The sequence below is a fragment of the Eubacterium sp. BIOML-A2 genome (assembly GCF_009680135.1).
In the GTDB taxonomy this organism is placed as follows: domain Bacteria; phylum Bacillota; class Clostridia; order Lachnospirales; family Lachnospiraceae; genus Faecalicatena; species Faecalicatena contortus_B.
Genome location: NZ_WKZK01000002.1, coordinates 1 through 57,671 on the forward strand (window position 1 = coordinate 1; position 57,671 = coordinate 57,671).

The following is a 57,671-nucleotide window of genomic DNA, read 5'->3' on the forward strand; positions in this document are numbered from 1 at the left end:
AGGGGGGATGCGTCGGCATGGATTCCCTCTGCCGACGCATCCGCCATCTCAGGCAGGTACCCCTCCTCTACCCCCGCCCAACCCAGCAAAGAACCGCCTTCTTGAGGAATTCTGCGCAGCCAGCTATGTCTTTATCATAATATTCTGTAAACCGCGGGTCCGCCACATACATTTCGGTTATCCCGATATGCGCCTGCGGGGTATACTGCTTCCAGTTCATCCCCAGCCATTCCTTATGAAGGCGCACGATGTGCCGGGCTTTTTCGCCTTCCGGGCTTTCTCCGGCTTTCACAGCTGCATTTAACTCCTCGCGGATTTCCTTCTCCAGACTTGTCATACGGCTATACTCTTCTTCTGTCATATTCAGCATCCTCTTGTTAGATTCTTCCACCGCATTCTCCCCGTATTTACTGCGGATCTCTTCTCCGTATTTTTCCTCATTGCTCTTTATCATTTCCGTTTTGAATGATTCGAATTTTTCTGCGTTGCTCATTATAATTTCTCCTTTCATTGACGCAATTGTCTTTTTAACGGCAGTTATCATATTATCCAACCTGGCCTGCTGCAGTTCCAGCTCCTCTAGATGTTCATGGAGTGCGGCCATAACATCAAAGTCGTCACTTTGAATGATCGCCGCAATCTGCTCCAGCTTCAGCCCCCGCTCTTTGTAAAACAGAATCTGCTGCAACAGCTCCAGCTCCGTCTCACCATAATAGCGGTAGCCCGATTCCCTTACACAAGAAGGTTTGAGTAAGCCGATCTTGTCATAGTAGCGCAGAGTACGTGCACTGATACCCGCGATTTCCGATAATTCTCTAATACTATATTCCATATTCGTTTCCTCCTGCCGTAACTTGAATATAGCAGTTGACGCTGCGTCAAAGTCAATAGAAATTTAATTTTTTATTTTATTAATACTTCTGCCATATCCATTATAACAGCCCCTTAAACTTCTTCATACCCCGTTCTAACATCCCCTAAAACATCCACACTTTACATCCCCGTCCGCCATCTCCTCCAAAGATTCGTCCACAGGCTTCAGCCCTGTAGACGAATAAAACGCCGAAAAGCCGCAAAGTCCCCGAAACCACAGCCCATATGCATCTACCGGGACTACCGTACCACCAAACGATTCAATAAGCTCTCCCTTCATTTCGCGCCCTCACCCGCCCGCAAAACGATAGTCCGCCAACAAATCTCCAATTTTTTTTGGATATCCCCCTCATCTTATTAATAAATTGCTTTACTTCTTCCCCCCTTCTCTACTATAATGTACTTTGACAGGTTAAGCCTATTAAATAAAATTATTTTAAAATACACAGGAGGGCAAGGTATGTCACAGAGAACAGACATTCACAAAGTACTGATTATTGGGTCCGGTCCAATCATCATCGGCCAGGCTTGCGAGTTTGATTATTCCGGTACTCAGGCTTGTAAGGCGTTGAGAAAGTTAGGATATGAAATTGTATTGGTCAACTCCAACCCGGCAACTATTATGACCGATCCTGAAACAGCGGACGTCACTTACATTGAACCACTGAACGTGGATAGACTTGAACAGATTATCGCAAAGGAACGTCCCGACGCGCTGCTTCCCAATCTTGGCGGCCAGTCTGGACTGAATTTATGTTCGGAGCTTGCTGCAAAAGGGATTCTGGATAAATACCATGTTGAGGTGATCGGTGTTCAGGTCGATGCAATCGAACGCGGTGAGGACCGGATCGAATTCAAGAAAGCAATGAATGAACTTGGCATTGAGATGGCGCGCAGCGAAGTTGCTTATTCTGTTGAACAGGCCCTCAGTATTGCAGATGAACTTGGTTACCCGGTTGTACTTCGCCCTGCTTACACGATGGGCGGAGCCGGCGGCGGTCTTGTATACAACAAAGATGAATTAAAGACCGTATGTGCCCGCGGCCTTCAGGCAAGCCTTGTGGGACAGGTTCTTGTAGAAGAATCCATCCTGGGCTGGGAGGAACTGGAGCTGGAAGTTGTCCGTGACAAAGAAAATAACATGATTACCGTCTGCTTTATCGAAAATATCGATCCTCTTGGCGTGCATACCGGAGATTCCTTCTGTTCCGCACCTATGCTCACGATCTCTGAGGAGTGCCAGAAGCGTCTCCAGGAACAGGCCTACAAGATTGTAGAGTCCGTACAGGTTATCGGCGGTACGAATGTACAGTTTGCGCACGATCCCGTCAGTGACAGAATCATTGTCATCGAGATCAACCCGAGGACATCCCGTTCCTCAGCGCTTGCATCAAAGGCAACCGGTTTCCCGATTGCGCTTGTATCCGCGATGCTGGCAACAGGGCTGACTTTGAAAGACATTCCCTGCGGCAAATATGGTACCCTGGACAAATACGTTCCGGACGGAGATTATGTTGTCATCAAATTCGCCCGCTGGGCATTTGAAAAGTTCAAAGGCGTGGAGGACAAGCTCGGAACGCAGATGCGCGCCGTTGGCGAAGTCATGAGCATCGGCAAAACTTATAAAGAAGCGTTCCAGAAAGCCATCCGAAGCCTTGAAACCGGCCGTTACGGACTGGGCCATGCGAAGGATCTTGACCAGAAGACAAAAGAAGAATTGCTGCAGCTTCTGATTACTCCGTCCAGCGAACGGCATTTTATCATGTATGAAGCTCTGCGCAAGGGTGCATCCATAGAAGAAATTCACGAAATAACCAAGGTAAAGACATATTTCATCGAACAGATGAAAGAACTGGTGGAGGAGGAAGAAGCGCTTCATCAGGAAAAAGGAAAACTTCCCTCCGATGAAAAGCTTACCGCAGCCAAGAAGGACGGTTTCTCTGATAAGTATCTGAGCCAGATCCTGGAGATCCCGGAGGCTGATATCCGGAACCGCCGGATTGAGATCGGCATAGAAGAGGCCTGGGAAGGCGTGCACGTAAGCGGCACCGAAGACAGCGCCTACTACTATTCCACCTACAACGCAGAGGATAAAAATCCCGTCAGCACCGAAAAGCCAAAGATTATGATCCTCGGCGGCGGCCCGAACAGAATCGGACAGGGAATTGAGTTCGACTACTGCTGCGTACACGCCTCACTGGCGCTGAAAAAACTGGGATTCGAGACCATTATCGTAAACTGTAATCCAGAGACTGTTTCCACTGATTATGACACTTCCGATAAGCTGTATTTTGAGCCGCTGACGCTGGAAGATGTCTTAAGCATTTACAAAAAGGAAAAACCGCTGGGCGTAATTGCTCAGTTTGGGGGGCAGACCCCTCTGAACCTGGCAGCAGACCTGGAAAAGAACGGCGTAAAAATCCTCGGAACCGCTCCGTCCGTGATCGATCTTGCAGAGGACCGCGACCTGTTCCGTGCAATGATGGAAAAACTGGAAATCCCGATGCCGGAATCCGGAATGGCCGTCAATGTAGAAGAAGCAATTTCCATTGCACAGAGTATCGGATATCCGGTTATGGTGCGTCCTTCTTACGTATTGGGCGGACGGGGCATGGAAGTCGTGTATGACGATGAAAGCACGGCAAATTATATGGCTGCGGCCGTTGGAGTTACTCCGGACCGACCGATCCTGATCGACCGTTTCCTGAACCATGCGCTGGAATGCGAAGCGGACGCAATCAGTGACGGCACTCACGCATTTGTACCTGCGGTTATGGAGCATATCGAACTTGCCGGCGTGCATTCCGGTGACTCAGCATGCATCATCCCGTCCGTACATATTTCAGATGAAAATGTAAAAACAATTAAAGAATATACAAGAAAGATTGCCGAAGAAATGCATGTCAAGGGTCTTATGAACATGCAGTATGCAATCGAAAACGGTAAAGTTTACGTCCTGGAAGCAAATCCGCGCGCATCCAGAACCGTACCGCTCGTATCTAAGGTATGCAATATCCGCATGGTACCTCTGGCTACTGACATCATTACTTCCGAGATTACAGGCAGGCCGTCGCCGGTAGCCGGACTCAGGGAGCAGAACATTCCGAATTACGGCGTCAAAGAAGCTGTATTCCCGTTCAACATGTTCCCGGAAGTGGACCCGGTACTCGGGCCGGAAATGCGTTCCACGGGCGAAGTTCTCGGACTTTCCTCATCCTACGGAGAGGCATTCTATAAAGCCCAGGAGGCAACCCAGACCAGGCTGCCGCTGGAGGGAACCGTGTTGATCTCCGTCAGCAGAAAAGACAAGCCTGAAGTCGTAGAAATCGCAAAAAGCTTCGCAGAGGACGGCTTCAAAATCATTGCTACGGGAACCACCTATGACCTCATCCGTGAAAACGGGATCGAGGCGGAGAAGGTAAAGAAAATGTACGAAGGCAGGCCAAACGTCCTGGATTTGATAACCAATGGAAAAATCGACTTGATTGTCAATACCCCGGTGGGAAAAGACAGCGTCCATGACGACAGCTACCTCAGAAAGGCCGCAATCAAAGCTAAGATTCCTTATATGACTACCATGGCGGCGGCACGCACAACAGCAAAGGGAATCAAATACATAAAAGAGCACGGCCGCGGAGATGTAAAATCACTGCAGGAACTCCATGGAGAGATCTCTTAAAGGTATCAGGCGGACGGAATTTTGTGCCGATGAATAATATCAAGCAAAAAGACAGAAAATGCGGCTGCATTTTCTGTCTTTTTCTTATATACCTTGTTTCATCTGACGATTCCAAGTACCTCCCATCAAGGCAGTATATGCCCCGCATTCAGATAAAGCTCATACCACTCTTCACGCGTCAGGATAATTTCGCTTCCCAGCGCAATCTCCACGAGGCGTGTCAGGTTCGTTGTACCCGCAATCATTTGGATATGGGCCGGATGCCTTAAGATCCAGGATGTTGCTATGGTTGTCGGAGTGACATCATAGCGCTCTGCCAGCTCTTCCAGCAGCTGGTTCAATTCGGGATACTTATCGTCACCTATGAACACACCCTCAAAGAATCCGTACTGAAACGGAGACCATGCCTGAATTGTCATGTCTTTTAGACGGCAGTAATCCAGGATACTTCCGTCACGGTCTATCGCTCCATCCGTCAGCATATTGACTTCCATTCCATTAGCGATCATATTTGAGAAGGGAACACTGAACTGTAACTGGTCTGTTACAATGTCCTGCTTCACATACTTTTTCAATAGTTCGATCTGCATCGGTTTATGGTTCGATACTCCAAAATTTCTTACTTTACCGGATGCATTGAGCAGGTCAAAGGCCTCTGCAACCTCTTCCGGCTCCATAAGGGCATCCGGGCGGTGAAGCAACAGAATATCCAGATAATCCGTATTCAGCCTTTTCAAACTGTTTTCTACGGATTTTATAATATGCTCCTTGGAAAAATCATACATAACTCCGGGAATAATCCCGCATTTGGACTGCAGTATGATATCCTCACGCCTGAATTCCGTTCTCTCAAATGCCTCGGCAAAAAGAACCTCGCATTTACCGTTTCCGTAGATATCTGCGTGATCAAAAAAATTCATCCCCAGTTCCATGCATTTATTAATATACTCCTCAAGGCCTTCCTGATCCAGGCTGTTAATTCTCATGCACCCCGCAGCGATTACCGGAACTTCAAGGCTGCTGGTTCCCAATGTCATTCTTTTCATCTCTTGTATCCTCCCGCACATTTTGATAACCCCAGTGTGTTTTTTCCAGACACGCTCCAATAAACCGCACCTGGAGATAAACAAAAGACCCAACGAATTCCGCCTTTGGACGCGGCATGTCGGGTTCAGTTTCTATCATTATATGCTCTTAAAAAGAACTTCGTCAAGGACTTTGGGACAAATCCGATGAGCTTTTGTGTTGGCGCGGATGGGGACGCTTAACGACAAGTATGCCGTGGCAGCACTGGAGCTGTATATGCCGCTGCCTCTCCGGCTGATTCTTCCTGGAGCGCCTCCATCTGCGCCGAAAATTAAAGTTCACCGCCAAGTCCCTATTTTATAAGAATGGCTTGAGCTCCTTCATGAAGTCTTCCAGCTCTTTCACCAGTTTTTTGGCCGCGGATTTACTCTCCCCTGATGCCTCCGGGTTTTCGTTGACTGCTTCACTGATGGACTGGATTCCCATATTACAGCCATCCATCATTAGTTTTGCAATCTGCCGGCTGTCATCCTTTATCATCAATTTCATTTCCGTGGTAATCCAGGAAAATACAGACGCCATTTTCCCCGGTTCCTGATCCGGCCTGCCCTCTTCCTTAAGAAGTCCGGCAATCTCTTTATCCAGCTCCTTGTATTTACCGTCGTATTTCTCGATTACATTCCACAAGTCTTCATCTGTGATGTAATCCTTGACCTGTTCAATACTGTCCGTTCCCATCTTGCAGCCCTTGCTGCATTCCTCTAATAGTTTGATTGTCTGCTCTTCCACACTTTCCGCCTTCTTTCTCTTTTATGGTTTAGTGTGGTGGTTTTTTTTAAATATATACCTCTATTCCGGTTAATTGGCCAGCTTTATCGCTTAATTCTTCATCGCTGCTTCTTGCAAACTATGCATTTTCAGCATAACTAACCTCGCTATAGGCTGTGCAATACAAAGCTCAACCGCGAATGATATTGTAAAATTACGCGGCCATTTATAAAAAAACATTCTAATCGGCTCCAATGTCAATGAACGGCTCCCGATCCAAGTTCCGATTACGGTCAGAAAAATGGACATTAAAAATACTGTGCACAATATATTGACAACAATATGTGAACTAAAGCTGTCGTCTTTGTCTACAATTTTTGCCGTCAGATACTCTGCCGGTTTATAAGTAAGCAGTACAAGGGCAATTACACTCAGCCATATGAAAGGCATTATTTGAAGTGCATCCGCCCATACATGCAGATGAAATCCGGCTTCAAAGCAGGTTATAATCGGTGCAATTATATTAACTGATATTATAGAAATAACAGCCATGAATAACGCAAATTCTTTTTTATTTCTTGGTAGTTTCATATAAAATTCCATTTTTACACTCCTATTCGTTTTTGATATTAGCTGTTTCATTTTTACCACACCGGTTTTCGGTAAAATAAATAAGCGTGAGATCTGGCCTGATCTCACGCTGAACCATTATACGCGTATTTCTAATCATTTAAGATTATATATGATTATTTTTAAATTTTCAAGTTTAAATTTTTATAAATTTATTTTTTCATCAAGGCATACATACAGTAATCAAGCACCTTTCCGTTTTTAAAGACGCCATTTTTCATAGTCCCTTCCAAAGTAAATCCGTTCCTCTCCAGAACCCGTCGTGAACCTGTATTATGGGCGAACGGTTCTGCATAAATTCTAACAATATCAAACCGCTCAAATGCTGCTTGGCAAAGCTGGCCCACGGCGGCACTCATGATCCCTTTTCCCCAGAACTCCTCCGCCAGCCAGTATCCAAGCTCCGCACTCTTTTCATAGACATCTGTCCCCAGGAAAATCCCTATACTGCCTACCGCATGCCCATCTACAACAATTGCCCTGCACAACTGCCGTTCTTCACTGTCCGCGGCACAGGAAAGCACATATCCCCGGGCATCCTCCCGCGTATATGGATTGGGAAATGCATTGCGCAGATTACAGGCAATCTTCTCATTGTTTGCATAAAATGCCACGTCATCAATATACTTCTTATCCCATTTGTCCAGTAAAAATTCCATCGTTATTCCCCCTTTATTATATCCTGTCTGATTTTATCCACAATAAGATCTACCGTATCCATTTTCATTGGGATAATACTGCTCCACAGGCGCACGCCCTGATACACATAAAGAATCGTCGCCGTCATCTGCCCAATATGCACCTGCCTGAACTCCCCAGTCTCCATTCCATATGATAGCAGTCTCTCCCAGCGTTTCACCGCCTTCCGGTTCAGTTCCTCCATATAAGAACTGCCGCAAACCAGGGAATACTCATATATCGCATAGCTCATTGAGCCACTGCTATCTTGCATCTCTCCCCTTATCTTATCCAGCTCATGATCCAGGATCCACTTCGCACTCTTCCTCGAATCCAACGCTGTCCCAACAAAGTCCTCCGCCCCCTCAGACATTTCACTTAAGATCTCCGCAAAAATCTCCCGCGTACTCCCGTAATGCCGATACACCCCGCCCCGGCTCATCCCGCAAGCCTCACAAATCATTCCCATCGTAACCGCACGAAATCCTTCCTCTGCAAAAATCCGATAAGCAGTCTCCCGTATCCTTTTCCGGGTCAATATTCCTTTCTCTGACATAATACCTCCTAGTACTGCGTTGCGTAATTAACAGTAAGATAATTATGCTTGGATGTACAAGTACATCGAAATACCCTACTGTTTCGCCGGTTTAAATTTCCAGAAGCCAAGATACAAAAAAAGACACATGTGTCGTTTTTAATATTATGCGACACAGATGTCTTTTTGTCAAGCACTAAAGCTCAAATACATCTAACTTTTCTTTCGTCTATCGGTGCGACACCGGTTCTTCCCTGCTTTTGTTCATTTAATGTAACAGTTCAGGCCTGCCTGATCTGCTGCCATTCAAGGAATCAACGTATGTACTTTTCACTCCCCCACATCATGCATTCGGACATCACACAGATCCCTGCCGCACCGCAGGCAAGCATCTCCGCCACGCATTCGATGCTCCCTCTCATCCCGCCTATCGCATAGACCGGTATTTCCACCGCAGCACATACTTGGCGCAGAAAATCTTTCCCTCTGGGATCCAGACCAGGCTTACAGTCTGTAGAAAAGATGTGTCCCGCAATCAGATAAGCCGCCCCGGCTTTTTCTGCCTCCACCGCCTCCTGTACCGAATGGACAGAAGCCCCGGCGGTTTCAAACCAGGTAACCGCCTCCGGCCTGGATGTTAAGATGTGCAGCGGCAGATGAATACTGGCACTCCCCTGTCCGCGCGCTGCTTCTATAAAAGTATGCGGTATACACGGCACCTCATACCTGCGGCAGATTTCCTGTACGCTGCTAAAAAGCGACGCGTACTCTTCCTCCGTCAAATCCTTCTCCCTAAGCAGAACCGCACGGGGATGCCTCCGGCAGATGGATTCGATCTGCTCCTCAAAGGGGCGGCGGCACAGATACCTGTTGGTAACTGCTATGATATGTTTGTATATATCCGGCACATGTTGTTCCATGATTTTCCTCCTTTTCTTTTGTTGAGCACTTTTGTTAAACATAGAGATAATCACTCATAACAGGCTGCAGGCCCAGGTTCAGCAGATCCTTGTATACCTGCTCCACGGAGCGGCCGTCGGATATCTCAAACTGTTCGTCCCCCTTTTCCTCGATCTCCTCTACGTGTTCTCCGATCCCGGTGCTCACGCCTGCCGAGATCTTTGTAGCTGCAATTTTGACCAGATTATCTCTCACACGGGCACATTCCCTGGTGGATATGGTGATGCTGGCAAAGGGCATAAACAGCCTGTATGCAGTCACCACCTGCAGAAGCTGCGGCTCATGTACGTCCATTGGATTGATCCGGTCATTATTTACTATGGGCCGGAGCCGAGGACAGGAAAATGCAATCTCGGCATGAGGGTATTTTCTCTGGAGCAGCCAGGCATGCATGCCGGTGGCAAACGCATCTTTTCGGAAATCATCCAGGCCCAGAAGGGCGGCAAACCCGACGCCTCGCATCCCCCCTTTCAGCGCCCTTTCCTGGGAATTCAGGCGGTACGGGAATATCCGCTTATGACCGGCAAGATGCAGTGTCTCATATTTGTCCGCATGATAGGTCTCCTGAAAAACGGTCACGTAATCGGCGCCGCATTTATGCAGATATGCGTACTCATCGGAATTCATGGGGTATACCTCAAGCCCGATTACCTTAAAATATCTGCGCGCGATCCTGCAGGCTTTTCCTATATATTCCACATCTGATTTTGCCCGGCTCTCCCCCGTCAGAATCAGTACTTCCTGCAGACCGCTCTTTGCAACGGCCCTCATTTCCCGATCGATTTCCTCTTCGCTCAGCCTTGCCCGGTTGATCTTGTTATGGCAGTTGAATCCACAGTAGATACAGAAGTTCTCACAGTAATTTGCAATGTAAACCGGCGTAAACATGTAGATGCCGTTCCCAAAATGTTTCCTGGTCTCCCTCTGCGCACACTGCGCCATCTCTTCCAAAAACGGCAGCGCGGCGGGTGACAGCAGGGCCGCAAAGTCTTCCGGAGTACGCATATCCCGCACAAGGGCCCTGCGCACATCGTCTGCGGTATACCGTGTATAATCATAGGCATTCATGGAATCGATCACCTGTTTTTGAATCCCGGACTCCAGAACCTCCATCCCCGGCAGATAAGTCATATGGTCGATCCGGTTTTTCTTCTGCAGTTCCTTTATCTCTTCATTTAAAATACTTTCATTTACATGATTTGCTGTACTCATTCCCGCCTCCTAATCCTGCAAAAATCCGGTGAGCGGAGAAGAAGCGCTTGCACCTTTGTCGATAACCCGGCCCATACCGGACAGATACGCGGTACGCCCAGCTTCAATTGCCTTTTTAAATGCCTCCGCCATGGCAGGTATATCACCGGCCGTGGCGATTGCTGTATTAGCCATTACGGCCGCTGCACCCATTTCCATCGCCTCGCATGCCTGGGACGGTTTCCCGATCCCTGCATCAACAATAACCGGAAGGTCGATCTCATCAATCAGGATCTGGATAAACTCCCTGGTGCAGATCCCTTTGTTGGAACCGATCGGGGAACCCAGAGGCATTATACAGGCAGCGCCCGCATTTGCCATGTCTCTGGCCGCATTTAAATCGGGATACATATAAGGCATAACAACAAAGCCCTCTTTCGCCAGAATTTCCGTAGCCTTAATCGTCTCATAATTGTCAGGCAGCAGATATTTTGAGTCGTGGATGACCTCGATCTTCACGAAATCTCCGCACCCAAGTTCTCTGGACAGACGCGCTATACGAACAGCTTCCTCCGCATTTCTGGCACCGGATGTGTTCGGAAGCAGCGTCACATTTTCCGGAATATAATCCAGAATATTTGCCATGCCGCCTTCATTGGCACGGCGGAGTGCCAATGTGATAATCTGGGCGCCGGCCTTCTCTACCGCTGCCCGGATCAGATCCAGCGAATATTTTCCCGAGCCCAGGATAAAACGGGACTCAAATGTATGCCCTCCCAGGACAAATGCATCGTTTTTACAATATTCCATTTCTAAACTCCTCCTGTATTCTTGTTTTATTTCAGCAGCTTTTCCATGTTATCTCAGAATCAGCTCCGTAATGAGGTTTGCCTCGTGTGCGGCACAGACTGCCACTCTGGGGGCCATCAGCCCCCTGCCGTATGAGGGTTCTGTCTTTTCATCCCCGCACAGATAAAAATGCTCTGTTATCTTCCGTGTATGGATCGCATTGCTTTCCCCATATCCTGCCATACCGGAAGCAGCAATCAGAAATTTTTCCGGATACAGCTCCAGTATCCCGTTTGCCAGCATCGCCTTTGCCTCCGGGTCATCGAAGGCTTCACATATCATATCATCCGCTGCAAACAAAGCTGCTATATTATCTTCTGTCACTTTTATGCAGTCTGCGGTAATGTCCAGGTACGGATTGATTTCCGCCAGCTCCTCCTTCAGCGCCTCGGTCTTGTACATTCCGATATGGCGCATAAAGTATTGCTGCCTGTTCAAGTTCGTAATGTCTACCCGGTCAAAATCAAGCAGATGCAGGTGCCCTACTCCAATTCTGGCAAGGGAGAAAGCCACATTGGAGCCGAGTCCTCCCAGGCCTGCCACCGCCACTTTTGCCTTTGTAAGCCGATCCTGTATCTCTTTTGTATGGCGCGCTTCCAGCGCACTCCTTATCTCTTCCCTGGTCAGCATCTTCCTATCAACCTCCTCCTACAAAACTGACAACTTCCAGAACATCGTGGTCTTCAACCAGTGTCAGGGACAGCATTTTTCTGGGCACTATCTCACCATTGCGCTCTACCGCCACCCGATTAACAGGAAACCCCTGCTGTTCCAGCAGATCTGATATTGTGGTATCAGCCTTAAAATCGATTTCTTTGCCATTCACTTTCAGCATATCTCCGCCTCCTTTTTATGTAGTTACTATTCAACAAAGTGTGCATCCCGCCGGAAAGCAAAAAAGAGTTCATGAAAGAAATACACCCGCGGTGGTGCACCCCTTCATGAACTCCTGTTCACTCTCATCGGTATTGCTTATGTAATTATGCAGCTGCTATTCACGGGGCCGTGCATAGTAACGTTATGTAAACTCCGGAAAGTCGGTATAAGAAAACCCAAAAACGGGAAGCGCCATCGGCACTTCCCGTAAATATCTTACATCAGTCCCTACGTTGGCATTATCCAAATCAGGTATATGGGTCGAAGTTCTCAACTTCCTCTCAGCCTATCTATAAGCTCCCCTGTTCAGTTTACGTGTATAAATATACGCTGTTTCTTTTTATTTGTCAATACTTAAAAATATACGATATTGCGGTCTGAGCAGTAACTGTAACAGTTACCAGTAATTAGCCTGCCGCGCCGGATCAGCCCAGGTATGGCGCCCCATCCTCTGCCATTTGCTTTAAACGGTTGTATTCTTTCAGCAGCATTTGTTTTCCGGCTTCGGAAATGATGTAGGATTTTCTTCTGCCCTCCTCTGCAGTGAGTCGGATAATCGCATTTTCTTCGAATCTGGACAGCATGGCATATAGCGTCCCCGGGCCTACTTTTACACGGCCTCCTGAAAGCTCACTCACACGCTCCATAATATCTACCCCGCAGCATTCTTCCAAAAGTGCAAGGAGGATATAGTACATCGGCTCTGTCAATGTCTGAAATTGTTCTCTTGCCATTCTCTCTTCCTCCCCGGCCCCTGGTTAAGGCAGGGCCAGTTTTTCGCGTACCGTCCGAATCTGCGTCTGATCCAGCGCATCCGGCGTTACCCACATAACCAGGATCTGACCGTGATAACGCACCGTATAGGTGGTTACCGGTGAAGTGCTCCTGAGCGCAATTTCTGCATCCCAACTGGCGGACACATCTTCTGCCCCCTCCGCTTTCCCGGTCTGCCTTCCCCATATTCTATCCAATACCCAGTCATAATTGCTTGTATACACCGTATAAGAAATAGTGTCTGTATCCCCAGCATTTGTCTCATATACCACCATGCTGTTATTTACCGATCCCATAACAGACTGCCCCTGCTCACGGCGGATATCAAATATTTTTCCCGTAATTTCTTTATAATCCGTCTGCACAAGCGGAACCTCGGGCCATCCGCCGCTTCCCGCCCCCCGGGCTTCATCCGGCGCAATCACGGCCAAACATAAAATAATTACCGAGATGGGAAAAAGAAAAGCGCTCCCCAGCTGAATCGCCCAGTGCTCCTCCCTTGACGGCCGCAGAACCGACACCAGGATGCTCGCCCCCCCTATAATCAACAGTGCTGCAGCCAGAACCAGAATCACAACGAATCTCCCGTTCCTTACAGCCTGATACACCGCCGCCAAAGTAAGAACAATCAAAAATATAAATTGTCCTTCTGCAAAAACATCCCATCTATACTTTGCCTTCCTGCATTTTCCCTTACACCCATAAAAAGGATTCCCGCCGTTTTCCAGCTCACCCTTCATGCGCCTGAGCCAACCCAACAGCGCCAGGCCTTCTGCAAGAGTGCCAATAAAAGCAACCAGGTAAACAAACATCATAAACACCATAAAGTCGTCAAAAATCCAATTCAAAAAACTCGATGTCAAAAACTGCCCCCACAAAAGTGCTGTCAGAAAAAACTGCGAAAAAAATCGTGTCAGATACTCACGCACCTCCGCACTCTTCACATTCTGAAACCGCTCCGCCGGCGTCACAATCGGAACAGCATCCTCCTTAATGCGCCGAAAAACACAGAACTTCTTCCGGCTGTCAATCAACTCCCAGCCCGCTTCCCGGCAGTACTCCGCAAATTCCTGAGCCGCTTCAGAAGGACGCAGATCCATCTCACTCCCCTTCGGAAACACTTCCACATCATAACAAGCAGCAGCCGGAGCCTCCCGTTCAAAAACCATCCCCCACCGCCAACCAGAAAAGCCCCACCCTTTCCCGGCCATCTCCTCCAGAAAACAAGCCATAGCATCACAACTCCGATAACGAAACCGCCTAAAAACCCGTTTCTTCATAAAATCTCCCACTCCTTTCGCGCAGACACCCTCCGCCCAATATCGAGTATCGATATTTACACTCTCATTATATTATCGAGTCTCGATATTGTCAAGAAAATCTATCCTCAAATATGAACTTTAATCAGCCCAGCCAATTCAGATCCACCTCCCCCGTACTTTCCCCCAGGAAGATGGTCTTTTCCTGCCGCCTTGATGCGTCCAGCCCCGTGAACCGGGCATAGGGGTGTCTGGAAGCGTAGTTAGGGCTGTTAGCCGGAGTTGGGTAAAAAAGAAGGAAAACCAGGGCAAAAAGTGTAATCACAAATTACACTTTTTCCTGGCCCCAGCGTGTGAAGCCATCAAGGCTTCACGCGATGTGGCCAGGTTGCCCTGGTTTTCCTTCTTTTTTGCCCTCCTCCGGCTTACGGCCCTAACCCCGCTACCAGACACCCCTATGCCCGGTTCACGGGGCGCCCCTTCGCAATCCATCCCGCAGCACATTAACTGCTTCCTGAAATCTCTCGTCCTCCCGAATTTCTGCAACTGCCTCATCGGTTAGCAGCCCTTCCAGAATCATCTGTCTCATTTCCTTTGACGCAGCCTCCCGCCCTTCCTTTACTTTGACAGCCGCCGAAAACAAAAGCGGATTCGGCAGCATCGCCTGCCCCGTAACAGCATCTACAAAACGCACAATACTGTCCAGCGCCTTTTCTTTCTCTCCCGCCCTCAGGAAGACCTCAGCAAATATCCCGTCGCTCATTCCTCCTGTACAGCCAAATATTTCTTCCATCTTCCGATAAACTTCACAGATTTCCAGCCCTTTTTCTGCATCCGGCTGTACCTTCTCGTCCGCCAGAAGCAGCAAGCAGTTCTGCATCTGCCCTACAAGGGTAAACAAACGTTTCTGTATCACTTCCAGCGCTTTATCCTTCTCATCCCGCTTCAGATATAACTGCGCCCACAGCATCGTCGTATCCGCAGTATATTCCGGTAATTCCTTCAGAAGCCGTTCTCCCGTTTCCAATTCCTCATCTGCCAGCGCCATAGATGCAAGCTGGAGGACCGCCTGGCCGCGGTATGCGGGATTCCCGTTTACCCGGATATATTCCATAAGCTCTTTTCTCTGCTGTTTCCATTGCATTTTCATTTCTTCTGACGCCGACGGAAACATCATCTCAAATATGGTCAGCACCGCCGAAGCATTGTATTTCAGCGGTACACTTGCCGGATACTGATGAAGCAGCTTCTGCAGCATCTCCTCCGCCGCCTCCTGCCCCTGTTCTCTGCCGGTTTCAATTATTTTATTCATATGTTCTGCAACCTGCTCATCAGGAAGTGACTCCTCAAACTGCAGTAATGTATCTAAATTGGTGCCCAGCGCTCTTGCCAGAGGGCACAGTAATGTGATATCCGGGCAGGAACTTTCTGTCTCCCACTTACTGACCGCAGGCGCCGAAATCCCCAGTGCCGAGGCCAGCTGCTCCTGCGTCATACCTTTTGCTTTGCGGAGGGCGGCTATATGCGCTCCCAGATTTTCTTTCATATACAAGATCTCCTTTTCTGATATTCGTCCGGCCTGACAACTTTAGTATAGCCTCTCCTGTACCGTCATACAAGAGAGGCTTCGTTAACGAAAGCTCTATAATTATTAACTATGATTCAAGTTGTTTTTTTCTTAATCGGCAGTCACCGTTTTCTCCGGGGGACGCTGTAATGCGAACAGCTCCTCGATGAGCTGTTGTTCCGATAGCAAATACGGCAGTCAGTCAAATCGACTGCCTGCCGTGCTCCTTTTATCTCTTGAATAGCAATGCATAAAATTTGTAATATCATCATGATCCCCAACTTTAATTTTCAAATACATGCCGTAAAAATTCAACCGCGCCCTTGGCGTCATTGTCTAACATTTCTTCTTTGGCGTCCGGCACCAAATCCCTCCATACTTTAATTTCCGATCCCACAGTTCCGCCGCTCATTACAAAGGGCTCCATTACCACCGCGCCCTGGTAATCAATCTCTCTCAGCGCCTGCCCGATCTCCGCCCAGGGAAGGCTTCCTTTTCCCGGAACCCGCCTGTTCTGCTCTCCCACATGGAGATGCCCAAGCTGACGTCCTGCTTTACGGATGGCCGCCCCTATATTGTCTTCCTCTATATTCATGTGGAAGGTATCCAGCATGATCTTTACATGGGAACTGTCTACCGCATTCACAAACTCAAGCGCCTGCTCACAGGTGTTCAGCATGTATCCCTCATACCGGTTCAGAACCTCCATTCCCAGAGTCACATCGCAGTCTTCCGCTATTTTTGAAAGTTCTTTCATATTTTTTATTGCGCGCTCTAAGTCGGCTTCTTTGTCCATCGGAGCCGCCGGATCCAATGGCCAGTAGGAGTATAGGCCTCCGCCCAGCACCTTTATGTCCATGAGCTGCAGACGGGGAAGCAGTCCCTTAAAGAAGTCCATCCCCCGCTTTACAACAGCCGGATCGCCGGAACAAAGGTTCTGCTCCTTTGTCGGCCCGTAGCCTGCTGTCATAATAATCCCTTGATCCTCTGCACATTTTTTTAAGTCCAGAAGCTGTTCGTCCCTCAAATATACGCTCCGCAGCGCCATACAGGAAATCTCTAATACATCAAATCCCAGCTTTTTTACTTTCTGTATGTAATATTTGTAATCTGCCTGCCATTCCTTTGTCCAATATGCAAAATAAATTCCATATTTCATGATTGCGCCTTTCTCCTCAAATTTAAGATTTAATTGGTTACTTATATTCTGATCTATTCCGCAAAATAGATCCAAATATGTCCGATTATACAAAGAGCCATCACCAGGGTTAAAAGACGGTGCACAAGAAGATTAAGGTGTTTATTCTTCGTTATGGTATGGCACAGTACGATGAGCAGTACCATGGCAGCCGCAGTCAGCGCACCGGTAATGAACACACCTATATGGTGTACCTTTATCATTGGAAACACGAATATAAAGTGCAAAACAGCGATAACGAGTATTGCAGCACTTATATACTTATGCGCCTGCATAAAAAATACATCCGCCTTTTTCAGATGCAGTTTTCGCGTCACCGCTTTCACCAGCAGCATTAAAAAACATAAAAGACATAAATAACCCAAAATAATACTCATAAAATCCCCCCGGTACTTAAATCCCTCCTGCCTCATATGGCAGCTTTCTCTCCTGACAGCATCCTTTTTTTCATTCCGGTCAAATCCTGCCTGTTTACTCATTATATACTTTTCTCCGCACGAACTCAATCTATCCTGCCACCATTTTCAATGTTTTTACTTTAAGCACCTCTAAAATAGATTTCTGTACTTCTAAACCGGAATATACACTCCCTGCATAAGCCGGTCTCCCCAATTTAATCCACGTACGCTTCATAAATTTGTGCGCAGCCGGCCAAGAATCGTCTCACCAAGACAGAGAACAAAACGTTTCCGAGAGGACTCTATTTTTGAGACGTTTCCGCACCTTTTACGTATATACATACAGCAAAGAATATGCTGTTTTGTAAAAACAGTATCCAATTTAATTCAATGAAAGGAAATGTTATGGCTATGAAATGTAAAAAAATAATCCCTATTTTACTCTGCTTTATACTGACGCCCCTGTTTACCCTCCATGTCCGCGCTGCTGAAAATGACGAACTGCAGGCGCTTCAGGAAACGCTGAGCCAAAACATCGAGGAATCCCAGCAAATTCTGGATGCAATTGAACAGGATAGTTCTCCGGATGTTATTGGTGACATGATGAATAACCTGGAAGAACTCGATCCCTCTGTTCTGGAAGCCGATGGAGATGCCGACGCCCCTGTAACCGGCTCACTGGGTGATTTTACCAGTTCCGGTTCATCTTCTCTTGCGATGGAATTTCTGAAAGCACAGTTAGAACTCGCTAACTCTATTAAAAACAATGCACTACCCTATCTGGATGATGTCAACGCGAAACAAAATGAGCAAAACCAGATCTCTTCGTTTATCCAGCAGCTGAGCGATCTCAAATCTCAGGCTGAGACCGAACCTGTTGCTATCCCCGGCGACATTCTCTACTACATGGATGAAAAGGGACTGTCCTATCCCGTCCCGGAATCCGGGCTCTATAGCGCTTCGGATTGCGACAGCATCATCAGCATCCTGAATGAGCGTATCTCTGCGTTAGGAACCGATACCATGAATTCCATGACATCAATCCAGGATTTCATGTCTCAGTACAACTCTTACACATCGGACGCTTTTCATTACCTGCAAAACGTTTCCAACAGTTCTCCTTCTCTGAGTCAGAGCCTTTTCTCCTCTGAGGGCAGACCGGTTAATGTAACGCCGGTGGCAGTCAGTGTGCTGGCTGGCATACTGATAGGGATGCTTCTGATGTGGACAATTTTGAAAAACAAAATCAAAAATCCTGCAAGGGAGGAATCTGTATGACCATGATACAGCTGGCGGCGTCACTGCTCTCTGTCATTTACGGCGGGATCGCTTGTCTGAGGCACCGCCAGCCTCTGTTCTTTAAGATCCTGTTGTATGGGCTGATCAGCTATTTTTTCGGTGCGCTTTTCACAGCCTGCTATGCAGCGGTCCATGGAGTAATTCCTGCGGGATTTCATGTCGGTTATTTCGGTCATATCGGTGCCTATTTCTTTTTATTCTCTTCCTATTATGGGGCAATCGACCGTCTGGCCGACGGTGGGGAAGCAAAATACCGCATCATCCGGGTAGCTTCAGCTGTCCCCGCCATTGTCCCCGCGGCGCTGCTTGTCCGGGGCATCGCAAAGTATGGCCTGGGCGCAATGCTTCCGCTTCTGATGCTGATACTGCCTGTGACATTTACACTCTACTATGCGGTCAAACATTTGGTTTTTCCTGATGTGGAAATGGGAATCATCCGGGTCATGCGCCCGTACAACGGCTGCGTGATTCTATTTTGCTCTGCCGAACTGGCGGGCCAGTTTCATTTTCTGCCCGGGACAGTGAGGACAGCTTCGGCGGTCCTTTCCTGTCTTTTTCTCGTCCTGCTGCTGCCGCTGGCTGAAAGGGGGGTGCGTAAATGGTTTATATAATCTTTCTTTGCCTGAGTATCCCTATGCTTTTAATGCTTCCTCTGCTGGAGTCCCGTTCCCGCTGGATTGTAGGTTTCTTCCTCCTGGGCGCAGTAACCGCCCTTGCAGCTTATGAGATTAACACCATAGTCTTCCCTTTCTCTGGCATGAGTGCCCGCAGCTTCACCGAACTGATCCCGCCAATTGTAGAAGAACTGTTAAAAGCCCTTCCTGTGCTCTGCTATGCCCTCCTCCTGGATGACAGCCGCAAACGGGTGCTTCCCATCGCTATGGCGGTTGGAGTTGGCTTTGCCGTGCTGGAAAACACAGCGCTTCTGGTCGAATATCTGGGCAGCGTTTCCATCGCATGGGCGGCAGGACGCGGCTTTTCCGCCAGCCTCATGCACGGCCTTTGCACAGTCACCATAGGGACCGGTATCTGCTATGTAAAAAAACAGAGAAAACTCTTCTATACCGGTACCTTTGGACTGCTTTCTATCGCCATAACAATGCATGCATTATTTAACCTGCTGATCCAGTCCTCCTTTGACATCATCGGCATGGTGATGCCGCTGGCCCTCTATGGCCTGCTTTATGTGCTGCGCAGCAGGAAGAAACTAAAGCTGCCGTTTTTATCCTATTAACGACATGGTTCCTGATTCGAACAGAACAGCCCCTTACGGGCAGATCTGCAGCAATGCTGCAGAATAAGGTATACCCATAGGGCATCCCGTAACTCATGCCCTTACGGGCAGATCTGCAGCAATGCTGCAGAATAAGGTACAAACTTAAGACCGCCGCTTCACAGATATCACATCTGTTTCGCGGCGGTCCTATTAAGTTTTCCCGAAAGCATATAACGGGGCAGAGTTTTTATAGTTTATCATTTCTCAAAATACAATTCATACCAAACCAAAAATGTATAAATGGTCCAGATCTTTCTCCAGTTATCCGAATTTCCGGCGATATAATCATCAAAAATCGCATGAATCTCATCAACCTGGAAAAACTTCTCTGCAGCCTCACTGCGGAACTTATCCCTGACATCCTGATTATACCTGTCGTCTGCCATCCAGATACGAATCGGCACGATAAATCCCAGCTTTTTGCGGAAGGCGATCTCTTCCGGCAGCACTTTTGCCGCTGCAGTCCGAAACGCCACTTTATTCTGCTCCGCATTTACCTTATATTCAGATGGCATCCGTGAGGCAATATCAAAGATCCTTGTATCGGTAAGGGGCATTCTGATCTCTAATCCCGCAGCTGTACTCATCTTATACACATTGAAATAAATGTCCCCCTCCAGCCAGATCTGGATATCTACATCCGACATCTTCGTAAGCGGATCCAGTCCTTCTGTTTCCTCATAAATTCCTTCCGCCAGCTCGATTGGAAGAACGTCAGGATCATACTTTTTCAGAATCTTCTGTTTCTCATCTTCCTTCATGATATTCGTATTGCCTACATAGAAGGTTTTCAAATTCTCACCATAACGTTCCGCATTGCGGTACATGTTATACCCGCCAAAGAACTCGTCCGCCCCCTCTCCGGAGTAACATATCTTCGTATGTTCGGCCGCCGCCTTACAGCCGATTGCAAAAACAATGGCTGACGCATCGCCCAGAGGCTGTTCCATATTCTCCATCACATAAGGCACTGCCGCAAAATACTCTTCCGGCGTAATCAGGCGGCGGAACGTCTTTCGCCCAAGGATGTCTCCCGTCTTCTGCGCCAGTTTTGATTCATCAAACCGTTCTTCTTCGTACCCGCAGGCATCCGCCGTCTCTGCATCGGACATTGCCAGTACATAGGAAGAATCAACGCCTCCTGATAGAAAGGATTCTGCTGTCTCGTCCGGGGTTTTCACCTCAGTCATAATCCGGCCAAGCGTAGTATGTATCTCCTCTGCCCACTCTTCAAGGGATTTGCTGTAATCCGGATGAAATTCCGGTTTCCAATAGCGTTCTATCTTAAGCTGCCTTCTCTGCCAGGTCAGATAACGCCCGGGCATAAGTTTTTTCAGGCCTCGGAAAAATGTAGTCTCTCCCGCCACATATGTAAAGGTAAGATACAACTGCAGCATCTCCTCATTCAGCTCTTTCACAAAACCCGGCTGCTCCATAATCTTACGAATAGAGGTACCGTACAGGAGCCTGCCATCCGCCGTTTCATAATAATAGAAAGGCGTAGTTCCAAACTGGTCTCTCAGACAGAATAGTTTCTTCTCCTCCTCGTCCCACAGGGCAAATGCAAACATGCCGTGCATATGGTTTCCCATATCATATCCCCATGTTTCGTATGCTTTTACCAGAATTGCCTGCTCGCGCTCCTCTCTGGACAGGGAAGCATCAATGCCCAGTTCCTCACAAAGAACTTTCCAGTTGCGGATATGACCACTGTATTCTCTTATTATTATCATATGTATGTCCTCTCGTATCAAAATTTTTATTAAGTTTAATTGTTTATTATGGCTGGCTTAATAATCTCATTATATACGCTCTGCCGGTTAGAAAATATTTGTTCGAGTACCTCGCCCAATGCGTCCATATCTATGGGCTTCGCCACATGCGCATTCATCCCTGCTCTAAGTGCCCTATTGCGGTCTTCCGAAAAGGCGTTTGCTGTCAATGCCACAATAGGAACTTGTTTTGCATCGGTTCGATCCATCTGTCGGATCCGGGCTGTAGCCTCATATCCATTTAGAATTGGCATCTGGATATCCATCAGAATAAAATCATACTCTCCATCCGCAGAATTTTGGAACATGGCCACAGCCTCCTGCCCATTTCTGGCACTCTCCGTCTCTGCGCCCACCAGCTTCAACAATTCCTTTAGGATCTCTTCATTGATTTCATTGTCTTCAACGATTAGAACCCTTCTGCCAGCAAATTCAAACTGGTGCTTCAAAGTTGTGTGCTGCCCTTCCTCATCTTTATGGCCTTGGACAGGCTCTGCCAGCTCTAATTCCACTTGAACTGTAAAAGTACTGCCTTTCCCGAGAGTACTTTCCACCTCTATGCTTCCGCCCATCAAATCCAGCAAGTTTTTGGTGATGGCCATACCAAGACCTGTCCCCTGCGTACGGCTGGTCTCTGTCTCCTCCATCCGGGAAAATGGTGTAAAAATCGTCTCTAAAAATTCTTTTGACATCCCTCTCCCGTTATCTTTCACCACGAACTGGTATCTGCCATTTCCTTCATTGCTTTGGTCAAGCTCTGTTACCGTTAATTTGATCTCCCCCTGCTCCGGTGTATATTTGATGGCATTTGACAAAATATTTACCAAGATACGGCTGAGACGAAGCTCGTCCCCTACAATGTAATTCTGTTCCACATTGCTTTCTTCCAAAGAAAAGAAGAGTTTCTTTTCTTTAAGCTGCGTCTGAAACATCGACACAATGCCATCCAACATATCGGAGAGAGAAAATGGCTTATTCTCAAGCAGCATCTTTCCACTTTCGATCCTTGACATATCCAGCACTTCATCTATGAGCGACAGCAGATGCTTGGAGGAATAGGAAATCTTCTCCATATAGTTCAGGACTCTTTGGGGATCTGCTGCGTACTGCTTCGCTAAGGCGGTCATTCCTAGAATGGCATTCATAGGCGTCCGAATATCATGACTCATATTGGATAGAAAATTACTTTTGGCTATATTGGCACTGTTGGCTGCCAGCAATGCCTGTTCCAGATTCTCACGCTGTTCCTGTTCCTTGGTCATATCAGACAGGTTCGCGATCCAGACTTCTTCTGTGCTAAGCTCAACCTGATTGACCTGGAGGCGCATAAAGCGCACCACTCCTGTATCCGGGTTCTGATACTTGTGGATGGACCCGACAAATTCTCCCTGCCTGTTCCATTTGAAGAACTCCTCTTTCATCTCATGGATGTCGGTCTCTTCGATGTAATCTTCCTCAACAAACAGCTTCTCAGCATCCTGGCGGCTCCATCCCATCACTCTTCGCAGATTAGGGCTGACATATTCCAGCCTGTCTTCTGTAACATTGTACATCATATAAATTTCGTTCCCCCGATCAATCAAGAGATTCAGCATTCTTTCACGGTTATATACGTCCTCGTCTCTCTTCCTGTTGGCAACCTGGTTCATCCGCACAAAGATTATTCCGCAAATAAAAATAAGGAGCACTACAATAAATGCGCAGGCGGAGAACACATTTCTGGAAAATCGGTTCATATTTTCCCCCTATCGTGTCTCCACCCACAAAAAGGAGAATTGTCCAGCCTGTATCGTCCAGCGGATTATAACAGAGATACTCTTTTTTCCTATCTTTTGTGTATATGGTTACCCCAGTGGAACGGTTCTTCACCGCCTCCCGGATCTCATCAGCGCTTTCCTTTCCGCTGTCGGATACCTTCTCCAAATAATCAAGAATATTATAGTTCTCAAGGGCATTTTCCGTCTGCGTATTGAACAGTCTGGTTCCGCTTTGATCAATCACATAACAGATTCCCTTCTTGTCAAATGCCGATATGGTCAGGATGTCCAATATATTCTCAATGTGATATTCCAGTGCTAAGGCCGAAACCGTCACAGACCCGCATCGCTTGCTTTCTATCGGAATCGCAAAAAATAATGTGGAATTGCCATTCACATCCCTCCGTAAAAAAGAAACCTTTTTCCGTTCTTTTAACAGCATCAGTGCATTGTCTCTGGATATTAGTCTGCTCTGCTCCCCATATTCATCTATACAATTTCCCAGTTCATCTACGAGATACAAATGACCGAACTTCCACTCCCTGACGATCTGCTGTCCGTATTCCTGTATCTGCTGGTCGGTCATCTGGGGGAAAAAGCCCAAATTATAATCCATGTTGTACAGCAAGCTCCAATTCTGCTCCAGCTTAGAGTTTAATTTACCGGTAACCTGCTGCGCAATCTCAGACAGATGATATTCATTTTCTTTTCTGACATTTTCCTCCATGGATTCCAGAAAAACAAACATTAAGAACATAATGCCTGCAATTGTAAGTAGGACTCCAGCCACTATGGTTCTTCTGACTCGCTTATACTTGTCCGGAACCATATGGTTCAGTCTTTTTCCAAATCCCCTCTCGTATCCTTTCGGCCTTCTGTGGTTTTCTCTTGGTCTCATCTCATTCTCAACTGTTCTTTCTTTAGTATATCAGGGATAAGGCTTCCCCGTTATTTCACTTTTCTTGTAATTGGCGCAGGTTCTCGTTCATCAAGTCCTGCGCGATCGAAGCAGGCAGTTCCTCCTCCAGCATCTTGACAACTGTGTCCCTGGAAGCCGTAAAGAACTCGTCCGTTGCAAGGCGGACATAGGTGCTATTCGTCTCTAGGTAGTTCTGCACCATATTCATGCTTCCCGTATATTCAAAAGAAATATCCCGCTGGTATGGAACCAGTCCATCGGTATGCTTGTTCAGAAGCTTCTGGGTCTCTTCTGACGCCATTGCAGACAGAACCTTCCAAGCAGCCTCTTCTTTCTTCTCACTCTCCTCCACCTTTTTGCTTACTGCCACATTGAAGATCGGATAAGTAAGTAAAAAATTCTGCTTATCCCCAAAATATGGCAGAATTTCCAGATCCATCCCCGGAAGCAGGCGTGAGATACTCTCGCTGCTAATGTTGGTCATCGCCTGCCTTCCCTCTGCAAAATCATCGTAGGCAAAACTGTCTTCGTAATTGATCATCTCCGGCTTCAAAACCCCCTGCCTGATCAGCTTCTCCATCTTCTTGAAGGCAGGCATCCATACCGCACTATCTAACTGGTCTGTCCTGCCCTCCTCGTATTCTTTCCTCCATGCAATCCCATCCACTGAGCATAAGCTTTCGATCCCCATTCCCTGCAAAAAATGCATGGAATTGTAGTCTGCGGAAAAATCCAATGAATATGCACGGATACCGTATCTTTCAAATTCCTGACAAGCAAAAACAAATCCCTCAAAATCCAGTGGAATCGGGATTTGATATTCCTCGAACAGCGCCCTGTTTGCTATGATTCCATCTACGGTTCCCGCCATGGGAAGCCAGAACACCTCCCCCTCACTGGTCTTATAATTCTCAAGATAAATATCGTAATAGGAGGAGGTCAGCTCTGATCCCGTCAACTTCATAAGGTAGGGATTAAGCTCCAGCGCTCCCTTCATCGAAAACCTGCGGGCAGTTATGATGTCCGGCAGGTTCCCCTCCTCAGCAAGTTCTTGATAATAGCCAAGCGCGCTTTCGCCCTTAACCCAGTGTATTTTCACATCCGGTACTTGACGATCTACCGCTTCCATATAGTCGGCATAAAAGCCGTCATGCAGGTTTAAGTTCCAGAGTGCCACCTCGATCTCCGGCTTCTGGCTTCCCCCGCATCCCCCGATCCAGAGTGCCGCCATAAAAATGACTGCAGTACTGCAGCCAAGAATCTGCTTCCTAGTATTCTTCTTCATCTTCTTCCCCCAAAAATCCGCTCATTCACTTGCATGTCCTATATGCACTCAAACCGTAATTCCATACAACTGTTATTTCCATTATATAGCAAAATAACCGAAAGCACAATGTATCCCGGTTTGTTTCACGCAACTATTATTCCTTTTTTTGCCGGGAGTCTGGAAGCCCTTACACTAATTTTTATATTTGTTTTGAAAATATCCATAAAAAAAGTGATAGAAAATTGTACACAATCACGATAGATAAATATGATATATAACGTTATAATATTATGTAATAACGTTATATTTGAGAGGGGAGTAAGAATGCTTAAAAGAAATAAAATAAAATATGTTTTTGTTATGCCCGCAATTTTATTACTGATCGTATTCGTCTATTATCCGGTTGTAAAAAATGTGATTTACAGTTTTTATAACATGAGTGCATTTTCGGTTCATGAACGTTTTATCGGCTTAGACAATTATCGATCGCTGTTCGCGGATCCGGTTATCAGGACTGCTTTAAAAAATAACTTTATTTATGTATTCTGGTCTTTGTTGTTTCAGGTTGGCGGCGGCCTTTTGATTGCACTGTTTCTGGAAAGCAGCTTTATAAAAAGAGGAAAAGTTTTCTTCCGAACTTTATTTTTTATCCCTTCTATTATTTCCATTACAGTAATAGGCGCGTTGTTTACTTTTATCTATCAGCCGGATATCGGCCTGCTGAACAGCCTTCTCAGATTTTTGGGCTTTGACTCACTTGCGACTGGCTGGCTGGGCAATTCACATACTGCCTTATACGCAATCATTGCCATGAGCCAATGGCAGTACACCGGTTATGCGGCTATGCTGATCATCGTGGGGATTCAGAGGGTATCTCCGGCAGTTTTAGAATCTTCAAAGTTAGATGGCTGCGGATTCTGGCAGCAGGCAAGATACATTATCATCCCGCAGATAAAGGATACGATCACGATTGTGATCATCATTACACTCAACTGGGCAATGCAGGTCTTCAATGAAATTCAGGTAATGACGGCAGGAGGCCCTGGCAATGCAACTCAAACTCTGGGAAACTACATGTATACGGCTGCCTGGTCCTACGACAAATTCGGGTATGCCTCCGCCATCGGAAACCTGATACTTATCATTACCGTCGTACTGGCATTTCTGCAGATGAATATCAGTGGGTTTGGAAACGAGAACTGATACGTATGTCGGGATCCGCCTGCAGGTCATTTCCTCAATCTATCTGATAAACAAAGGAAAACAGTTCAAGAGTGAATGGAGAGTACATTATGCTGAAAAAATCTGAGTTTCATTTGAAACAGTTTGTTTTATATTTTATTTTTATACTATTTTCATTATCAATTATATACCCATTATTTTGGATTCTGTCCAATTCTTTGAAAACAAATAAAGAGTTTTATAATAATACATTTTCACTGCCCGGACATCCTGAGATTGGAAACTATCTGCAGGCATGGAAAGAAGGCATATCCTTATACTATCTTAACAGTATCATCGTCACTGTAATTACGGTTATCTTAATTCTGGTGGTTTCTACACTGGCGGCTTATGCAGTTACCAGATTCCACTTTAAGTATAAAAAGATACTGCTGGGGATACTTCTGGGAGGAATGTTTGTTTCTCCGCAGACTGCGGTACTTCCTTTATATCATCTGCTCAGAGATCTAAGAATATACGACACCTATGGGGCTATGATTATTCCCATACTCGCATTCCGGATCTCGTTTTCAATCTTCCTGCTGTTCCCGGCTTTTCTTTCCTTTCCAAAAGAACTGGAGGAAGCGGCTGTTCTGGATGGCTGCAGCAGTTTTGGAATTTACAGGAAAATCATGCTGCCTGTATGCAGGCCTGCGGTTACCGTGTGTCTTTTATTAAATTTAATATATACCTGGAATGAGTTTACTTTCTCTTTAAACTTTATAAGTACGGAAAAGTATTATACGATCCCGATCGGCCTGATGTCATTTTCACAGGCTTTATACACGGACTGGGTGGTTCTGCTGTCGGGTATCGTACTGGCAATTGTGCCTGTGCTTGTGCTCTTTATTGCCTTTCAAAAATATTTTGTAGCCGGGCTTACAGTGGGCAGCGTGAAAGAATAGGGGGATCCAAGATATGAAACGAAGAATAAAATTAACTCTTATACTAGTATTTACCATGTTTCTGGCGGGTTGCGCCGGATCCGCTGAACAGGATGACAAAGTCACGTTAACATTCATGCACCGGTGGACGATGGAACCGATGAAGTCTGCCACAGAGGAGATGATTAGAGCGTTTGAAAAGGAAAATCCAGACATAAAGATCAATGTAATTACGGCTACAAATTCGTCTTATAAGCAGAAAATAAAGACCGTAATCAATTCGTCCGCCCCGCCGGATATATTCTTTACCTGGGGTGACGAATACCTGAATAAGTTTGTAAGAGAAGGCTTAGTGCTGGACCTGTCTTCTTATATGGAAAAGCACCAAACTTTAGAAGAACTTGTGCCAGGGCAGACGGCGGCCTTTCAATACCAGGGCGGGATCTACGGCATACCGCTGAAAATCGACGCCAAATTATGGTTTTATAATAAAGAAGTATACAAAAAGCTTGGACTGTCCCCGCCCGGCACATACGAGGAGTTTTTAAAGCAGCTGGAGGTAATACAAGCGGCCGGGATCACTCCGATTTATTTCGGAAACTCCGATCCTTATGCAGGTGCGCATTATTTAACAACATTAAACCAGAAATGTGTTCCTGAAAAGACCTTAAAAGCTGACTATTCATTAGAGGATGGTTCTTTTTCGGATCCGGGTTATCTGCAGGCGCTTACAATTTATGAAGATCTTCACCAATATATGAATGCAGACACGGCAGCTTATGACTGGAGCTTTTCTTATTCCGGGCTGATTAACGGAGACTGCGCACTGGTATACGACCAATATGTTACCATCGCGGATTCTATGGAGATGGATGCAGAATTTACAAAAAATAACTTGGGGATCTTCCCCTTTCCCACCATAGAGGGGGCAAGAGGAAATCAGTCCATTATCACTGGAACACCCGACGGCTATGCTGTCAGCAGTAGAACCAAACATCCCGAAGAGGCCTTTCGGTTCCTGCAGTATATACTCTCTAAAAAGAACACTTTACGTTATTTAGAGAGCAGCTATTGGGTGAATGCTACAACAGACCTGTTTGAAAATATCGGCCAATATACAGACATCGAACCATTAATAGAAGGCATAAAGTATATAAAAACATCACCTTCTACAACCCCCTGGTTAGATACGGAACTCGATCCGAAAATCGCGCAGACTTATTTAAACGGCCTGCAGCAGATTGATACCGGGGAGGCCACGCCTAAGCAGCTGTTAAAGCAGATCCAGTTAGCCGCGAAAAGCGCAAAATATGATAAAGGTAATTAAATGTAAGAGTTCAGGCCTGCCTGAACTCTTATATTTAAACTTCCCGTTATGCATTTTCATAATTAAACCGGTACCTGGATGCAACAATATACTCCTGCCCGATATAGATTAGTTGATTCTGGGTATCGTATATCTCTGTATACAGAAGGAATAACGGATCGCCAGGAGCAATTTTTAAAAGCTGCGCCTGTTTCGAATCCGCCTTTAATGCATCAATATAGGAGTTCTGGGAACATCCCACTATAATACCATGGCTTTTTAACAAATCATACAGCGGCCCTTCCAAATCATCCGTGAGAAGAAATGCATATTGGGTAAAAGGAAAATAATTGTTTTCCAACATGACAGGTATCTCATCCGCATAGCGGACGCGCTGTATGTATAGTATGGCATCTTGGTCAAGTCTTGGATGCGGTACCCGTCCGGGTGAGTTCTTCGTGAGAACCGTTCTCTGGGTAACTACAGCCGACGGGGTCATGCCATTCACAATGCAGGAATTTGAAAAACTCATATTATGCTCTATTTTACGGAAAATCTTCCGCTCTTTTACAAAGGTGCCCTTCCCCTGATTCTTAACAAGAAGACCGTCTTTGCAAAGTTCTTCAATCGCACGGCGGATGGTGATCCTGCTCACATCGTATTGTTTAATTAGTTCGACCTCTGTGGGAATCTTCGATCCGGCAGGATACTCTCCGCTTTTTATCCTGACAGAGATATCGTCTTTAACCTTTTCAAAGAGTGGACGCGTTGTACTATTTTCAATATTCATCTTATTACCTCAACTATATCATTATATTTCATGCAACAATTTTATCATATTCATTATAACATTACAATACGAATATGGTATACATTATAACAAAAAATGTGAGTAAGTGACAAAAAATTATTTTTAAACAAGCAATTCCTTGTTCATGATGACAAATTTCATTTCATTACAGATCCTCTATTGATTATATCGTAATATAATGATATGATGAATTTATGAAAGGAAGGTGAGTAAATGGATATGGCATGTGATAGAATTCTGGTTTCATCAAGCATATATGATTCTGTTTCAAAAGAACCATACCAGGGCTATATTGTATTAAAGGATGGCCGCATAAGTGAAGTAGGAAAAGGAAAGCTGCCCGACGCTTATACCGCCGGGGGGCTGAAGGTACAAGACTGTAAAGACGGCACGATCTGTGCCGGATTCGGGGACACGCATACATTCTTTACCGGATACGTCATCGACAGTCTTGGTGTAAATCTCTCCCACTGCAAAACACTGAAAGAGCTGAGAGACTGCCTGGAATATCATATGGAAACTGCAGCCGGGAAAGGGGCCCTGTTCGGCAACCATCTGGAGAGCTGTTTTCTTCACAACAGCAGTGTCGATACCATATTGGAGGAGATCGGACAGGACACCCCGATTGTTCTCTTTGCGCCAGGCCACGGAACTTGTGCAATGAACCAAAGGGCAAGACAGGCTTTCGGTTTTGACCCGGAACACTGCCATGCAGAGGCTCTTTACAGGATCATGGGGCTCTATCTGAATGACAGACAGTTTATCGACCGGCAGCTCGAAGATTATATGAAGCTGCTTAACAGCCGCGGAGTTACATCTGTAAAAGAAATGGGGTTTGACGATTTCTATGGTTTCACAGACGTTTTAAAGGAACTGGAGAAGAATGAGAGACTGACACTGAGAATCTCCTTCATGTCCCAGCCCGTCGGAAAGCCCGCTGATATTAAATTCGGCCTGAAAATGAAGGAAACATTCCAAGGGGATTATGTAAGGTTTTCGGGTTTTAACCAGATGACTGATGGATTGATATTAAAAATGGAAGGCCATCTTCGTCAGCCGTACGAAGGGACAGACAGCGTATGTAACAAGGACATTGACTATAAGCAGCTGGAAAAAGAGGTGCTTCTGGCCGATAAAAACGGCCTGCGCTTTACGCTCCATTCCGAAGGGGACGGTGCATTCCACGAGATCTTAAACATTTACGACCAGTGTGAGCATATCAATGGACGCCTCAAAAACCGGCACGGCATTACAGATCTGGAATTGACTGAACCGGAGGATGAAAAACGAATGGCCAAAATGGGGGCATTCGGTGAGATCTATGCGCAGGTATATGCGCTTGATACTTATGACGGCTATGTCAATGCCTATCGGGATGTGATAGGCGCCCGTCAGGAACGGTATTTAAACTACCGTTCTCTGGCAGACCATGGAGTACGGTTGTGCGGTGCAACGGATCTGCCATTACTGATTCCCAGCATACCGGAATCTATATTTTACGGATGTGCTAATTTCGGCAGTGATAAGCAAAAACAGATCAATCCCCAGAATGGCCTGACTATTTCAGAGATGCTCGACGCCTGGACTGTGAACAGTCAGTTTGCCATGGAAAGAGAGGATGAGCTTGGCACATTAGAGACCGGGAAAAAGGCAGACATCGTGATTTTTGATCGTGATCTGTTTACAGTTCCGATGGACGAGATGCTGAATGTCCAGGTAAAGGAAACCATAGTAAATGGAAAAACAGTATATACCCAAAGGGTACCCCATCATGCATGCCCTGCGGGCAGATCAGCAGAGCTGAAAAATAAGGAATGAGAACAAAAAAGGGAGGTTCATTATGTCAGAATCAAAAAAAGGAAAGTTAGGTGCTCGAACACTATTAATGTTATTTATTTTTGGATTTGTTAACGCAATCATGTACTGTTTCCCCTATGTAAGATATGTATTTTATGATCAGCAGATTGCGGCAATGGGAATTACAAATGAACAGTCAGGAGTTCTGATGTCCGCATATTCCTTTGCAATGATGGCTGCAATGATTCCGGGGGGAATCCTGGCAGATAAAATTTCAGTGAAAAAAGCAATGCTGCTCTCAATATTAGGGTCTTTTGTGCTGATCATCATTTATGCGCTTACAATGGACTTTAAAATTGCTTGTGTCATTTGGTTCTTTGCCGGATTGACAACCAATTTTGTATTCTGGTGTGCAATCACAAAGGGGGTCGGTATGATTGGCACAGAAGAAAACCAGGGAACCTGCTATGGGATCTACTATGCGTCATCGGGTATCATTTCCGCAATTTTGAATGCGATTTGCCTTTGGGCGAGCGGATTCGGCAGTGATGAGACAAAAGCATTTGTTATTGCAATGTGGGTTATGGCAGTGGGAACCCTGATCGCATTCTTTTTACTATTGGTCTTCTTCAAGGAGAAAGAGGTAAAATCTGATAATCCGGATGACACATTCCAGATTAAGCATATTGGGGTGGTATTAAAGAATCCTATGACCTGGATGTTTTCGATCATGGTACTCTGTGCTTATGGTTTGTATACGAGCTTGTCTTATTTCTCCCCATACCTGACAGATGTCCTGGGAGTACCTTTAGTAAATTCATCCTTAATCAGCATTGTACGGAGTAATTTAATGAATCTGCTTTGTCCTCTCGGCGGATATGTCATTGACAAAATTTTTAAGTCTGCAAACAAATGGTATGTCACTGCATTTACAGCCATGATTATTATCTATGCAGGCGTTATGATCATGCCGGGTACAGTAAGTTCCGGCGCAGCAACTTTTGTCTCTCTGCTTCCCGCAGCAGTGGCGATGATGCTGTACGGCGTCATCTGGTCCGGTTTAAAAGAATGTAAGTTTAAAGCGGCATACACCGGCACCGTAATCGGCATTGGTTCCGTGCTTGGCTATGCTCCTGACTTCTTCTATTTTCCAATCTTCGGAAGATGGATGGATACATACGGAAATGGGGCTTACAAAATGATTTTCGGCTTTTTAATGGTTACCGCTGTAATCGGAATCATTATGGCTATGCTGATGAAATTAAGAATCAAAAAAATGAGTGTTACAGGAAAATAATGTTCATATAAAAGGAGATTTTGTATAATGTTTATAGAAGATTTTGATGCAGGTAAGATGGTTGATGAGATCCAGAATAAAAACGGCAGAATTACAGAGGTCTATTTTGTCGCATGCGGAGGCTCTCTTATTGATTTATACTCCAGTAATTATTTTGTAAATAAAGAATCCGTTACCATGGTTGGGGAGTGGATTCCAAGCAAAGAATTTGTTCTGACACCGCCTAAGCGTCTGGGCAGCCACTCGTTAGTCTTTATCTGCTCACACGGAGGAAATACGCCGGAAACTGTGGAAGCCGCCGATGCGGCCGCCGATGCAGGGGCATTTGTCATTACTTATACGCATGACGCCGATAGTAAATGCGCAGACAGCAAATACCATGCAATTGTATATAAATGGATCGACGAGACATTGCAGAAGGATAAACCTATGTGTATAACCTATGCGGTTTTAAATGAATTGATCCACCGCCAGGAACCGGACTATAAGCTGTATGAGGCTATGAAAGACGGTATTATTAAGTGTGACCGGATCATCAGGGATGCCACAAAGAAATATCAGAACAAAGCATGGAATTTTGCTGAACACTATTATCAGGCGCCGTTTCTATATATCATGTCCTCGGGAGCTGCATATGCACAGTCTTACGGTTTTGCTATCTGCTCGCTGCAGGAAATGCAGTGGATGGACTGCTGCTACCTGAATTCGGCGGAATATTTCCATGGCCCGTTTGAGGTTACAGATGAAGACCACTTATATATTTTGATGATGTCTGTCGGCAAAACCCGGGAAATTGATCTGAGAGCCAAGGCATTTCTGGATAAATATGCAAAGAAATATGAAATTATCGATGCGGCGGAGTGCGGACTTGAAGGGATTGCCCCTGAATGCGTGGACTACTTCAATCCTCCTTTGTTCTATGAGATGAGTGTATTGTACAGAACAGCAATTCAAAATAAAACCGGACATCCTCTGGATATGAGAAGATATATGGGGGTAGTGGAATATTAAATAACACGGCTTGTCCCGGAGATCATCCAATGATTCCGGGATGCCCGTTTTAATGGCAAAGGGGTCAGACCCCTCTGCACAGAATTGGAGGTTAAAATCATGAAATACGATGTTAGCGTAGTAGGATTTGGAGATAATGTGGTAGATATCTATACGCACACGAACACACAATATCCCGGAGGAAACTGTGTGAATTTTGCAGTATACTCAAAAATGTTCGGCGCCCGCAGAAGCGCATACATGGGATATTTCGGCGATGATCTGAATGCGGATCATGTGATTTCCGCTTTGCGCACGGAAGAGATCGAACTGGTCAAATGCAAAAAGATTCACGGTGAAAACGGGTATTCCCGCTGCAAATTGGAAGATGGCGACCGGGTGTTTCTGGATTATAACGAAGGCGGCGTAAGAAGCAGGCACATCTACGAATTGGACGAGTTTGATTTGGAATATCTGGCACAGTTTGATTTGGTTCACTGTGGAAACTACTGTTACATGGAAAGCCAGCTATCTAAGATTAAGGAGGCCGGTATTCCGCTATCGTTTGATTTCTCGGATGATTCAACTGATGAGTATTATGAAAAAAACGCCCCCCTCGTAACCTATGCCTTCTGTTCATTTGACGGAACGGATGAAGAGGTTCGGCAGCATTTGAAAAAAGTAGCGGCACTTGGGCCGGAAATCGTATGCGCATCCCGGGGAGCGCAGGGCTGTATGCTTTATTCAGACGGGAAGTTCTATACGCAGAAAGCGGCGCCCCTTAAAAAGGTTGTGGATACAATGGGCGCAGGGGACTCCTTACTAACGACATTCATGGTTGGATATCTGGATGCAGTAAAGCACGGCGCAGATCGGGAAGAGGCCCTTACCGGCAGCATTGTAAAGGCTGCAGAATTTGCAGCAAATGTCTGCCAGATGGAAGGCGCATTTGGCTATGGAAAAGAAGTGCTGATCGACAGATTGAGAGCATAGTGAGTGTATAACTCTGCCGGATAAAAACATTTAAATAAGATAGAAATAGAGGAAGCGAAACCCGCTTCCTCTATTTTTATGTTCTCCGCTGCCCTGTCCGGATTGCGGGGAATTCCATGGCCACAACTAAAACTCCGTATCATAGTCCCAGGGCTGTCCTCCGGCGATACACCCTCCGTCAACCCGAATTTCTGTCCCTGTAATGTAAGAAGATGCATCCGATGCCAGCATGATACACACACCTGTAATATCTTCAGGATATCCCGGCCGGTCTAAGGCAATCCTTTCCAGCAAATACCTGGAGCGTTCCGGATGCTCCCAGGTAGGCACTGTCAACGCAGTCTGAATATGTCCGGGACTTACACAATTAGCCCGAATATTGTATTTGGCCCATTCTACAGCCATAGACCGCGTTAAGGACAGAACACCGCACTTTGTAGCGCCATATACAGAACAGCCGCCAAGGATACTTCCCGTATTATGGGAACCAATATTAATGATACTGCCTTTTCTTTGATTTTTCATAAATGGAGCCACTGCCTGGGTCACCAAAAAAACACCCTTCAGGTTAATATCCATGATCCTGTCATACGTCTCTTCCCTGACATCCATAAACCCTTCCCGTTTATTGATCCCCGCGCAGTTTACCAGCACATCAATCTGACCATAAGCCTTGCCGATCTTATCGATGCATTCTGTTACACAGTCCTTATTTGTTACATCCAGCAAATAGCTTGATGCCTTACCGCCCGCTTCTGTTATTCTATTTTGAATATCTGAAAGCAGGTTTTCATTTATATCGCAAAGAGCAATCCGGGCGCCGGCACATGCCATGCCCAATGCAATGGCGCTGCCGATTCCGCCAGCTGCCCCGGTAAAAACTACTACTTTATCTTCTAATGAATACATCTTCTCCAGATTTTTCCCTACGTTCATTCTTGAATGCCTCCCTTGGCCTTAACACATACATCCGCTGTCTTTTCATAATATTTTGCTATGGCGCAGTGATCCTCCTGTCCATGCCCATCGGCATGAAGCTTCTGAAGCATTTCCATCACACTGGCTGTTAAGGGAAGCGGAACTCCGATTTCATGGCCTGTATCCAAGGCATTGTTCAAATCCTTAATATGTAAATCGATTTTAAAACCCGGCTTAAAATTCCGCTCCATAATCATTGGGATTTTCGCGTTCATGACCGTAGAACCAGCCAGGCCGCCTTTGATTGCATCAAACACTTTTTCCGGATCAACACCCGCTTTTGTGCTAAGCATAAAGGCCTCGGAAACAGCCGCGATGTTTAATGCAACGATAATCTGATTTGCAAGCTTTGTTGTATTCCCCGCGCCAATCTCCCCGCAGTATACTGCACTATTTCCCATCGTCATCAGTATATCATATACTTGTTCAAATACTTCTTTCTTGCCGCCTGCCATGATTGACAATGTTCCATCTACCGCCTTTGGCTCACCTCCGGACACAGGGGCGTCCAACATTTCAACCCTCTTTTCTGCACATGCGGCATAAATCTCCTGGGAAGCTAAGGGTGCAATAGAACTCATATCCACTAAAATGCTTCCGGCCGAAGCGCCTTCGAGAATTCCGTCTTTCCCCATAACGACCGTTTTCACATGAGGCGAATTTGGCAAAACGGTAATCATCATCTTACACTCCCCGGCAATCGCCTTCGCAGACTCGCCTTTTATTGCCCCATACTTTACCATCTGTTCCATGTTTTCTTTTATTACATCGTAGACAACAACTGTATGTCCTGCTTTTAATAAGTTTGCGGCCATTGGTTTTCCCATGATACCCAGCCCGATAAATCCTATTTTCATGTTAGACTCCTTTCGCTCCATCCTCATTGAACCATATTTTTGTATGCATCTACCCTGCTGCCTGTATATCCATCTCCTCAACCACTGTTATAATATGCTCTTTTGTAAGCCCATGATATGCAAGTACGTCCTGGTAATTATGCGCGCTGCATCCAAAAGTGTCTTCTATTCCTACAAATTCTATTGGGATGCATTCTTTTTTTAGTACCTCGGCAATGGCACTCCCCAGTCCGCCGACGATGCTGTGTTCTTCTGCCGTAACTACGCCTTTGCAGCCTTTTGTAATCTGAATCACTGCATTGGCATCCATAGGCTTTATGGTACTGACATTGACCACCTTCACAGAGATACGATCCTCAAGTTCCCTTGCCGCCTGCATTGCAAGCCCAACCATATATCCGGTAGCAAAAACCACCACCTGGGTTCCCTCTTTTAAAACTGTGGGCTCGCCAATTTTAAACTCCACGCCCTCTTCCGTTACATTTTCGTAGTCATTTCGATTCAGTCTGATATAACATGGGCCTTCCATTTCAGTAACTGCCTTTACGGCAGATTTTGTCTCATTGGCATCTGCCGGTGAGATGACGGTCATATTCGGAATCGCCCTCATAATTGCAAGATCCTCAACCGCCTGATGAGTCGCTCCGTCGCCAAAATCGGAGAGTCCCGAAGAGGAACCACAGATTTTAACATTCAGATTCCCAATGGCAATGGTCTGGCGGATCTGGTCAAATGCCCGCCCTGCAGCAAACACAGCGAAAGAATTGGTAAATGGTATCTTCCCTGTCTGTGCTAATCCTGCTGCAACCGATGTCATGTTAGCCTCCGCAATGCCCATCTCATAATGCCTGTCCGGAAATTCTTTTTCAAACATCTTTCCCATTGTGGACCCGCCCAAATCTGCATCCAGCACTACAATGTTCTTATTCTCTCTTCCAAGCTCCACTAACGCTTCTCCATAAGCAATCCTTTGATTTTTACAGCTCATAGCCATCCTCCTCTATGCCAGTTCTTCTAATGCCTGCCCGTAAGTCTCAGCTGTCAGCATTCCATTATGGTAACCAACAACATTTTCTGCAAAACTGATGCCTTTTCCCTTAACTGTATTGGCAATGATCACCGTAGGCCGTTCTCGTTCCAGATCGGCTTCATCCAGGGCAGTAAGAATTTCCACCATATTATGGCCATCAATCTCCAGTACATTCCAGCCGAAGCTTTTCCATTTATCCGGCAGAGGATTGGAGTCCATGCGTTCTCTTACGATGCCGTTTGCCTGCAGGTTGTTCTTATCTACAATCGCAATCAGATTATCCGCTTTATAAAAGCCTGCTGCCATTGCAGCTTCCCATATCTGCCCTTCTGCCAGTTCACCATCCCCAATCAGTACGTATACATTCCGGTCTATGCTGTCTGCTTTCAGCCCAAGGGCCATTCCAAGCCCAATCGACAGCCCCTGCCCGAGCGAGCCGGTTCCGGCCTCTATTCCGGGTGTCTTTCTGACATCCGGATGCCCCTGCAGATAAGAACCGATCTCTTTCGTATTCTTTAGATCTTCCACCGGGAAAAATCCCGCTTCAGCCAAAGCCGCATACTGCAGAATAGCCACATGTCCTTTGCTAAGCAAGAATCTGTCCCTATCCTTCATTTTCGGATTCCTGCTGTCATAATGCATCTTATAAAAATAAAGTGCCGCCACAATATCTGCTGATGAATTGGAGCCTCCGATATGCCCCGCAACCCCGATTCCCATACTGATAATTACATCACGCCTTAATACTTTTGCTTGTTCAGTAAGCCTGCTAATCAGCTCTTCACTGTATTTCATTTTCAAACCCCCTTTTAAAGATCATCAATACTTTCGTATCTTACATTTTTTGTACGGACTGTACAGCCCTTTATTGAAAAGTTACCGTTATTCTAATTTTTGTATTTCAATCTCCCCCTCATATTCCGCACAGAGAACAAGATCCTTATCCAGCTTCCCATTCTTGGGCAAAAGAACCCTGAATCTGTATTCGTCCCTCGCCGGCTCATAGCTTTGGAAAAACTGCAGCTCTTCACGATTGTCTAAGATCATTACTTTCTTTATCTTTGTTTTTAAGCCGGTAATAAGAATTTCATACGGAAATTCGGGGTATTTAAATACATGTAAAAACATCTTGCTGTCATTGCCGGTTACTCTCCCCCAGCTTATTTCATACTGAAAGTCCATATTTAAATTGCACTTATAGATACTTTCGCCATTGAGGTCAAGCCACCGGCCTGCTTCATCCAGTACTTTACAACTGCCTTCCGGAACCTTCCCCTTCTCGTCCGGCCCGATATTTAATAACAGGTTCCCGCCTTTTCCTACTACGTCTACCAATTTATACAGCACATCTGAAGCGCTCTTCCAGTTATGATCTACCCTGGAGTACCCCCATGTATCATTCAGGGTCATTGGAGTCTCCCAGTCACCCGGGAAAGAAAGAACCGGGATTTCATTATCCGACATCTGTCTGTAGTCGCCCAGTTTATACCCTATCCGCCCGTTAACCAGGCAGTCTGGCTGCAGGCTCTTTGTATACGCCCTCAGTTCCTCACATAGATGAACCGGCATCACATATGGAGTATCAAACCACATAATTCCTACCTCTCCATAATTCGTAAGCAGCTCTTTCACCTGTGGTTTTACTTTATTATAGAAATATTTTTCAAAATCCTTCTCTTTATCCGGCTTGAAATCCCATTCGTTCCCCCATCCATTTTCATCTTCCCAGTCCTGCATCTGAGAGTAGTAAATGCCTAGTATCATTCCCTGTTTTCGGCATTCTTCTGCCAGCTCTTTCAATGGATCCCGTCGAAACGGCGTGTTCATAATGTTATAATCAGAAACTTCTGAATGGTACATTGCAAATCCGTCGTGGTGCTTTGCTGTAAATACAATATACTTCATCCCCCACTTTTTTGCTTTTCGTACAATATCCTCTGCGTCAAAATCCACAGGGGTAAAAGTTTCTGCCAGCTTCCGATATTCCTGAAGAGGAATTTCCGCATTTTTCATAATCCATTCTGCCCCATACGGAATCTTTTCCCCTTTATAGACGCCTCCAAGCATGGAATAAATTCCCCAATGAATAAATAATCCGTATTTAGCGTCCTTAAACCAATGATCTCTTGTCATTTTCCTTTCCTCCTTCTACCCTTTAACTGCGCCGGACATGACGCCGCTCTGGATTTGATTATGGAATAATACATATATAATAATGACTGGAATAACCGATAAAATAATAAAAGCGTACTGCGGTCCCATCTGCGCCGAGAATTCTCCCCAAAAGGACAGCATCGCCCTTGGAACTGTATACTTGGCCGGATCAGAAATCAGCGTAAGTGAGAAAACAAGTTCGCCGTATGCATAGATAAAAGAGAAAATCGCTTCTGTAGCAATGATCGGCTTACATATTGGCAGTAAAACAGAGCGTAATAACCGAAAATCACTGCACCCATCTATGATAGCTGCCTCATCAATCTCTCTGCTGACAGAGTCCAGAAATCCGGTGAACAGAAAAATTCCCTGTGCAAGGTTAAAGCATACATAAACTAAAACAAGGTAAGCAAAATTATTTTTCAGCCCCCAGCTTGCCGCCATAGATGATATCGGAATCAATGTTGAATGGATCGGTACCATGACTCCTACCACAAATAGCATGTAAGCATGTCTCGCAAAGAAAATATGTCTTTTCCTTGAAATCGCATAGGCCGCCATCATTGCTACGATTACTTCTATTACTGTTGTTGACAATGCCACAAGCAGTGAATTCCCAATGGAACGGAAGGAATGTCCCAACTCATTCGCCACCACATAATTTTCTATTTTCCAGTGTGTCGGCAGATTCAATGCGCTTCGGTACATCTCATCATTTGTCTTAAATGACGAAATAAATACATACAGTAATGGAATAATTGTCGCAAGAAGCCAGACTCCGGCTATTGCATATAATATCAGTTTTTTCCAACTTCTTCTTTTCACCCTTATACCCCCTTTCAATATTCTTCCTGCTTAAATATCTTGTTGCAGCAGATACTTAAAACGACTCCCAGTATCAAGAGTATCATTGCGATCGCTGCACTGCGCCCCATCAGCTTAAAGGAATAGGCATTTAAATACAGCAGGATTCCAGGGGTGGAACTGGCCGCATTCGGACCTCCGCCTGTCATAGCCCAAATCATATCAAATTGCTTGATACAGCCTGTAATACATAAGATTGAATAGACCTTAAAAGAATTTTTACATAAAGGAAGCGTTATATAGCGGATTCTCTGCCATGCCGAGCAGCCGTCTATAACTGCCGCCTCATTCAATGCTTCCGGAATTGTCACCAGGCCGGAACAGAAAATCAGCATATTATAGGCAGCCGACTTCCAGCAGTTTACTAACGCGACAATCCATACATTTAGCCCCGGGGTGTTCAGCCAGTCAAAATCCATAGACTGCAGGCCCAGGTTACGAATAATCTCCATAATAGCCCCATAGTTTGGGTTAATAAGATTCTTCCACATAACAGCAACGATCGTAGTCCCCAGAATTACCGGAAGATAATAGACGGTTCTGAAAAGGTTTTTTCCCCTGATCTTGGATGTTACCAGAAGAGCCAGGCCATATGATAGCGGCATCTGTATAAAGAAGCCCACTATAAGAAATATCCCTGCGTTTCCCAGTGAACGCCAAAACGTTTTATCCGAAAATATGAATCTGTAGTTTTCTATACCAACATAAGACTTTTTAACACTAAATATCCCATTCCAGGACTGAAATGATAATATGGCATTACTGATAATAGGATATATTACAAATATAACAAGAAGCGAAATTGCCGGAAGTAAAAACACAGCAGCAATCCAGTAGTCCTTTCTTTTCATACTTTTCCTCCTCATATGAATACATTCAGCCAATGAAGCCGGAATGGATATCACAATTCAAATTCTTTATAAAGAGGACCTCCATTTCTGCCATGCAGCCACACTTTTCATGGAGGCCCTTTCTCTTCTTATTCGTAATTTGCCAGGTTATCCATAATCTCTTTGCTTACCTCTTCGGCTGATGAACCGCTTCCCAATAGCTGGAGGGCATTTCTTACAACTGTGAGTTCCGCCGTATTCGTACTCGCCTGCGCCAGTTCCGCAACATAGGCCTCTGTTTGGGACATCAGCTCATTACACTCCTCAAACATGTAATTATCAATAATGCCTTCTGATGGAATTACGGAATATGTATTCGCATACTCTTTTACCAAACCATCAACAAACTCCTGGCTTGTCAGCCATTTCACCACTTTTAAGGAAGCTTTAATCTGGTTTACTGATTTATTCATTGTACAGATAAAATAGTTCTGAGAAGCGCCTCCCATATTGGCCGTTTCATATTGAGCATCAAAGTATGGTATCTTAGTCGCATGGATTGTCTGCTTTTTAAAGCACTCGGAATCAGACAGCAATGCCCCGCCCCTGGATAAGTCGATCATGAATGCACAGTCACCTGCGCCAAAATAAGAACGTTCTGCATTTACGTCAACACTTAAAACATTTTCTCCAAAGTATCCTTTGTCCTGCATATTTTTAATCTCCTGAATCAGACTGACGATTTCAGGACTTTCATATGTAAACTTTCTTTCTGCCAGCTCATTTTCAAAATCTGGTCCATATGACTTTACCGCCATCGCACTCAAGAGATGCCCATACCGGTAATTATCAGATTCTCCTACCATAAAAGGCTGATAACCATTGTTCTTCAGCACTTCACAGCAGTTTACAAGTTCCTCCCAGCTCTTGGGGACTTCCAGATTACATTTCTCTAAATATTCCTCGTTATAGTATAAAAGAAGTTCAAATGCTGACCATGGCGCACCGTAAAGACCTTCATGCCCATATCTTCCATAATCGACCATATTCCAATTTGCTTTTACAATCCCATTGTACCAATCCGGATCAGCTTCAAAATATGGTTCAAGGTTTAATACAATGTCAGATTCTACATAGTCCAGGCAGTTGGTTCCACCATACTGCATAAAGATGTCTGGTGCGTCTCCTGATGCAAGATCTGTTGAAAGCCTGTCGAGGTAGTCATTTTCTTTCATAATAAAAATCGGTTCGATTGTAATGCCATTATCGGATTCATTCCACTCATTCACCTTATCAATAAAATACTCACTCTCCGCATCTCCGCCGTCAGCATTGATACGATGATATAATTTTACAGTTGTTTCTTCTACTTCCATTGCATCAATGTCATATCCTGCATCCGCAATATCTCCCTGCGCTTTTTCCTCTTTTTTTCCGCTTCCGCATGCGCACAGCCCGACTAATACGGAGACTGACAGAAGACAAGCTACAATACGTCTCATTCTTTTTTTCATTATATTCTCCTCCTTTTCCTTTAAAAAGTGCCCTAACTCGCAACAGTTCCGGCTATCCCGAACTGTTACCTTTACTCAGATCATCTGCATGTCTCTGTAAACATCTCTCCCTTCTCTAAAAGCATCTCCTCCCTTCCGTGAAACTCTCACCAATAAGTCTGCCAAACGTTTGAACCGATAGCTCCAGAACACCAATCTGTTATTTGATTGTTGTTAGCTGATACTTGTATTACAGGTATGAGTAAAATATAACATACACTATCATTTTTTTCAATATATTTATTTTATCAAATCTATTTTTTGGCATATTGCACAATCCATTTTTGTTAGTATTCGGTTTCTCTTTCAATTGAAATATTCATAATTCTTTTCAATGTGTGCATTCATCATTTTTACCGCCTCTTCCTCATTACGGTTTTCAAATGCTCTTATAATCTGCTGATGATAATAAATACCGTTCTCAAATCCCATTTTATCAATTACAGTATCCATTGACTGCTCCAAAACATCCTGCAAAATACTATTTGTTTTTATGAAAAGAGCATTTCTGGTAATTTGGGCGATCTTAAAATGAAATTTTAAATCTGCCTTGCTAAAACCTTTGATATCAGAATTATCTTTGCAGCTCACCATTTCTGCTAAAATAATCTTTAGTTCTTCGATATCTTTTTTCGTTGCACGGTTCACAGCCAGCTTTGTGCAGCCTGTTTCAATGATCTGCCTGAATTCAAACACCTGCGCATCTGACTGGTCTCCTAAATACATAACAGGTATCAAAGCATTCATGCTATCTCCGATATCAAGATTCCTGACATATGAACCATCCCCAAGCCTTGTTTCGATCAATCCCAGCGCATTCAGCTTCTGCAAAGCTTGCCGTACAGTAATCCTGCTTACTTCAAACAGCTCCGCCAATTCATTTTCTGATGGAATTTTGCTTCCAGGCGCCCACTCTCCATCAATCAGCATCTTCTTTAGCTGTAATAATACTTGTTCACCTACATTAACCCTTTTTATCGGCTTAATCCCCATCCTGCTACCTCCCATATTCCATAATTTTTTATTCGTCATGCATATAATAAATCCAGATTGGGTCGGGATTTTAATTGAATGCATTTGATTCTTGTATGCTGTAATACAGCTAACACTATTATTGATGATTTCACTTCAATTGTCAATCATTGAATTCAATTACTTAAAGAATACCACATCCCCGCTGTAGTCAAATGCCCCAGCAGCTTATGCAGAAGGTTCTCCTGGTAGGCCGCCATCACCGCGGCTGGGATTTCTCCGTGATACGACTCCTGCGTCCAGGCAAAGGCTTCGCACAAGGATCAGCCTTGTCGACGGACGGGGAGGCTTTCGGCTATCCCTTCATGGAGCGTCCCCATCCGTACCGCGACTAAAGCGCGTCACTAACTCCCGAATTCTTTTATTCCTCCGATAACACGAATTTCTTTTCCTCTGTCTGCACGATTTCGCCTGTCTTCCGGCCGAATTTAAGACCTCTGTCTACCGCCTCTATTAGTGCCGCCCCGCTTCGTGCATATCCCATCGTCCTGATTGTATCACGGATCAGGTCGTCTTTCGCCAGTGCCCCCTTCTCCTGTAATGTCTTACAAACAGCATTCTTCAATTCCTGTTGGCAGATGTCGGCCGGCGTGCGTTTATCATCCGCATTCACATCTATACGATAGAGATTATATGACTCCGGATTCTGTCCCTCTTTCCAATAGAATTTCATGCCGTTTTGTCTGTTTGCCTTTAAGGACATTTTTTTTATTACTTTATCGGTGGCTTCGATTGTCTGTGCACTCGCTCTGCCAATCTCAAATCCCCGAAGCGTCTTTTTGAGCAGACGCTCATAAGAAATTGGCGCCTCTTTGTCCAGAATATCGTTCATTTTCTCCTCAATAAGTTTCATAGAATCCTTCGCAGCATATGCCGCTGTGGTAATTGGTGTGATCGCTACATTCGCGGACTCATATTCTATGCATTCATATCTTTCTGAATGTATACTGTCGAAAGATTCCGTCTTTTCTTCTGCTTTTACTGCAATCATCTGTGAAGGTTCGTCGGCCATTAAATCATTTTGAACAAACTTTACTTCCGCTGAAAATACAGGAGGTTCGATCTCACTCTCTTTCACATTGTCACCAGGAACAGTGTTCACCTCAGACAGAACACTTCCTGCATGTTCTTTATCTTCCTGTTTGACAGTCTCTCCCTGCAGAACCTCCTCTGTTGACTCCGCTTTGGCGTCTGCCACGTTTGCATCATTTCCCCCTTCCAGAGCATTCAGCATTTCTGCCTGGACAGCCCTTTTCTTAATGGCTGCCTCAGATTCCTCCTGCTTTCTCTTCTCGAGAAAATTCAAAAGTCTTGAAATTTCTTTTTCTCGATTCTCCCACCAGTCCATCGTCCAGATACGATAAAGTTCCCAGCCCAGCCCCTTTAAAACATTTATCTGGGCCACTTCGCGATCCTTCGTGTTGGCTGATTGCCGATAGGAGTCCCCGTCTAGCATGATGCCGATTAAGTATTCCTCATTATTATAAGGATTTACAACTGCAATATCCACCTTAAAATCGGAACGGCCAACATCTGTCTGGCACTGGTATCCCGCCTCGTTAAGCTTCTGGCAAATACGCTCCCTGATCCCCTGTTTTTTCCGTGTCTGGCTGCCCGTATTCTTTATCTGCATCCTGCCCTTTTCCGCAAACTCCAAAAAATTCTTTAAGGCCTCTACCCCTTTTGATTTTGTACGCTTTAAGTCTATCATGTCAGAGGTCAGTGTAGTGAATACAACCATTTCACATCTTGCCCTCGATACAGCAACATTCAGGCGCTTCCAGCCGCCTTCTTTGTTCAGCGGTCCGAAATTCATCGTTAGCTTTCCTTCTGCATCCGGGCCAAAGGATACAGAAAACAAAATAATGTCCCTTTCATCCCCCTGAACATTTTCCAGGTTCTTAACAAAAAGCGGTTCATCCCCCTGGCTTGCCCATATGTCGAATTTATCATCTTTGCGAAATTCCTCCTGCAAAAGATCCTCGATCAGTGTCTGTTGATTTATATTAAAGGTAACAACCCCTATCGTCAATTCACGTAAAGCAGAGTTCTCATAACGGCGTTTGATTTCCTTTACGATTGCGCGGGCCTCTGCTTCATTTACACGGCTCTTTCCCCGATCAAAGAAGCCATCCACCTTCTTCATACTTACTCTTTGCTCCCGATCATTTACGGACGGGAAAGTCAGCATATGGTTTTCATAAAACTCCTGATTGCTAAATGTAATCAAGCTCTCATGTTTGCTGCGATAATGCCATTTCAGATAGGCCTGCGGCATTCCGAGGGCAAGGCAGTCATCCAGAATACTGTCAAGATCCTCGATATCCAAATTGTCTTCGTCCACCGTGCTTCCTGCAAAGAAGCTGGTTGGCGGCATTTGATTCGGATCCCCTACGACTACAACATTTTCTCCACGCGCCATAACGCCAACTGCTTTACAAGTGGGCAGCTGGGAAGCTTCATCAAATACAACAATATCAAACAACTTCCCGTCTGCTGCTAAATACTGGGCAACAGAAATCGGACTCATAAGCATACACGGACAAAGCCGGCTTAACGCTTGGGGTATTTGTTCAAATAATGCGCGTATGGAAAGCCCTCTGCCATTACTGCTGATTGCACGTCTGAGTATATTCAGCTCCCTGCTCATCTCCACTGACTCATAGCCATCCGGCAGCTGATGGATCAGCCTATAAAACATTTCTTCCTTTGTCAATTCCATGAATTCCTGATCCAGCTTTTTAAACTGTAGAATTCTTTCATTGAATCCGGTTCCTGTAAAACCGTTTAGAACCGGTTCCTTCTGGATTAGCAACAGGGCAATCGCCTTATAGATGGATCGTAAGTATACATCCAGCACTGCCTCATGAGCAAGGCCCTCCTCATAGGCGTCACAAATAGAAGACAGCCCGGCCTGTCTGCATTCTTCTGATGATTGAAGGTAAATAATCCAGTCTTTAATAGATGAGGCATTATCCAGCAGTTTATTACAAAGTTCGATTCTGCTGTCCGGCCAATCCTCTTCCGTTTCATCAAATGTCAGCAAGAGCAGTTCTCTTGCTGCTGTCTCTGTCCTGAAAAGTATATCGAAATTTGCAATTACCTCTCCGGCCTTTTTTAGACAGTTATTTAACTGGTCACAATCTTTAAGCTGCCGGATTTGTTCCATAAACGGTGATATTGCTGCAATCTGCGCTGTTATCTCTTCCTGATACTTCCTGAATTCTGCAGGTGTACCGAATTCTAGTGCAACCCCGCCCCAATCTGAAGGCAGATTTTTTTCTAACTCTGCCACTTCCTTTACTTCCTGTTGATAGAATGAGACATCCGTAAGCAGTGCCGGTATCTTATCAGTCTCTACCCGGAAGTCTGCATATGCCTGGAGCTCCGCTGTCAAAGCTGCAAGTGCTTTCCCTTTGCCAAAGAATTTTTTATTGGCCTCTTCAAATCGTCTGCGAAAACTTTCCATATCCATCCTCAGGAAGTTTTCATTCCATTTCCCCATGAAAACTGCTGTCTTTTGACTCAAAGCATATTTTCTCTGCAGAAATTCATCCGGCGCTTCAAATACTCGTTCAATTAAGTCAGCATTTAACAGAAATGACGGGATATTTTCCACATACCGGACGCTCTTTGCACAACTTCTTATTTGTTCCATCCCGGATCGGCTGACAGGGATTGCCTGTCCCATTACTCCCGCAAAGGCTGAAGCAGCATTTTTATAATTTATCAATGCATCTTTATATGCCGACACAATTCTGGTTAGTTCTATTTTTAAACTCTGACTGTATTCGATTTGCTGCACTGCCATTAAAGGGTGTCCGTGAGGATGCCCGACAGCCCGCCCTGCGGCAACCAATCGTTCCAAAATATGTCTATGATTATCCAAGCTGCTCTGGGCTAATCCTGACACAAAAGCATCCTCAAAGTAAACTTCCTTTCCATGATCCGGAATGTATTCATAAATATCGATTAGTTCGCGCAAACTGTTTCCAAATCCCCTGCGCTTATGAAGCGCCTGCACATAAGCATCCAGATCCATTCTCATTCTGCGTATATCTTCAATTTTTTTATCATAATCAGTCCGCACGCCCTGCGCATGAAGTTCGAGTCCGCGCTTTAACTGACCCAGCACACTTTTTTTAGCCGCCTTCTGGGAATGTAATTCAAGGCAGAAATCCCCTATACCTAAGGCTGCCAGGCGTTTCTGCACCACTTCCAGTGCTGCCATTTTTTCTGCAACGAATAGAACGGTCTTTCCCTTTGTAAGCGCATTGGCTATCATGGCGGTAATCGTCTGGGATTTTCCCGTCCCCGGAGGCCCATGGAGTACAAAACTGACGCCGCCGGCAGCCATGTTGATCGCACGAAGCTGCGAAGAATCGGCTGTAACCGGCAGATAAGCTTCATCTGTATCTACGCTTTCCGGTATTGTGCAGTCCCAGTCGACAGCGCCGTTTATCAGGCTGCGCACTACTTTATTTCTTTCCAGGAACTCTGTTTTGTTATGAATATCATTCCACATTACAAACTGTGAAAAAGAAAAATTACCAATAAAACCGGACTCAATCACATCCCACATCGTTTCATCCATGATCCCATGCCGTACAGCTGCAAATATCTTATCAATGTCCAGGCCGTGTTCATCCACAGGGACGGGACTGAGGCCATTAATTACAAGGTCAAAGTTCTGCTTTAAAAATTCCAGCAGTGTAATATTTATCTGGGCATCTTCGTCTCTCATACGGAGTACATACCCTTTGCTTGCTGATTTTCTGGTGATTTCTATCGGAATTAAAATAATGGGTGCATATCGGGGAGTTGTACTCTTTTTTCCCTCAAACCAGCGCAAAAGACCTAGTGCCAGATACAGCGTACTGGCTCCATTTTCTTCCATTGACGTCTTTGCAGAACGGTACATCCTGGTTAGGCAGCCATTTAATTCCTTTTCCGAATAAATAGAATGCAGCCTTCGGTGCCGGCTTTCCAATGCGATTAAATCTGCATAAGGCCCTAATACATTGGTTGTCTCCGCGCTAAAGGTGTCCACATTGTTCAGGTCCCATTCCAATGGACGGGGAAGTACTTGAAACTCTTCGCCGTCAGCCAAGGCATCCTCCAGAACCCCCACCGATGCAGATAATAAGGGCACTACTGCTTTGGTAAGACGCATATTGATAAGCATGTTGCGCAGGCTCATGTCCAAAAGCTTCCGCTCCCACTGTTTTTGTTTTGTAACCCGCTCAATTGTCCTTGCATTGCTATATTCAAATGTATCCCCCAGGCTGCTTGGCGCACTGGTCACACCCGATTCTTCCCTTTCCGTATGTTCTACTACGTACCCCTTATCCGTTTTTATGCGGATAGGCAGTGGTCTGACTCCGCTCCTTCTGGCACGCATTATATCAATCGCAAAAACAAAATCCGGATAACTGCCAACTGCATATACAGCCATCTGAATTGCCGTATCAAAATGATTGCTCTTCCCTGCGCACATGGCTGTACACTCAACAACAAGCAGCTCATGTATCCCATTTGCCATCCGCTTCTCCAATTGGGACGGATCATCTACAATTGGATCCGCAAAGGATTCCTCTACAAGCCAGACGCCGGCAAAGATATGCCCCTTCATCAGAACCATGATTGGGTGCAGGCCCATTGCCTCCAGACAAGAGACGTAAAGCAGTGTCATATCCAGGCAAGTGCCCAGATGCTGCTCCATAACGGCTTCACAGAGACGAACACGCTGACCTACTTCTTCAAAACTGGACGGCGGTACCGCATAAGTTATATTTTTCTCCTGAATAGCAGCATACGCTGCTGCCGCCATCATTTTCACACGGTTCGGATCATGACTTTGGTACCCTTCCAAAGATGGACGGCCCGTCCACTTATCAAGCCACTTAGATGCCGACTGCAAAAGTCCTGTCACAACGGGATGGTTCGGGGTAACGAATGTGGCCAGTAAATCCGGGAAATATCTGAGCCCCGGCCATTCATCATAAGCCAATGCAATGATATCCCGGTTCTCTGATACCAGTTCATCTTCGCCCTGAAAAATACCGATATAAAGGATCCCGGAAACGCGTTCAGTCAATGATGCCAGGTATTCTCCCTTGATCAGAATTTTCAGATTGCGAATCTCCAGTTCCTCCCCTGCCTGCAAAATCTCTACTGCCTGCTGATAGGGTTCTGTCAGTTCTATATCTGTGTGTATCCTGATAACCAGGTTACCTATCTCTGCGTCCGTTGTATTTTTAATACGGATACTCCTGATAAGTTCCAGCCCATTCTGCTGTAAGGCATATGTAAAAACATCATTGATCTGAGCGGATATCTTTAAACTTTTGTTCTCTTCCATAATATATTCTCCTCAAAAGTATAATTTTTTATCAGCCTTAAAACGACCTATCGGCGGGCAGAGGTAATTCCGCCAGCTATTAGGCGCCTGCTGTCGAATGGTTCACTTCTCCCCGGTTGATTTTTTCCCTTCTATATTCTTTTGCATATACTGCAGAAGATGGGCAGACTTTTACAAAATAAAAAATCTGCCCATTAAAATTTAATTTAAACTTTTAATGTGAATATCACAATCCTTTGTATATCTGCCCGCGACTCCCAGCATCAATTACTGTGATAATCAGCTTTCTATTGTCAATGGTATAGATAATCCCCCATTCCTTTTTTACAATCGGCAAGTGTATAATCTTTTCTTACTCGGACATATTCACACCTCTATTTCAAGTTGCTCCTATATTTGCAAATAGGTTTACCTATATTATATCCGACTAATAGCTGGAATTCAACCAAAAGCCAAGACAGGTCTGAACATTTATTGCACAGACCGAACGAAAGAGGCATCCTGTTCCCGCTCTGCTTCAGTCCGTTCTAAACTTGCGCTGCTAGCGCACATCACCATTCCCCGCAGGCGAATTTCAATGTGCTCGATGCGTATTAGTTCAGATCTGCCTGAACTGTTACACCCGTTTACAGAATTTCTTCCAAAATTTAATGAGGGTACTTGAAAAATTCAAGTACCCTATGTATAATTTACTTAGAAGTAATCAAAAGACTTACGCTTGTCTAATGATTTCGCTTCGGATATCTGTAGTAATTTATAGTTACCAGCTATCCTCTATTGCAGTAGAGGATAGCTATTTTTTATCATGATGATTATCTATGTAGGTTAATGCTGCAAAAATTACCAGCACTAATGTCAACACTTCGAGTGTATTCATGCTACATGTCCTCCTTCGTTTATTTCCGAAGGAAACCACCAGACTATCCTCTGACCTCTTTTCAATTATACAAAGCTATTTTACCATGCAGCCATCACTAATTCAATTGTTCTGCAGTTAACTATCAAACACTTTTTTCCTTCGAAACATCATCTCCGGTATAACCAGGCAGATCCCCGCCAATCCGGCAACCAGTACAATCCCCCATCCCACCGGATATCTGAACACATAATAGGAAAGCCTCTGCTCCATATAAATACAAATCAGCTTCAAGATCCCGCTTCCCACCGTCAACATCAGAACTGCCACAATCAGGCAATAATACAGCCCCTCCGCCGCCAGCATCCTTCGCTCCTGCCGCCGGGTCATGCCTACACTTTCCATAACCTCCAGTTCTCTTTTCCTGGACAATATTCCTGTGATCATAACATTAAAATAGTTCGTCAACCCTGCAAATAATAACACTGCGCTGATGCTTCCAAGAATCAGCCGGTTCCCTCTGATATAATTGGCCGCCTCTGCCAGCAGGTCCGATTTGCTGATGCAGAAGATTCCTGCCTCCCCGTTCTCCTCGTCTGCTCCTGTTCCTGTCATCTTTTCCCGCCTCCGGTTCTCCCGGGATATCATATTTTGAATCGCTGTCTTTATTTTTGGCTCCTTTTTTTCATCCACATTCAATTCCATATAAAGCGTTTTTTTCTCCGTAGGCAGCTTCTCAAAGCCCTCCCTGCTGATCAGATAATAAACCATTCCCTCTGCCCCATGCCACGTCTGCCGTATATCAGGAAATCCTTCTGCACGGTTATCCAGGTAGCCGCTTAAAGTAAACATATCCGACTGTTTTCCTCCAAGCGCCTCTTCCTCTATTACGCTGTCTCTCTCCTTTGGACTCAGCTGATTCCAAATCATCCAATCTTTCTTAGACCGCATTGTCGTAAAATACAGCGGTTCTCCCACGCTATCCTTTGCCAGCCTCTCCTGTTTCGGTGAAAGCTGATGATCATGGAGAATCATCACGCCGGTGCCATTTTCCAGGCTGTCCATATCCACCGGCAGTTGATTGTCCTCCACATACTGCCGCAGAGCGGCAATCTCCCCGTCACTCAGAATCTGGACGACATCTTCAAGCCCGCCTTCAATCATGGCATAGTTTTCACCATATCCGACGCCTTCTATTACCTGAGCGTTTTCATTAAATGAATCTCTTTTATCCAGTAAGGGCATCACTCCTTTTCTGGAAATAGTGGAAGTCATATAAGCCCCTTCCATGATGTATGACTTCTCTTGATCCACCCCGTCAAGGCTTAATAAGGCTTCTCTGACTGCTGAGGAAATGGGGGAAAACTCATCATAGGAATTGCCATATAATAAGTATAGGATATCCCCTTCTGTCAGCATCGGATCTTCACCCACATCTCTCGATTTATACTCCCTGCCGTATCCCTGTTCCTTCCCCCACTCACTGAATTCACCGGCAATCAGAAAGTCCGGACGCTGCTCGATCACATGCACATAATCACTGCCCCTAGTAATAACAACAGCCCCCAGAAAGGTTTCTATCCCAAGAAACAGAGAAAACACCGTCAGTAAAAATCTTCCCCGATGTCTGGTCAGATTCTGCCATGCCATGTACCACAGTTCCCCGGCAGCGCTTCTTTTTCGCCTCTTATGTTTTATTCGTACCCGCTTCGTTTCTGTCTTTCTCCATTTTGCCTTCTTTTGCCGGTTTCTTATCAGACCGGTATAATTCATACTCTCCACACAGGATACATTTACGATGTGGTGAATGACTCCTGCCGCTGCGCTTATGGTGAGCATCACTGTAAATACGATGGAAGCCGCCAGAAGCCCCGGCCGGAAGATCTGCAGTTCTCTCGCGCCTCCATATCCGCTTAAGTACTGGTTCCCCAGTATCTCCGGTATCACTGCCAGCAAAACAAAGGCTGACAGAAGTGTCCCTGCCAGCACCCCTGGAATTAAGATTCTCAGAATCTGCCCCAAATAAATTCTTTGCATCTGTTTTTTCGTTGTCCCGATTGTATTTAAAAGCCCCATCTGGCGGATGTCTCCTGCCATAGAGATCTGCATCACATTTTGGACCAGGAAAAACATACCGCCCAGGATAAGCAGTGCGCCAAATGCGGCCATGCCATACCCTCCTGCCAGCCGGCTGACTGCATCGCGGGCATAAGTATTGGCAGCGGTAATCTTCGCTTCAGACGCCTTTTGGGAGACATCCTGATATAAACGCTCTTCCGTCTCCTGCCAGTCCATATGATCAGACTGGCAGATCAAAATATCTGCTTCTTCCCAGATATGATACCCCCAGTCCTCCACTTTCTGCTCTGCTATATATCCCGCTGCCGAATTGGACGTCTCCCCCACATAGTCTGTATACCAGCCGCTGAGACGGAATTCTTCCTGTTCCGTGCGGATCAGTCCGATACTTACCGTAAGACCGATCCGCATCCCCATCTCCGGATGATCAATACCCAGACTTTTCAGCGACCTGGCAGAAAGCATAATCTCCTGCTTTTCCTTTGGATAGTGTCCGTGAATATCCGTATAAGCCGGTTTCCTAATCTCCTCCCACGCCGCATCATCCAGCGCCTGAATCCTGCAGATATACTGATTACCGTCAGCCGCCTCTCCCAGAGTTACACACCTTCCTGCCCGTTTCACATAACGGAGGGAACAAACCTTCTCATACTGAGACTGGTCTGCATTCTCGATGCAGACTGATGCTGCGGTTCCTGCCGCCCTTACCGCCTTCGTATATTCTGCCTGAACCTTCCCGAATGAGATTCCAAATACCATGGTCAGCGTAACAATACACAAAATAACCGTTCCCAGGAGAATCCGGTTTCTGCCCTTATTGAATTTGCCAATCTCTCTTGAAAGCATTTTAACCACCTGTTTGTTTTGATTCGGGGTAAATCCTTTTCCTGCCATAACTTACCCCTCCTGCCCACTGATTGTGCCGCTGTTTTGTATATATTCCTCCCACTCTGTCCGGCTGCAAGCTTTGCCGTCATCCATCGCACACTCTGTCCTGCCGCAGATTCTGCCATCCTCCATCCGGATGACACGGTCTGCCATCTGCGCCACTTCTTCCTGATGGGTTACCACGATTACTGTCTGATGGTATTTTTCCGCACAGGATTTTAAAAGCCCCACCACCTCAGTACTTGTAACGGAATCCAAATTACCGGTAGGTTCATCGGCCAGCAGGATAGCCGGTTTGGTCAGAAGCGCCCGGGCGATTGCCACTCTCTGCTGCTGTCCGCCGGACAGGGTCTGGGGCAGCCGCTCTAATTTCTCATGGATTCCAAGAAGTTTTGTTACCTCTTCCAGCAATTCGTAATCAATCTCTGCTCCATCCAGCCGTAACGGGAGCACAATATTTTCATAAACACTGAGTACCGGAACCAGATTATACTGCTGAAAGACAAATCCAATATTCCTTCTGCGAAATACCGTCCGTTCCTCAATCTCCATATCCTTCAGGCTGTTTCCGCGGATCCAGACTCCGCCCTCCGTGGGGATATCCAGGCCTCCAAGCATATTCAGGAGGGTTGTCTTTCCGCTTCCCGAGGTTCCGACAATTGCCACAAATTCACCGTCTCTTACCGAAAGAGTCACTCCGTCCAGTGCGTGGACCTCATAAGTATCTGTGATATAGTATTTTTTCAGACCGGCGGCCTTCACAATTTCCATAAATTCTTTTCTCCTGCTCTGTATTTGGCAGCGTACATATCATAGCCTCAGAAGCCTGAATCCGTTTTCTGCCATATACTAGTATATGGTGTAAATCTAACAAACTTCTAACAACGCGGTTGGAAAACAAAGTTCAAGCATCAGCCCCGGGTGCATTCTCTTAGCCACCAGGAATCCGCCATGTCTGTTCACGATCTCCCTCGACAGATACAGGCCGATCCCGAATCCTTCCTGGGTGGTGACATCCTTTCCACGGTAAAATCTTTGAAAAATCTGATTCTCCTCCCCTGCCCCGATACCGATTCCATAATCTCTTACCCGGATCTTCAGGTACATTTCATTTTGTGACATGGATACTTCCACCCTGCCTCCGGCTTCACTGTACTTCACGGCATTTTCCAGAATATTAAAGACTGCCTCTCCCAGCCAGTTAGGATCATGCAGGAAAGCTGCATTTTCCAAGAAAGAGATGTCAAACTGAACCCCCTTTGTTTCTGCCTGTGGTTGGATCTGTCCCAGAGAATTTCGGAGCGTTTTCAGTATATCCTTGTCTTCTTTCTTTATCTGGATGATATGCTGCTCCAGCCTGGACATTTTGATGAAACTTTCTACAAGAAAATGTAATTTTTGCTGGCTGTTCTCAATCGCAGCCGCATATTGCAGAGACTGCCTTATATCAGAAGAACGGTTGGCGGAATCAGGATTATTACCGGCTGCTCCTGTTGAATTCTCCTCAAGATTTTCTTGCAGGAACCCAAGATATGTCTCCATGTTCATCAAAGGAGTCCGCATCTGATGCGCAATTTCTGCGATCAGTTTCTGTATCTCATCGCGGCTCCTTCCCGCTGCATCTTTTCTCCCCTGCATCAGTTCCTGGACCCGCACCAGCTGATGTTCAATCCTTGCGTACAAAGTCTCTTCCCCCGAAGCAGAGGCTTTTATTTCCCGTTCATTCAGAATCTCATCGGTCAGCCCTATCATCTTCTTCAGTTCCTGTTTCCTCTGTTTTCTCTGCAGGCAATACATACCGATGCCGCCAAGCAATCCCCCTGCCAGAACGGATATGGTCATGATAAAATACATACTATCTGCCTCCGATCCGATACCCCAGCCCAAATACATTATGAATATACTCCGGCAGTTTTGCATCCGGTTCTATCTTTTTTCTGAGCCGGTTAATTGTGACACTGACCGTATTATCCACCACAAACTGGCCATCCAGACCCCAGATCTGCTCCAGGATATTTTCTTTCGTCAGCACTTGCCCCTGATTCCTCATCAGATACTCCAACAGCTGATACTCCTTCGCGGTCAGGGCGATCTCCTGTCCCTTTAAGAAGACTTGTTTTCTGTCGGGATACAGCGCTATATCCCGGCAGGAAAGCATCTGCTCTTCGCTGCTGCGTTTGAATACCGCGTTGATTCTTTTCAAAAGCACTTTCATAGAAAATGGTTTCACCACATAATCATCCGCACCCATGTCAAACGCGGCCAGCATGTCCTGCTCTTCATCCCTCGCCGTCAAAAAAATGGCGGGAATGTCCCGTTTTTTTCGGAGCTCCTGATACAGTGTGATTCCATCCCCGTCCGGGAGTCCGATATCCACTAAGAGCAGGCCCTCCGTCTTCCCCAGCAGAGAGAGGGCCTCCTTCTTTGTATGTACACATATGGTATGATAGCCTGCATTTTGCAGGGCAATATCTAAAGCTTGATTCAATAAAAGATCGTCTTCTATAATTCCAATTGTCATTGCGCTTCTCCTAATGGTTCCTTTTCTTAAAAGTTCAGGCGTGGCTGAACTGTTCCTCTTTTTCATTTATTCTACCACGAATGGCAATAAAATGCGGAGCAGTTTCCTGCTCCGTGCTTATTTTATTTATAGTGCCCATATCGCCGTACCGCCTCATGCATCGCAGACAGATTGTCCGGCGGTGTCCCCGGCGACAGGTTGTTTGCCTCCTTGATGATAAACTTCCGTGTGAAGGGCTTGACAGCTTCCAAAATAGTTTTCGCCGCATTGGCGACTTCCTCCGCCGTGCCGGCACGCAGTGTCTCGACATGGACACCGCCTTTAACCGTGATGTCAGGTCCCAGCTCGCGAACTACCCTGCCATGGTCAATGGGGAAGCCCGTATCGAATATGCCGGCGTTCAGTTCCCGCACCAGTGTGGGGAAGAACCGGGAAGCATCCCCGCAGAGATGGATCCAGCCCGGCTCCTCCCCTGTACACAGTTCACGCATCATCTTTTTGTGGAATGGCAGTATCAGCTCTGTATAGGTTTCCAGGGACAGCAATGCAATGCTGTCGTCGGCAAACCCGAAGGATTTTGATTTTTCCGGCTGGCCATAGCAGCGGCGCAGGGCCTTATTCCTCGCAATAACCGCCTCCGTAATATAATCCAGCAGCTCCATCATATAATCCTGATCCACATAGAGATCCATGCAGGCCTGCGTAGCGCCGATCAGGCTGCACGCGATAGTAAAGGGGCCATCTGTTCCCAACCCCGCCATCCCCGGGCTGCCCAGGGGCTTTCCTTTGTACGTATATCCTTCCTGCCGCTTATTTTT

Annotated in this window: 49 protein-coding genes and 1 riboswitch (1 of these 50 running past the window's edge); of the genes, 11 read left to right on the forward strand and 38 right to left on the reverse strand. The window is 45.7% G+C overall.

The genetic code is table 11. The annotated features are described in order from the left end of the window. Positions 1–67: 67 nt before the first annotated feature. Positions 68–832, reverse strand: coding sequence for a MerR family transcriptional regulator (locus GKG43_RS00770; RefSeq protein WP_050640462.1), 765 nt, complete (start codon positions 830–832; stop codon positions 68–70). A gap of 135 nt (positions 833–967) precedes the next feature. Beyond that, a complete protein-coding gene (locus GKG43_RS00775; protein WP_129878335.1) occupies positions 968–1,153 on the reverse strand; it encodes a hypothetical protein in 186 nt (61 codons plus the stop codon). Between the two features lie 180 nt (positions 1,154–1,333). On the opposite strand from GKG43_RS00775, the gene carB reads away from it, so the two are divergent. Continuing rightward, complete coding sequence (gene carB, locus GKG43_RS00780; protein ID WP_129878337.1) at positions 1,334–4,552, forward strand: carbamoyl-phosphate synthase large subunit; 3,219 nt, start codon at positions 1,334–1,336, stop codon at positions 4,550–4,552. Positions 4,553–4,677: 125 nt separating this feature from the next. Here carB and GKG43_RS00785 read toward each other — a convergent pair whose 3' ends face one another. The 16 genes from GKG43_RS00785 to GKG43_RS00855 form a co-directional block, all read right to left on the reverse strand. Beyond that, positions 4,678–5,598 carry an aldo/keto reductase gene (locus GKG43_RS00785; protein WP_050640465.1) on the reverse strand — a complete coding sequence of 307 codons (921 nt, stop codon included), beginning with the start codon at positions 5,596–5,598 and terminating at the stop codon, positions 4,678–4,680. Continuing rightward, positions 5,564–5,737 (reverse strand): hypothetical protein, encoded by a 174-nt coding sequence (locus GKG43_RS22855; RefSeq protein ID WP_173020059.1) that lies wholly within the window; start codon positions 5,735–5,737, stop codon positions 5,564–5,566. Before GKG43_RS22855 ends, GKG43_RS00785 begins: the two co-directional genes overlap by 35 nt. A gap of 198 nt (positions 5,738–5,935) precedes the next feature. After that, positions 5,936–6,367, reverse strand: a complete 432-nt coding sequence (locus GKG43_RS00790; protein WP_050640466.1) for a hypothetical protein — start codon at positions 6,365–6,367, stop codon at positions 5,936–5,938. A gap of 90 nt (positions 6,368–6,457) precedes the next feature. Continuing rightward, complete coding sequence (locus tag GKG43_RS00795) at positions 6,458–6,949, reverse strand: hypothetical protein (RefSeq protein ID WP_129878339.1); 492 nt, start codon at positions 6,947–6,949, stop codon at positions 6,458–6,460. A 179-nt stretch (positions 6,950–7,128) separates the two neighbouring features. After that, complete coding sequence (locus GKG43_RS00800) at positions 7,129–7,635, reverse strand: GNAT family protein (RefSeq protein ID WP_050640468.1); 507 nt, start codon at positions 7,633–7,635, stop codon at positions 7,129–7,131. Between the two features lie 2 nt (positions 7,636–7,637). Further along, complete coding sequence (locus tag GKG43_RS00805; protein ID WP_050640469.1) at positions 7,638–8,210, reverse strand: TetR/AcrR family transcriptional regulator; 573 nt, start codon at positions 8,208–8,210, stop codon at positions 7,638–7,640. A 293-nt stretch (positions 8,211–8,503) separates the two neighbouring features. Beyond that, on the reverse strand, positions 8,504–9,109 hold the full coding sequence (locus GKG43_RS00810) for a thiamine phosphate synthase (protein WP_050640470.1): 606 nt from the start codon (positions 9,107–9,109) through the stop codon (positions 8,504–8,506). Positions 9,110–9,143: 34 nt separating this feature from the next. Next, positions 9,144–10,280 carry a 2-iminoacetate synthase ThiH gene (thiH, locus tag GKG43_RS00815; protein WP_347561920.1) on the reverse strand — a complete coding sequence of 379 codons (1,137 nt, stop codon included), beginning with the start codon at positions 10,278–10,280 and terminating at the stop codon, positions 9,144–9,146. Between the two features lie 90 nt (positions 10,281–10,370). Beyond that, positions 10,371–11,150 carry a thiazole synthase gene (locus GKG43_RS00820; protein ID WP_050640472.1) on the reverse strand — a complete coding sequence of 260 codons (780 nt, stop codon included), beginning with the start codon at positions 11,148–11,150 and terminating at the stop codon, positions 10,371–10,373. Positions 11,151–11,198: 48 nt separating this feature from the next. Further along, positions 11,199–11,819 (reverse strand): thiamine biosynthesis protein ThiF, encoded by a 621-nt coding sequence (gene thiF, locus GKG43_RS00825; protein WP_050640473.1) that lies wholly within the window; start codon positions 11,817–11,819, stop codon positions 11,199–11,201. A gap of 7 nt (positions 11,820–11,826) precedes the next feature. Then, positions 11,827–12,024 carry a sulfur carrier protein ThiS gene (gene thiS / locus GKG43_RS00830; RefSeq protein ID WP_050640474.1) on the reverse strand — a complete coding sequence of 66 codons (198 nt, stop codon included), beginning with the start codon at positions 12,022–12,024 and terminating at the stop codon, positions 11,827–11,829. 249 nt (positions 12,025–12,273) lie between these two features. Beyond that, positions 12,274–12,377: riboswitch (TPP riboswitch) on the reverse strand. Positions 12,378–12,490: 113 nt separating this feature from the next. After that, on the reverse strand, positions 12,491–12,799 hold the full coding sequence (locus GKG43_RS00835; RefSeq protein WP_050640475.1) for a helix-turn-helix transcriptional regulator: 309 nt from the start codon (positions 12,797–12,799) through the stop codon (positions 12,491–12,493). A 24-nt stretch (positions 12,800–12,823) separates the two neighbouring features. Continuing rightward, positions 12,824–14,119, reverse strand: coding sequence for a DUF2812 domain-containing protein (locus tag GKG43_RS00840; RefSeq protein WP_129878341.1), 1,296 nt, complete (start codon positions 14,117–14,119; stop codon positions 12,824–12,826). Between the two features lie 445 nt (positions 14,120–14,564). After that, positions 14,565–15,644: a helix-turn-helix domain-containing protein gene (locus GKG43_RS00845; RefSeq protein ID WP_129878343.1), complete on the reverse strand. Its 1,080-nt coding sequence runs from the start codon at positions 15,642–15,644 to the stop codon at positions 14,565–14,567. A 304-nt stretch (positions 15,645–15,948) separates the two neighbouring features. Then, entirely contained in the window at positions 15,949–16,824 is an 876-nt protein-coding gene (locus tag GKG43_RS00850) for a sugar phosphate isomerase/epimerase family protein (RefSeq protein ID WP_050640480.1), read from the reverse strand. A 53-nt stretch (positions 16,825–16,877) separates the two neighbouring features. Continuing rightward, positions 16,878–17,342 carry a hypothetical protein gene (locus tag GKG43_RS00855; protein WP_129878345.1) on the reverse strand — a complete coding sequence of 155 codons (465 nt, stop codon included), beginning with the start codon at positions 17,340–17,342 and terminating at the stop codon, positions 16,878–16,880. A 330-nt stretch (positions 17,343–17,672) separates the two neighbouring features. Here GKG43_RS00855 and GKG43_RS00860 point away from each other — a divergent pair, with 330 nt between their 5' ends. The 3 genes from GKG43_RS00860 to GKG43_RS00870 are packed head-to-tail and all read left to right on the forward strand — an operon-like array spanning position 17,673 to position 19,794. After that, positions 17,673–18,539, forward strand: coding sequence for a hypothetical protein (locus GKG43_RS00860; RefSeq protein WP_055153690.1), 867 nt, complete (start codon positions 17,673–17,675; stop codon positions 18,537–18,539). Next, a complete protein-coding gene (locus tag GKG43_RS00865; protein ID WP_129878347.1) occupies positions 18,536–19,171 on the forward strand; it encodes a permease in 636 nt (211 codons plus the stop codon). Before GKG43_RS00860 ends, GKG43_RS00865 begins: the two co-directional genes overlap by 4 nt. After that, positions 19,159–19,794, forward strand: a complete 636-nt coding sequence (locus GKG43_RS00870) for a PrsW family glutamic-type intramembrane protease (protein WP_055153694.1) — start codon at positions 19,159–19,161, stop codon at positions 19,792–19,794. Before GKG43_RS00865 ends, GKG43_RS00870 begins: the two co-directional genes overlap by 13 nt. 239 nt (positions 19,795–20,033) lie before the next feature. Here GKG43_RS00870 and GKG43_RS00875 read toward each other — a convergent pair whose 3' ends face one another. The 4 genes from GKG43_RS00875 to GKG43_RS00885 are packed head-to-tail and all read right to left on the reverse strand — an operon-like array spanning position 20,034 to position 25,569. Then, positions 20,034–21,569 carry an asparagine synthase-related protein gene (locus GKG43_RS00875; protein WP_129878349.1) on the reverse strand — a complete coding sequence of 512 codons (1,536 nt, stop codon included), beginning with the start codon at positions 21,567–21,569 and terminating at the stop codon, positions 20,034–20,036. Between the two features lie 35 nt (positions 21,570–21,604). Further along, positions 21,605–23,257, reverse strand: coding sequence for an ATP-binding protein (locus GKG43_RS23185; RefSeq protein ID WP_243125802.1), 1,653 nt, complete (start codon positions 23,255–23,257; stop codon positions 21,605–21,607). Beyond that, positions 23,214–24,263, reverse strand: a complete 1,050-nt coding sequence (locus GKG43_RS23190; RefSeq protein ID WP_243125795.1) for a cache domain-containing protein — start codon at positions 24,261–24,263, stop codon at positions 23,214–23,216. Before GKG43_RS23190 ends, GKG43_RS23185 begins: the two co-directional genes overlap by 44 nt. Before the next feature lie 55 nt (positions 24,264–24,318). Then, a complete protein-coding gene (locus tag GKG43_RS00885; protein ID WP_129878351.1) occupies positions 24,319–25,569 on the reverse strand; it encodes an ABC transporter substrate-binding protein in 1,251 nt (416 codons plus the stop codon). A gap of 306 nt (positions 25,570–25,875) precedes the next feature. Here GKG43_RS00885 and GKG43_RS00890 point away from each other — a divergent pair, with 306 nt between their 5' ends. The 3 genes from GKG43_RS00890 to GKG43_RS00900 all read left to right on the forward strand — a co-directional run bounded on the left by GKG43_RS00890 (position 25,876) and on the right by GKG43_RS00900 (position 28,983). Then, positions 25,876–26,754, forward strand: coding sequence for a sugar ABC transporter permease (locus GKG43_RS00890; RefSeq protein WP_173020060.1), 879 nt, complete (start codon positions 25,876–25,878; stop codon positions 26,752–26,754). 89 nt (positions 26,755–26,843) lie between these two features. Next, entirely contained in the window at positions 26,844–27,677 is an 834-nt protein-coding gene (locus GKG43_RS00895; RefSeq protein ID WP_050640488.1) for a carbohydrate ABC transporter permease, read from the forward strand. Positions 27,678–27,690: 13 nt separating this feature from the next. After that, the gene (locus GKG43_RS00900; protein ID WP_129878355.1) at positions 27,691–28,983 is read left to right on the forward strand and encodes an ABC transporter substrate-binding protein; all 1,293 of its coding nucleotides are present in this window, start codon (positions 27,691–27,693) and stop codon (positions 28,981–28,983) included. 46 nt (positions 28,984–29,029) lie between these two features. Here the strand turns inward: GKG43_RS00900 and GKG43_RS00905 are convergent, their stop codons facing one another. Next, positions 29,030–29,752 (reverse strand): GntR family transcriptional regulator, encoded by a 723-nt coding sequence (locus GKG43_RS00905; RefSeq protein WP_050640490.1) that lies wholly within the window; start codon positions 29,750–29,752, stop codon positions 29,030–29,032. 234 nt (positions 29,753–29,986) lie between these two features. On the opposite strand from GKG43_RS00905, the gene GKG43_RS00910 reads away from it, so the two are divergent. From GKG43_RS00910 to GKG43_RS00925, 4 genes are all read left to right on the forward strand, one after another. Further along, entirely contained in the window at positions 29,987–31,591 is a 1,605-nt protein-coding gene (locus GKG43_RS00910) for an amidohydrolase family protein (RefSeq protein WP_129878357.1), read from the forward strand. A gap of 22 nt (positions 31,592–31,613) precedes the next feature. After that, a complete protein-coding gene (locus GKG43_RS00915) occupies positions 31,614–32,867 on the forward strand; it encodes an MFS transporter (RefSeq protein ID WP_050640492.1) in 1,254 nt (417 codons plus the stop codon). A gap of 27 nt (positions 32,868–32,894) precedes the next feature. Then, entirely contained in the window at positions 32,895–33,878 is a 984-nt protein-coding gene (locus GKG43_RS00920) for an SIS domain-containing protein (RefSeq protein WP_243125796.1), read from the forward strand. A gap of 99 nt (positions 33,879–33,977) precedes the next feature. Continuing rightward, a complete protein-coding gene (locus tag GKG43_RS00925) occupies positions 33,978–34,850 on the forward strand; it encodes a PfkB family carbohydrate kinase (protein WP_050640494.1) in 873 nt (290 codons plus the stop codon). A gap of 126 nt (positions 34,851–34,976) precedes the next feature. On the opposite strand, the gene GKG43_RS00930 is transcribed toward GKG43_RS00925, so the two are convergent. The 15 genes from GKG43_RS00930 to GKG43_RS01000 form a co-directional block, all read right to left on the reverse strand. Next, a complete protein-coding gene (locus GKG43_RS00930; RefSeq protein WP_129878359.1) occupies positions 34,977–35,786 on the reverse strand; it encodes an SDR family oxidoreductase in 810 nt (269 codons plus the stop codon). Further along, positions 35,783–36,706 (reverse strand): 2-hydroxy-3-oxopropionate reductase, encoded by a 924-nt coding sequence (gene garR, locus GKG43_RS00935; protein WP_129878361.1) that lies wholly within the window; start codon positions 36,704–36,706, stop codon positions 35,783–35,785. Before garR ends, GKG43_RS00930 begins: the two co-directional genes overlap by 4 nt. Positions 36,707–36,734: 28 nt before the next feature. Next, on the reverse strand, positions 36,735–37,673 hold the full coding sequence (locus tag GKG43_RS00940) for a transketolase C-terminal domain-containing protein (RefSeq protein ID WP_129878363.1): 939 nt from the start codon (positions 37,671–37,673) through the stop codon (positions 36,735–36,737). Positions 37,674–37,685: 12 nt separating this feature from the next. Further along, on the reverse strand, positions 37,686–38,510 hold the full coding sequence (locus GKG43_RS00945) for a transketolase (RefSeq protein WP_050640498.1): 825 nt from the start codon (positions 38,508–38,510) through the stop codon (positions 37,686–37,688). Positions 38,511–38,597: 87 nt separating this feature from the next. Further along, positions 38,598–39,848 (reverse strand): alpha-L-fucosidase, encoded by a 1,251-nt coding sequence (locus GKG43_RS00950; protein ID WP_055153716.1) that lies wholly within the window; start codon positions 39,846–39,848, stop codon positions 38,598–38,600. Positions 39,849–39,863: 15 nt separating this feature from the next. Beyond that, entirely contained in the window at positions 39,864–40,694 is an 831-nt protein-coding gene (locus GKG43_RS00955) for a carbohydrate ABC transporter permease (protein WP_055153035.1), read from the reverse strand. A 14-nt stretch (positions 40,695–40,708) separates the two neighbouring features. Further along, positions 40,709–41,584, reverse strand: a complete 876-nt coding sequence (locus GKG43_RS00960; protein ID WP_050640500.1) for a sugar ABC transporter permease — start codon at positions 41,582–41,584, stop codon at positions 40,709–40,711. A gap of 128 nt (positions 41,585–41,712) precedes the next feature. Continuing rightward, the gene (locus tag GKG43_RS00965; RefSeq protein WP_050640501.1) at positions 41,713–43,077 is read right to left on the reverse strand and encodes an extracellular solute-binding protein; all 1,365 of its coding nucleotides are present in this window, start codon (positions 43,075–43,077) and stop codon (positions 41,713–41,715) included. Between the two features lie 345 nt (positions 43,078–43,422). Then, positions 43,423–44,109 carry a FadR/GntR family transcriptional regulator gene (locus GKG43_RS00970; protein WP_050640502.1) on the reverse strand — a complete coding sequence of 229 codons (687 nt, stop codon included), beginning with the start codon at positions 44,107–44,109 and terminating at the stop codon, positions 43,423–43,425. Between the two features lie 400 nt (positions 44,110–44,509). Continuing rightward, positions 44,510–50,509 (reverse strand): DUF4011 domain-containing protein, encoded by a 6,000-nt coding sequence (locus GKG43_RS00975; RefSeq protein WP_129878365.1) that lies wholly within the window; start codon positions 50,507–50,509, stop codon positions 44,510–44,512. 994 nt (positions 50,510–51,503) lie between these two features. Then, positions 51,504–54,338, reverse strand: a complete 2,835-nt coding sequence (locus GKG43_RS00980) for an ABC transporter permease (protein WP_243125798.1) — start codon at positions 54,336–54,338, stop codon at positions 51,504–51,506. A 3-nt stretch (positions 54,339–54,341) separates the two neighbouring features. After that, positions 54,342–55,103 (reverse strand): ABC transporter ATP-binding protein, encoded by a 762-nt coding sequence (locus GKG43_RS00985; RefSeq protein ID WP_243125799.1) that lies wholly within the window; start codon positions 55,101–55,103, stop codon positions 54,342–54,344. Between the two features lie 96 nt (positions 55,104–55,199). Continuing rightward, on the reverse strand, positions 55,200–56,186 hold the full coding sequence (locus tag GKG43_RS00990; RefSeq protein WP_243125800.1) for a HAMP domain-containing sensor histidine kinase: 987 nt from the start codon (positions 56,184–56,186) through the stop codon (positions 55,200–55,202). A gap of 1 nt (position 56,187) precedes the next feature. Continuing rightward, positions 56,188–56,853, reverse strand: coding sequence for a response regulator transcription factor (locus GKG43_RS00995; protein ID WP_055152935.1), 666 nt, complete (start codon positions 56,851–56,853; stop codon positions 56,188–56,190). A gap of 122 nt (positions 56,854–56,975) precedes the next feature. Then, positions 56,976–57,671: the 3' portion of a uroporphyrinogen decarboxylase family protein gene (locus GKG43_RS01000; RefSeq protein WP_173020061.1), read on the reverse strand. 462 nt of this gene lie beyond the right edge of the window; 696 of the gene's 1,158 nt are visible here — the last part of the coding sequence; its start codon lies off the right edge, out of view — the gene reads right to left on this strand; it ends in the stop codon at positions 56,976–56,978.

Bases quoted from the DNA above. Each gene is read 5' to 3' on its own strand.
- GKG43_RS00875 (WP_129878349.1), bottom strand. From the start codon at position 21,569: ATGATAATAATAAGAGAATACAGTGGTCATATCCGCAACTGGAAAGTT.
- GKG43_RS00960 (WP_050640500.1), bottom strand. From the start codon at position 41,584: ATGAAAAGAAAGGACTACTGGATTGCTGCTGTGTTTTTACTTCCGGCA.
- GKG43_RS00795 (WP_129878339.1), bottom strand. From the start codon at position 6,949: ATGGAATTTTATATGAAACTACCAAGAAATAAAAAAGAATTTGCGTTA.
- GKG43_RS00905 (WP_050640490.1), bottom strand. From the start codon at position 29,752: ATGAATATTGAAAATAGTACAACGCGTCCACTCTTTGAAAAGGTTAAA.
- GKG43_RS00845 (WP_129878343.1), bottom strand. From the start codon at position 15,644: ATGAAAGAAAATCTGGGAGCGCATATAGCCGCCCTCCGCAAAGCAAAA.
- GKG43_RS00820 (WP_050640472.1), bottom strand. From the start codon at position 11,150: ATGGAATATTGTAAAAACGATGCATTTGTCCTGGGAGGGCATACATTT.
- GKG43_RS00965 (WP_050640501.1), bottom strand. From the start codon at position 43,077: ATGAAAAAAAGAATGAGACGTATTGTAGCTTGTCTTCTGTCAGTCTCC.
- GKG43_RS00950 (WP_055153716.1), bottom strand. From the start codon at position 39,848: ATGACAAGAGATCATTGGTTTAAGGACGCTAAATACGGATTATTTATT.
- GKG43_RS00945 (WP_050640498.1), bottom strand. From the start codon at position 38,510: ATGAAATACAGTGAAGAGCTGATTAGCAGGCTTACTGAACAAGCAAAA.
- GKG43_RS23190 (WP_243125795.1), bottom strand. From the start codon at position 24,263: ATGAGACCAAGAGAAAACCACAGAAGGCCGAAAGGATACGAGAGGGGA.
- GKG43_RS00860 (WP_055153690.1), top strand. From the start codon at position 17,673: ATGAAATGTAAAAAAATAATCCCTATTTTACTCTGCTTTATACTGACG.
- GKG43_RS00835 (WP_050640475.1), bottom strand. From the start codon at position 12,799: ATGGCAAGAGAACAATTTCAGACATTGACAGAGCCGATGTACTATATC.
- GKG43_RS00920 (WP_243125796.1), top strand. From the start codon at position 32,895: ATGTTTATAGAAGATTTTGATGCAGGTAAGATGGTTGATGAGATCCAG.
- GKG43_RS23185 (WP_243125802.1), bottom strand. From the start codon at position 23,257: ATGAACCAGGTTGCCAACAGGAAGAGAGACGAGGACGTATATAACCGT.
- GKG43_RS00770 (WP_050640462.1), bottom strand. From the start codon at position 832: ATGGAATATAGTATTAGAGAATTATCGGAAATCGCGGGTATCAGTGCA.
- GKG43_RS00930 (WP_129878359.1), bottom strand. From the start codon at position 35,786: ATGAACGTAGGGAAAAATCTGGAGAAGATGTATTCATTAGAAGATAAA.
- garR (WP_129878361.1), bottom strand. From the start codon at position 36,706: ATGGAGCGAAAGGAGTCTAACATGAAAATAGGATTTATCGGGCTGGGT.
- GKG43_RS22855 (WP_173020059.1), bottom strand. From the start codon at position 5,737: ATGATAGAAACTGAACCCGACATGCCGCGTCCAAAGGCGGAATTCGTT.
- GKG43_RS00995 (WP_055152935.1), bottom strand. From the start codon at position 56,853: ATGACAATTGGAATTATAGAAGACGATCTTTTATTGAATCAAGCTTTA.
- GKG43_RS00850 (WP_050640480.1), bottom strand. From the start codon at position 16,824: ATGAAATATGGAATTTATTTTGCATATTGGACAAAGGAATGGCAGGCA.
- GKG43_RS00940 (WP_129878363.1), bottom strand. From the start codon at position 37,673: ATGAGCTGTAAAAATCAAAGGATTGCTTATGGAGAAGCGTTAGTGGAG.
- GKG43_RS00865 (WP_129878347.1), top strand. From the start codon at position 18,536: ATGACCATGATACAGCTGGCGGCGTCACTGCTCTCTGTCATTTACGGC.
- GKG43_RS00910 (WP_129878357.1), top strand. From the start codon at position 29,987: ATGGATATGGCATGTGATAGAATTCTGGTTTCATCAAGCATATATGAT.
- GKG43_RS00785 (WP_050640465.1), bottom strand. From the start codon at position 5,598: ATGAAAAGAATGACATTGGGAACCAGCAGCCTTGAAGTTCCGGTAATC.
- thiS (WP_050640474.1), bottom strand. From the start codon at position 12,024: ATGCTGAAAGTGAATGGCAAAGAAATCGATTTTAAGGCTGATACCACA.
- GKG43_RS00915 (WP_050640492.1), top strand. From the start codon at position 31,614: ATGTCAGAATCAAAAAAAGGAAAGTTAGGTGCTCGAACACTATTAATG.
- GKG43_RS00805 (WP_050640469.1), bottom strand. From the start codon at position 8,210: ATGTCAGAGAAAGGAATATTGACCCGGAAAAGGATACGGGAGACTGCT.
- carB (WP_129878337.1), top strand. From the start codon at position 1,334: ATGTCACAGAGAACAGACATTCACAAAGTACTGATTATTGGGTCCGGT.
- GKG43_RS00890 (WP_173020060.1), top strand. From the start codon at position 25,876: ATGCTTAAAAGAAATAAAATAAAATATGTTTTTGTTATGCCCGCAATT.
- GKG43_RS00970 (WP_050640502.1), bottom strand. From the start codon at position 44,109: ATGGGGATTAAGCCGATAAAAAGGGTTAATGTAGGTGAACAAGTATTA.
- GKG43_RS00885 (WP_129878351.1), bottom strand. From the start codon at position 25,569: ATGAAGAAGAATACTAGGAAGCAGATTCTTGGCTGCAGTACTGCAGTC.
- thiF (WP_050640473.1), bottom strand. From the start codon at position 11,819: ATGCTGACCAGGGAAGAGATAAGGAGTGCGCTGGAAGCGCGCCATACA.
- GKG43_RS00855 (WP_129878345.1), bottom strand. From the start codon at position 17,342: ATGAGTAAACAGGCAGGATTTGACCGGAATGAAAAAAAGGATGCTGTC.
- GKG43_RS00840 (WP_129878341.1), bottom strand. From the start codon at position 14,119: ATGAAGAAACGGGTTTTTAGGCGGTTTCGTTATCGGAGTTGTGATGCT.
- GKG43_RS00870 (WP_055153694.1), top strand. From the start codon at position 19,159: ATGGTTTATATAATCTTTCTTTGCCTGAGTATCCCTATGCTTTTAATG.
- thiH (WP_347561920.1), bottom strand. From the start codon at position 10,280: ATGACTTATCTGCCGGGGATGGAGGTTCTGGAGTCCGGGATTCAAAAA.
- GKG43_RS00810 (WP_050640470.1), bottom strand. From the start codon at position 9,109: ATGGAACAACATGTGCCGGATATATACAAACATATCATAGCAGTTACC.
- GKG43_RS00900 (WP_129878355.1), top strand. From the start codon at position 27,691: ATGAAACGAAGAATAAAATTAACTCTTATACTAGTATTTACCATGTTT.
- GKG43_RS00990 (WP_243125800.1), bottom strand. From the start codon at position 56,186: ATGTATTTTATCATGACCATATCCGTTCTGGCAGGGGGATTGCTTGGC.
- GKG43_RS00775 (WP_129878335.1), bottom strand. From the start codon at position 1,153: ATGAAGGGAGAGCTTATTGAATCGTTTGGTGGTACGGTAGTCCCGGTA.
- GKG43_RS00975 (WP_129878365.1), bottom strand. From the start codon at position 50,509: ATGGAAGAGAACAAAAGTTTAAAGATATCCGCTCAGATCAATGATGTT.
- GKG43_RS00800 (WP_050640468.1), bottom strand. From the start codon at position 7,635: ATGGAATTTTTACTGGACAAATGGGATAAGAAGTATATTGATGACGTG.
- GKG43_RS00980 (WP_243125798.1), bottom strand. From the start codon at position 54,338: ATGGCAGGAAAAGGATTTACCCCGAATCAAAACAAACAGGTGGTTAAA.
- GKG43_RS00985 (WP_243125799.1), bottom strand. From the start codon at position 55,103: ATGGAAATTGTGAAGGCCGCCGGTCTGAAAAAATACTATATCACAGAT.
- GKG43_RS00895 (WP_050640488.1), top strand. From the start codon at position 26,844: ATGCTGAAAAAATCTGAGTTTCATTTGAAACAGTTTGTTTTATATTTT.
- GKG43_RS00925 (WP_050640494.1), top strand. From the start codon at position 33,978: ATGAAATACGATGTTAGCGTAGTAGGATTTGGAGATAATGTGGTAGAT.